Here is a 57,064-nt window from a genome sequence, read left to right on the forward strand (position 1 = left end):
CCGAACGTCGGCCTGATGGCCAAGAAAGCCGAAGAATACGGCTCTCACGACAAGACCTTCCAGATCAAGGCCAACGGCGTGGTCCGCGTTTCGGACAACACCGGTCGCACCCTACTGGAGCAGAACGTCGAGGCTGGCGACATCTTCCGCATGTGCCAGACCAAGGACGCGCCGATCCAGGATTGGGTCAAACTGGCCGTCAACCGTGCCCGCGCCAGCAGCACCCCGGCGATCTTCTGGCTGGACCCGATGCGCGCCCACGACGGCGTCGTCATCGAGAAGGTCCAGACCTACCTGAAGGACCACGACACCAGCGGCCTGGACATTCGCATCATGTCGCCTGTCGACGCGATGAAGTTCACCCTGGGCCGCACCCGCGAAGGCAAGGACACCATCTCGGTGACCGGCAACGTGCTGCGTGACTACCTGACCGACCTGTTCCCGATCATGGAACTGGGCACCAGCGCCAAGATGCTGTCGATCGTGCCGCTGATGAACGGCGGTGGCCTGTTCGAAACCGGCGCCGGCGGCTCGGCACCCAAGCACGTTCAGCAGTTGCTGGAAGAGAACTTCCTGCGCTGGGATTCCCTGGGCGAGTTCCTGGCCCTGGCTGCATCCCTCGAGCACCTGGGCGGGACCTACAACAACCCGAAAGCCCTGGTGCTGGCCAAGACCCTGGACCAGGCTACCGGTGAGTTCCTGGACCGCAACAAGTCGCCTTCGCGCAAGGTCGGCGGCATCGACAACCGCGGCAGCCACTTCTACCTGACCCTGTTCTGGGCCCAGGCACTGGCCGCCCAGGACGACGACGCAGCCCTCAAGGCCCAGTTCGCGTCCCTGGCCAAGACATTGACCGACAACGAAGAAAAGATCGTTGCCGAACTCAATGCCGTGCAAGGCAAGCCCGTGGACATCGGCGGTTACTACTTCGCCAACCCCGAGCTGACCAGCAAGGCCATGCGCCCGAGCGCCACCTTCAACGCGGCGATTGCTGCGCTGGTGTAAGGTTGTAAGGGAACATCACAAACCCCGGCCTAGTGCCGGGGTTTGTGTTTCCAGACATGCCAAGCCCTCCTGTGGGAGCACAGGCACTCTCCAACCTCTCTTGACCCACCCCCATCGGCTGCCCAGCCTGACCTTGACAGTACAATCAGACAGCCTAGCCTTAAAAACATCGTTCTAAGTACGCCCTCTTCACTGAAGGCGCATGAAGTTAAGCATGAGCGCCGAAAGCCCGGCTTGATCCAAGCACACCCTTTCAGCGTTTGTGGATGCGGGAAGTCTCGGCAAGAGAACGAGAGAGCGTCAGATCGGGCAGCACTCTGAACTGCCTACAGTTGTATCGACCTCAAGTGGAGCGAAACCGGGTTGCTCGAATCGCCTGTGTAGCGATGGCAATCCTTCTTGGTCTGAGTTTTTAACGAACGACACGCTAAAAACTCATTACCTGATTCGCATCCGTCGAGGAAGCACACCATGAAAAACAATGCGCAAATAACCCTACCCGCCCAAAGGCACTTCTCTATTGGTAACTGGAGCTTTCTGGAGCTGACAGTTTCCCCAACCCTCTATAAAAGAGACCATGACAATGAGCCCTTTGCCTATTATGAAGTGAGCAAGATCAGCTCTACGGGTGGAAGATACTCTACCGATGTTCGTACCAATGACTATGGCCAGCGATACAGCTACGCCACTGCCTCCCATGAATTGCTGTTTAAAAGCGCATCCGCCGACTACCGATTCAATGCGACCAAGTTTGGAAATCAGGTCACCTATTCCACCCACTCACCGGGCGCCTCGGTCGAAGCGTTCTATTTCATATTCGATGATTTTCTCCGCATGATCGAACTTACAATGCGCAAGCCGGGCGAACCCGCCGAGGGCAAGAGAGATGAGGCCAACAGGGAGTGCGAAGTTCAGATCAACGGCCAGATCATTCAATACTCTTCAGCAGAACCTGTGCATCCCGCCCCCCAAAAAAAGGTGTCGCAAATCGTTTTCGCAGACACCGATAAATTTTCTTTTTTATCCAACGTCAATCTCTATTTTTCGGGCTGCGATGTATACCTTGAAGAGTCCCCAGGAAAAGTAAAAAGAGTTGATCGACACGGCGAGGGCAATCCAAGTGCGGCCACCAACTACTACCTTACACCGGACAAGGGCTACCCCCCGGAATCACAAGCCTGACTATAAAAGACGGGTTTTCGGAAACAACGGCTATCGTTGAGTTCGATCACGACACGCACAATAAACAGGTCACCATGACAATTAAATCCTTTACCAGCAGACTGTGCGATATCCGAGCATTCACCTACAACGAACACCACTTTCCCAATGCGATATGCATTGCCCTTTAAGAACGTCCAAACCTTGCACGGGCCAGCATCGCTGACCAGGGAAACATGAGCATAGGCATGGACATTTGCTCGGGACGGCGATTGGTCATTCATTTAATATCGACTGACCCACCGCTATCGCGAGCAAGCTCGCTTCCACGGTGGCCCATCTTCCCTGCGAGAAATAAAGGAACCCCATGGACTGGCAACCCCACATCACCGTCGCCACCATCGTCGAGGACAACGGCCGCTTCCTGATGGTGGAAGAATCCAAGGGCGGACGCGCGGTGCTCAACCAGCCGGCCGGTCACCTGGACCCTAACGAAACGCTGATCGAAGCCGCCGTGCGCGAAACCCTGGAAGAAACCGGCTGGGACGTCGAGCCCACCGCCGTGGTAGGCATTTACCTGTACACCGCCCCCAGCAACGGCGTGACCTACCAGCGCGTCTGTTTCGCCGCCAAGGCCTTGCAACACCACCCCGAGTATCAATTGGACGATGGCATCCTTGGTGCGAAATGGCTGACCCGCGACGAATTGCTCGAGCGGCGCGAGCACTGGCGCAGCGAGCTGATCATCCGTTGCATCGACGATTATCTGGCCGGCCATTGCCACAGTCTGACGCTGATCCGTCCTTCTCTTTAGCCTTGCGCGCCCGGGCCTGATAGAATCGCGTCCTTTTTCAAGACACTCATTGAATTCCTATGCGTGATCCAGCCCCTTCTGACACACCCAAGAAGCGCGTCATTGTCGGCATGTCCGGCGGCGTGGACTCTTCCGTTTCCGCCCTTCTGCTGATCGAGCAGGGTTATGAGGTGGAAGGCCTGTTCATGAAGAACTGGGAAGAAGACGACGGAACCGAATACTGCACCGCCATGGATGACCTGGCGGACGCCCAGGCCGTGTGCGACAAGATCGGCATCAAGCTGCACACCGCCAACTTCGCCGCCGAGTACTGGGACAACGTGTTCGAGCACTTCCTGGCCGAATACAAGGCCGGTCGCACGCCGAACCCGGACATCCTGTGCAACCGCGAAATCAAGTTCAAGGCGTTCCTCGACTACGCCATGATGCTGGGCGCCGACCTGATCGCCACCGGCCACTACGTGCGCCGCCGCGACATCGATGGCCGCACCGAACTGCTCAAGGGCCTGGACCCGAACAAGGACCAGAGCTACTTCCTGCATGCCGTCGGCGGCGAGCAGATCGCCAAGACCCTGTTCCCGGTAGGCGAACTGGAAAAGCCCGAAGTGCGCGCGATTGCTGAAAAACACCAGCTCGCCACCGCCAAGAAGAAGGACTCCACCGGGATCTGCTTCATTGGCGAGCGCCGTTTCAGCGACTTCCTCAAGCAATACCTGCCAGCCCAGCCGGGCGAGATCAAGACGACCGAAGGCGAAGTCATCGGCCGCCACCATGGCCTGATGTACCACACCATCGGCCAGCGCCAGGGCCTGGGCATCGGCGGGCTGAAAGACGCCGGGGAAGAGCCGTGGTACGTGCTGGTCAAGGACCTGGAACACAACGAGTTGATCGTCGGCCAGGGCAACGACCATCCCTGGCTGTTTTCCCGCGCCCTGCTCGCCTCCGAGATCTATTGGGTCAACCCGATCGACCTCAGCGAACCACGCCGCCTGACGGCCAAGGTTCGCTACCGCCAGAGCGACCAACCCTGCACCCTGGAAAAAACCGCCACGGGCTACCGCGCCACCTTCGATGACCCGCAGCGGGCGGTCACACCCGGCCAATCCGTGGTGTTCTACGACGGCGACATCTGCCTGGGCGGCGGCGTGATCGAAGTCGCAGAGCCCTGGAGCAGCCAGGCATGAACCCAATCCAGGAACAACTGACGGCATTGGGCGGCGTGTTTCTCGCCGCCGTGCTGGTGGACAGGATCGCCAAGACCGGCCAGGCCACCGAAGCGGGCGTGGCCTGCATGCTCGGCAGCCTGCTGGTTCGCGACCCCAAGGACACCCTGGAAGTCTATGGCGGCGACGACCTGAACCTGCGCGAAGGCTATCGTGCGCTGATCGGCGCCCTGGAGCGCGATCCCAGCGCCTTGCAACGCGAACCGCTGCGCTATGCCCTGTCGATGCTGGGCCTTGAGCGCCAGTTGGCCAAGCGCGACGACCTGCTGGAGACCATCGGCAAACGCTTGCCGCAGATCCAGTCCCAGGTCGAACACTTCGGCCCGGCTCACGAAAACGTCGTCGCGGCCTGCGGTTCGCTGTACCAGGACACCCTGAGCACCTTGCGCCAGCGCATCCAGGTGCATGGCGACATGCGCAACCTGCAACAGCCAAGCAATGCCTCGAAAATCCGCGCCCTGCTGCTGGCCGGGATTCGCTCGGCACGACTTTGGCGGCAATTGGGTGGCCATCGCTGGCAACTGGTGATCAGCCGCCGCAAATTGCTGAAAGAGCTTTACCCGTTGATGCGCAACGAATAAGTCGCCTCGACCTGCTTTTTTGTGGCGAAGGCGCTTGCTCCCTCGCCACAGGTAATAAACAGTTTTAGCTTGTTACGCGTAGCACGCCGGTCAGTTGGCGACGGACCGGCACTTGTTTTCATGTATGATACGCGCCCCATTTCGTTGCCCGACTGTCCGAGAACACCCCATGCAGCTCTCTTCGCTCACTGCGGTTTCCCCTGTTGACGGCCGCTACGCCGGCAAAACCCAGGCCCTGCGCCCGATTTTCAGCGAGTACGGCCTGATCCGTGCCCGCGTCCTGGTTGAAGTGCGCTGGCTCCAGCGCCTGGCCGCCCACCCTGCCATCGGCGAAGTGCCGGCGTTTTCCGCCGAAGCCAACGCGGTGTTGAACGCGCTGGCAGAAAACTTCGTGCTGGAGCACGCCGAGCGCGTCAAAGAGATCGAGCGCACCACCAACCACGACGTCAAGGCCATCGAATACCTGCTCAAGGAGCAGGCGGCCAAGCTGCCGGAGCTGGCCAATGTCAGCGAGTTCATCCACTTTGCCTGCACCAGCGAGGACATCAACAACCTGTCCCACGCCCTGATGCTGCGCGAAGGCCGTGATGAGGTGATGCTGCCCCTGATGCGCCAGACCGCCCAGGCCATCCGCGAACTGGCGATCCGTTTCGCCGACGTGCCGATGCTGTCGCGTACCCACGGTCAACCGGCTTCGCCGACCACCCTGGGCAAGGAACTGGCAAACGTGGTCTACCGCCTGGAGCGCCAGATCGCCCAAGTGGCCGCCGTGCCGCTGCTGGGCAAGATCAACGGCGCCGTGGGCAACTACAACGCCCACCTGTCGGCCTACCCGGACATCGACTGGGAAGCCAATGCCCGCGCCTTCATCGAAGACGAGCTGGGCCTGAGCTTCAACCCGTACACCACCCAGATCGAACCGCACGACTACATCGCCGAGCTGTTCGATGCGATCGCGCGCTTCAACACCATCCTGATCGACTTCGACCGTGACATCTGGGGCTATATCTCCCTGGGCTACTTCAAGCAGCGCACCATCGCCGGAGAAATCGGTTCTTCGACCATGCCGCACAAGGTCAACCCGATCGATTTCGAAAACTCCGAAGGCAACCTGGGCATCGCCAACGCGCTGTTCCAGCACCTGGCGAGCAAACTGCCGATCTCCCGCTGGCAGCGCGACCTGACCGACTCCACCGTGCTGCGCAACCTGGGCGTGGGCTTTGCCCACAGCGTCATTGCCTACGAAGCCAGCCTCAAGGGCATCAGCAAGCTGGAACTGAACGAGCAGAAGATCGCCGCCGACCTCGACGCTTGCTGGGAAGTTCTCGCCGAGCCGATCCAGACCGTGATGCGCCGCTACAACATCGAAAACCCGTATGAAAAGCTGAAAGAGCTGACCCGTGGCAAGGGCATCAGCCCTGAAGCGCTGCAGACTTTCATCGATGGCCTGGACATGCCTGCCGCGGCCCGCGCGGAGCTGAAGAAGCTCACGCCGGCCAGCTACATCGGCAACGCGGCGGAACAAGCCAAGCGCATCTGATCCACGGCCTTACCTTTGAGACGCCCGGCCGCGCCGGGCGTTTTTATTCGCGTCTGAAAAGTATATTTTTTCAATAGGTTACACATGAATCCTGATATTCCTCTGCAACTCCTGGGCGGCATCACGGCACGGGAATTCCTGCGCGACTACTGGCAGAAAAAACCCCTGCTGATCCGTCAGGCGATTCCTGACTTCCAAAGCCCGATCGACGCCGATGAACTGGCCGGCCTGGCCCTGGAAGAAGAAGTCGAATCGCGCCTGGTGATCGAACACGGCGAGACCCCTTGGGAAATGCGTCGCGGCCCGTTCGCCGAAGACGAATTCAGCAAGTTGCCGGAGCGCGAGTGGACCCTGCTGGTGCAGGCGGTCGATCAGTTCGTACCGGAAGTCGGCGAACTGCTGGAGAACTTCCGCTTCCTGCCGAGCTGGCGCATCGACGATGTGATGATCAGCTTCGCCGCCCCCGGTGGCAGCGTGGGTCCGCATTTCGATAACTATGACGTGTTCCTGCTGCAAGGCCATGGCCAGCGCAACTGGAAAATCGGCCAGATGTGCGACTCCGAAAGCCCGCTGCTGCAGCACGCCGACCTGCGCATCCTCGCCGACTTCGAAGCCACCGACGAGTGGATCCTGGAGCCGGGCGACATGCTCTACCTGCCGCCGCGCCTGGCGCACTGCGGCGTGGCCGTGGACGACTGCATGACCTACTCCGTGGGTTTCCGTGCACCAAGCGCCGCTGAAGTGCTGACTCACTTCACCGACTTCCTGAGCCAGTTCCTGCCGGACGAAGAACGCTACACCGACGCCGACGCGCGCCCGGTGGCCGACCCGCACCAGATCCAGCAAGACGCCCTCGACCGCCTCAAGGGCCTGCTGGCCGAGCACATGAGCGACGAGCGCCTGCTGCTGACCTGGTTCGGCCAGTTCATGACCGAGCCGCGCTACCCGGAACTGGTGGTAGGCCCGGAAATGGAAGATGACGAGCTGTTGGCCGGCCTGGAGCAAGGCGCGGTGATCATCCGCAACCCAAGCGCGCGCCTGGCCTGGTCGGAAGTCGACGACGACCTGTTGCTGTTCGCCAGCGGCCAGAGCCGTTACCTGCCGGGCAAGCTGCGCGAACTGCTGAAAATGATCTGCGCCGCCGACGCCCTGCACAGCGAAAACCTCGGCCCGTGGTTGGCCGACGAAGACGGTCGCAGCCTGATCTGCGAGCTGGTCAAGCAAGGCAGCCTGGGGTTCGCCGATGAATAAAATCCACGTTCGTGTCGCAGACTGGCAAAAGGATAACGCCGAGATCCGGCGCATTCGTGAGACCGTGTTCATCGCCGAGCAGTCCGTCCCGCCCGAGCTGGAATGGGATGCCGACGACCAGGGCGCGGTGCATTTCCTGGCGTTTGAAGGCGATTTCCCCATCGGCACCGCGCGCCTGTTGACCGACGGCCACATCGGCCGTGTCTCGGTCCTCAAGGACTGGCGCGGCCTGAAGGTGGGCGATGCGTTGATGCACGCGGTGATCGCCGAAGCCGAGAAACGCGGGCTCAAGCAGCAGATGCTCAGCGCCCAGGTGCATGCCACGCCGTTCTACGAGCGGTTGGGGTTTGCAGTGGTCAGCGAGGAGTTCCTGGAAGCCGGGATTCCTCACGTGGACATGGTGCGGCGCTCGGCCTGAAACCGCAGTGCGGCCATCGCGAGCAAGCTCGCTCCCACAGGAGGCCGGCGGTGAACCCATGATTCATGTACACCTGCCCCCCATGTGGGAGCGAGCTTGCTCGCGATGAGGCCCTCAAGCCTTACCAAAAAACGCCCCGCCATCCCCCGATGCCGGGGCGTTTTGCCGTCTACCATTCAACTTGCCCCATCCGGGGCCGACAAACTGGCAATATCAAGCCTTTGTCTCGCGGAGAAATGGACATGCCTCTACGCACCCTCCTGGTCACCCTGCTGCTCGGTTGCAGCCTGTCGGTCATGGCCGATACGCAAATCGTGCCGCTGAACTACCGCACCAGCGCCGACCTGTTGCCGGTGGCGCAGAATTTCATTGGCAAGGACGGCCAGGTCAGCGCCTACGGCAACCAACTGATCGTCAACGCCGAGCCCGGCAAGATCGAAGAGCTGCGGCAATTCCTGGCCCAATTGGACACCGCGCCCAAGCGCCTGCTGATCACGGTCGACACCAACGAAAACAACCTCCAGGGCGACCAGGGTTACTCGATCAACGGCGCCGCTCCCAGCCAGACCCGCATCATCAACCGCAGCACCGCCAGCCGTGACGGCGGCGTACAGCAGGTGCAGGCCAGTGAAGGCCAGCCGGCGCTGATCCAGGTAGGCCAGAGCGTGCCATTCACTAGCAACCAGACCGACAACTACGGCCGCATGCAGAGCCAGACTGAATACCGCAACGTCACCCAGGGTTTTTATGTCACGGCCAGCGTCACCGGCGAGACCGTTCATCTGAGCATCAGCACCAATCGTGACCGCATGAGCCAGGAACGTCCCGATGTAGTGAACGTTCAGAGTACCGACACAACTGTCAGCGGACGCCTCGGCGAATGGATCACCCTGGCCGGCGTGAATCGCCAGACTCAGGCCGACAAACAAGGCCTGACCCGCAGCTACTCGACCCAGGGCCGCGACGACATGATTTTGCGGGTCAAGGTCGACACCCTGAACTGAAGCACCAAAAACTGACTGATGAGTCGTATTAGACCAAAGATGTAGTGCTATAAAAAAAGCACTACAAAACGTTTGACGAGCCAAAAAACCGAAGGCATGATGGCCTCGCTCCCGCTAATCAGGGGTCCTGGCAAGGGCCTTCGGGTCGACGCTTGCAACTATCCTGCGAGCCGATTCGTGTCTGTACCGCCCACAAGGTGTGTTTGACGAGGTTGCGACTGGAACGAAGTTGTCCCGAGGGACGGAAGCGTAACTAGGTAACCCGGCATCACTCTGAGTTCGTATTAAAGGCCCACGACGCCCGAATGCGCCCGCAGTTCGCCCCTACCTGCTCACTTTCCCCTCGAGCCCATCGTTCATCCCGTCGCCACCTCGCCTGAACCGACTTGTACGCCAACCCCTGGTCGGCAGGAGCAGGAATTTTCCACCAAGACCTATGCGACGAGGTTTATCTCCATGGCACTGACACGCGAACAGCAAATTGCAGCCCTTGAAAAAGACTGGGCTGAAAACCCGCGCTGGAAAGGCGTGAAGCGCAATTATTCCGCTGCTGACGTCGTCCGTCTGCGTGGCTCGGTTCAACCTGAGCACACCTTTGCGAAAATGGGCGCCGAGAAGCTGTGGAACCTGGTCACCCAGGGCGCCAAGCCAGCCTTCCGTCCCGAGAAAGATTTCGTCAACTGCATGGGCGCCCTGACCGGCGGCCAGGCTGTACAGCAAGTCAAGGCGGGCATCCAGGCGATCTACCTGTCGGGCTGGCAAGTGGCTGCGGACAACAACTCCGCCGAGTCGATGTACCCCGACCAGTCGCTGTACCCGGTGGATTCGGTTCCAACCGTGGTCAAGCGCATCAACAACTCGTTCCGTCGCGCCGACCAGATCCAGTGGAAAGCCGGCAAGAACCCGGGCGACGAAGGCTACATCGACTACTTCGCACCGATCGTGGCTGACGCCGAAGCCGGTTTCGGCGGCGTCCTGAACGCCTACGAGCTGATGAAGAGCATGATCGAAGCAGGCGCCGCCGGCGTTCACTTCGAAGACCAACTGGCCTCGGTGAAAAAATGCGGCCACATGGGCGGCAAGGTTCTGGTTCCAACCCAGGAAGCCGTGCAGAAGCTGACGGCTGCCCGCCTGGCCGCCGACGTTGCCGGTGTACCGACCATCATCCTGGCCCGTACCGACGCCAACGCCGCTGACCTGCTGACCTCCGACTGCGACCCGTACGACCAGCCGTTCGTGACCGGTACCCGCACCCAGGAAGGCTTCTACAAGGTGCGTGCCGGTCTCGACCAGGCCATCGCCCGTGGCCTGGCCTACGCGCCGTACGCCGACCTGATCTGGTGCGAAACCGCCAAGCCGGACCTGGACGAAGCCCGTCGCTTCGCCGAAGCGATCAAGAAGGAATACCCGGACCAACTGCTGTCGTACAACTGCTCGCCTTCCTTCAACTGGAAGAAAAACCTGGACGACGCGACCATCGCCAAGTTCCAGCGCGAACTGTCCGCCATGGGCTACAAGCACCAGTTCATCACCCTGGCCGGCATTCACAACATGTGGCACAGCATGTTCAACCTGGCGCACGACTACGCCCGCAACGACATGACCGCCTACGTGAAACTGCAAGAGCAGGAGTTCGCCGACGCCGCCAAGGGCTACACCTTCGTGGCTCACCAGCAGGAAGTGGGCACCGGTTACTTCGACGACATGACCACCGTGATCCAGGGCGGCACTTCGTCGGTGACCGCACTGACCGGCTCCACCGAAGAAGAACAGTTCCACTGATTCACACGCTTGCCTCGAGTAAGCGGCCCTTGCGGACCGGATAAAAACTAACCGCAAAGCCGACGATCTGAAGCCCCGACTGGTTCGGGGCTTTTTTTTCGCCGGTTTTTACACTTTGAAGTGACTGACCAGTTGCTGCAACTGGTTACCCAGGCGCGCCAGCTCGATGCTGGAAGCGGCGGTTTCTTCGCTGGCCGAGGCGGTCTGTTCGGATACATCGCGCACGCTCAGAATACTGCGGCTGATGTCCTCGGCCACCGAACTTTGTTGCACCGCAGCAGCGGCAATCTGCTGGTTCATGGCCTGGATGCCGGAAACCGCCTGGGTGATGTTGCCCAGGGAGATGCCGGCCTTGCCGGCCAATTCCACGCTGCTGTCGGTCAGCTCACGGCTGTTTCGCATGATGCTCGACACCTGGCGCGTGCCGTTCTGCAAGCCCGCCACCAGGCTTTCGATCTCTTCGGTGGAATGCTGGGTACGCTGGGCCAGGCCCCGCACTTCGTCGGCGACCACGGCAAAACCGCGCCCGGCGTCACCCGCGCGAGCGGCCTCGATGGCGGCGTTAAGGGCCAGCAAGTTGGTCTGCTCAGCCACCGCCTTGATCACGTCCATGATCTTGCCGATGCGCGCGCTTTCTTGTTCCAACTCACCCATGGCGTCGACGGAGCGCCCGACTTCGCCGGCCAAGCGCTCGATCTGAACGATGGCCTGGGCGACCACCTGGTCGCCGATACGGGCCTGCGCATCGGCCTCTGACGCGACTGCGCAAGCCTGTTCGGCATTACGCGCGACTTCATGCACGGTGGCCGACATTTCCTGCATGGCGGTGGCTACCTGGTCGGTCTCGGTCTTCTGGCTATTGACCCCGGCACTGGTCTGCTCGGTGACCGCCGATAACTCTTCGGCGGCGCTGGCGATTTGGGTGACGCCATCGCGGATGCCACCGATCAGCTCGCGCAACGTGGTGCCCATGCGCTGGATACCTTGCTGCAGGACACCCAGTTCATCACCACGGGTCACGACCATGTCTTGGGTGAGGTCGCCTGCTGCAATGCGATCGACCACAGCCAATGTGTCCTGCAATGGCCGCGTAATCTGGCGAGTGATGACCATGGCCGCAAGAATCCCCAACAACATCGCCAAAGCAGTGCAGCTCAACTGCAGGATGCGGGCCTGAGCGCTGTCTTCGTCACGGGAGGTCAGTTGGCTGGCATACATTTCCTCAGTCAGACGGGTGATGGTGTCACCCGAATCGATGGTGTCCTGCACAGCCTTGCCAATGGCCTGGTTACTGGCGGTGAAGTTCTGCACCGACTGGCGGTAAGCAATCAGTGCGGTTTCCAGCTGCTTGATGGTGTCGGCATAGCTCGGGCCGAAAGCACTATTAAGGGTTTCGATACCCTTGAGCGCATTTTCGAGCTGGCGGGTGGCGGCTTGTTCGGTGGCACTGTTGGGGTTGCCGGTGTAGCCCCGCACTTCATAACGCACCAGAGCCACGTCCTCCTTGGCCTTGAGGATGATCCTGTACAACTCGAAACGGCGCTCATCCGAGGCAGGCATTGCTTCTACGTCATTGATGACCTTGGCAATCAGCGCGGCGCCCTTGACCGCATTGACGCCCATCTCCTTGCGCATGGCCGCGTCATTGCGATAAGCCTCGCGCATCGTATTCAGTGCCACCTGATACTGCTTGCTGGCCTGCTCGATCAGCGCAAGCTTTTTCAGGTTGTCAGGCTTTCTCAACTCGTTCGCAAGGCTTTTCTGCTTGGCGACAAACTGCTCCAACGACGCCTGGATCAATGCCCCCTTTTGCTCATCGCCCTTGTCCAGCTGGTATTGCAAGCGAGCCCTGCGCAGGTGATCGAGGCGGTCGCCGAGTTCGGTAATGCTGGTCATTCGATCAGTACGCTCGACCATTTTTCCCAGGCTGAACCAGCCGCTCGCGGCCAGGATAGCGGTCAGCAGCAGCACAACGGCAAAGCCCAAAGCCAACTTGAGCATAACGCTCATATTCGCGAACCAAGAATTCATGACATTCCTTTGGTAATCAGCCGCGAGCGATGGGAACTGACGCAGCTATCTATGGAGGGGGAGCGATTTTCTAATCAATATTGATATAGATGATTAGATGAGCGAGCGGCAAAGATAGCTATTTGCCATCAATCCTTCAAGGCTCTAGGCCAGGCCTCTTGCCGATTTTTTGCTGGCACGGCGGTTTCGTTGGACGCTCCAATGCCCCGGGCGCAGTTTCTGGATGGGCTCGGCTGAGCGACCTCGATCTGATGGCCGAGGTTTTTTTACCCGTTTTCTTTGAAGCCACCTACGCTGTAAGAGCAAGCCTGCACCTGTGGAAGCCAGGCTTGGCTGCGATGAACGACAAGGCGGTCTGCCTCGGGACCGCATTGCCGACATCGCGAGCAAGCCTGGCTCCCACGGGAGCAGTCCCTCATGCAGATCCACCCCTCACCGAGCCCTTCCCTTCGATGCGCCGATAGAAAAATTGATCGAACGCAGTATTGGGCAGTCCGAAAAGGAGTAAAACGTCCGACGCTGACAATTGCAGTAGCGACGATTAAGACAGCTTCTCAGACACGACACTAAGTGCACTGTAGAAAAGGCCGGCACAGATAATAATAATTATCATTTGAAAGTCGTTATCATTGTTACATTCCGCACGAAATATTATTGATGAATAACCGGCCAACGCCCACGGGGCCGGGGCCGCAGGGTCCTGGAGGCGCGCTATGTCCTTATTCCAATAAATAATTTCGCTATAGGAATTTTACTTGCCCGGTGTTTAGCCATAAAATCACCGCGATTGATTGCTGCGACATATCGTCACTGCGTTATTTCATTCAAGCTCAGAGACCTTTGCTCTCTGTTAAGGATTTCCAGCATGTCCGAAGCGACAGGACTCATGGCCCACAACTGGGGCTTTGCCATTTTCCTTCTGGGCGTTGTTGGCCTGTGTGCTTTCATGCTCGGTGTGTCGAGCCTGCTTGGGTCAAAAGCCTGGGGCCGCAGCAAAAATGAACCGTTCGAGTCCGGCATGCTGCCTACCGGTGGCGCCCGCTTGCGGCTCTCAGCCAAATTCTATCTGGTCGCGATGCTGTTCGTGATCTTCGATATCGAAGCCCTCTTTCTCTTTGCATGGTCTGTGTCCGTCCGCGAAAGCGGCTGGACCGGATTCGTCGAAGCTCTCGTTTTCATAGCAATTCTGTTGGCAGGTCTTGTCTACCTTTACCGGGTGGGGGCACTTGATTGGGCTCCGGAAGCTCGGCGCAAGCGGCAAGCGAAGCTGAAACAATGAGGCTTTGGCAATGCAATACAATCTCACCAGGATCGACCCCGATGCTCCTAACGAGCAGTATCCGATTGGCAAGCGGGAAACCGTCGCCGATCCGTTAGAAGATCAAGTCCACAAAAACATCTTCATGGGCAAGCTCGAAGACGTGCTGAACAGCACGGTCAACTGGGGTCGCAAGAACTCCCTGTGGCCGTACAACTTCGGCCTTTCGTGCTGCTACGTGGAAATGACCACCGCCTTCACGGCGCCCCACGACATCGCGCGCTTTGGCGCCGAGGTGATCCGGGCATCGCCGCGCCAGGCGGATTTCATGGTTATCGCCGGTACCTGCTTCATCAAGATGGCGCCGATCATCCAGCGTCTCTACGAGCAAATGCTCGAGCCCAAGTGGGTCATCTCCATGGGTTCGTGCGCCAACTCCGGTGGCATGTACGACATCTACTCTGTCGTTCAAGGGGTGGACAAGTTCCTGCCCGTGGACGTCTACGTGCCCGGCTGCCCGCCTCGCCCTGAAGCTTTCCTGCAAGGCTTGATGCTGTTGCAGGAGTCGATTGGCCAGGAGCGTCGCCCACTGTCCTGGGTCGTTGGCGATCAAGGCGTCTATCGCGCCGAGATGCCGTCGCAAAAGGAACAGCGCCGCGAACAGCGTATCGCAGTCACCAACCTGCGCAGCCCCGACGAAGTCTGATCCAGCTCTGCTCTGTACAAGAAACGAGAACCTGGCTTCATTCTTTACGTTGACCGAAAGCGATAAATAACCATGACTACAGGCAGTGCTCTGTACATCCCGCCTTACAAGGCAGACGACCAGGATGTGGTCGTCGAACTGAACAACCGTTTTGGCCCCGAGGCGTTCACCGCCCAGCCGACCCGTACCGGCATGCCGGTGCTTTGGGTCGCCCGCGCCAAACTCGTCGAAGTCCTGACTTTCCTGCGCAACCTGCCCAAGCCGTACGTCATGCTCTATGACCTGCACGGCGTGGACGAGCGCCTGCGCACCAAGCGTCAAGGGCTGCCCGACGGCGTCGACTTCACCGTGTTCTATCACTTGATGTCGATCGAGCGTAATAGTGACGTCATGATCAAGGTCGCCTTGTCCGAGAGCGACCTCAGCGTGCCGACCGTGACCGGCATCTGGCCGAACGCCAACTGGTACGAGCGTGAAGTGTGGGACATGTACGGGATCGACTTCCCCGGCCACCCGCACCTGACCCGCATCATGATGCCGCCGACCTGGGAAGGTCACCCGCTGCGCAAGGACTTCCCGGCCCGTGCCACCGAGTTCGACCCGTTCAGCCTGTCCCTGGCCAAGCAACAGCTCGAGGAAGAAGCCGCGCGCTTCAAGCCTGAAGACTGGGGCATGAAGCGTTCGGGCGCCAACGAGGACTACATGTTCCTCAACCTGGGCCCGAACCACCCTTCGGCCCACGGTGCGTTCCGCATCATCCTGCAACTGGACGGCGAAGAGATCGTCGACTGCGTGCCGGACATTGGCTACCACCACCGTGGCGCCGAGAAAATGGCCGAGCGCCAGTCCTGGCACAGCTTCATCCCGTACACCGACCGTATCGACTACCTCGGCGGCGTGATGAACAACCTGCCGTACGTACTGTCGGTGGAGAAACTGGCCGGGATCAAGGTCCCGGAGAAGGTCGACGTCATCCGCATCATGATGGCCGAGTTCTTCCGCATCACCAGCCACCTGCTGTTCCTGGGTACCTATATCCAGGACGTGGGGGCGATGACGCCGGTGTTCTTCACCTTCACCGACCGCCAGAAGGCCTACACGGTGATCGAAGCCATCACCGGTTTCCGCCTGCACCCGGCCTGGTACCGCATCGGTGGCGTGGCCCACGACCTGCCGCGCGGCTGGGAAAAGCTGGTCAAGGACTTCGTCGAGTGGATGCCCAAGCGCCTGGACGAATACACCAAGGCCGCCCTGCAGAACAGCATCCTCAAGGGTCGTACCATCGGGGTCGCCGCCTACAACACCAAGGAGGCCCTGGAATGGGGCGTCACCGGTGCCGGCCTGCGTTCCACCGGTTGCGACTTCGACCTGCGCAAGGCGCGCCCCTACTCCGGCTACGAAAACTTCGAATTCGAAGTACCGCTGGCGGCCAACGGTGACGCCTATGACCGCTGCATGGTTCGTGTCGAGGAAATGCGCCAGAGCATCAAGATCATCGACCAATGCCTGCGCAACATGCCGGAAGGCCCGTACAAGGCGGATCACCCGCTGACCACGCCGCCGCCCAAAGAGCGCACGCTGCAGCACATCGAGACCCTGATCACGCACTTCCTGCAGGTTTCGTGGGGCCCGGTCATGCCGGCCAACGAGTCCTTCCAGATGATCGAAGCGACCAAGGGCATCAACAGTTATTACCTGACGAGCGACGGCGGCACCATGAGCTACCGCACCCGGATTCGCACCCCAAGCTACCCGCACCTGCAGCAGATCCCTTCGGTGATCAAAGGCAGCATGGTCGCGGACTTGATCGCGTACCTGGGTAGTATCGATTTCGTTATGGCCGACGTGGACCGCTAAGCATGAACAGCACGCTTATCCAGACTGACCGTTTCGCCCTGAGCGAAACCGAGCGCTCGGCCATCGAGCACGAGTTGCATCACTACGAAGACCCGCGCGCGGCGTCGATCGAAGCCCTGAAGATCGTCCAGAAGGAACGTGGCTGGGTGCCCGACGGCGCGCTCTACGCCATCGGCGAGATCCTCGGCATCCCGGCCAGCGACGTCGAAGGCGTCGCCACTTTCTACAGCCAGATTTTCCGCCAGCCAGTGGGCCGTCACATCATTCGCGTCTGCGACAGCATGGTCTGCTACATCGGCGGCCACGAATCGGTGGTCGGCGAGCTCCAGAGCAAGCTGGGCATCGGCCTGGGCCAGACCACCGCCGACGGCCGCTTCACCCTGCTGCCGGTGTGCTGCCTGGGCAACTGCGACAAGGCACCGGCGCTGATGATCGACGACGACACCTTCGGTGACGTCCAGCCTGATGGCGTCGCCAAACTGCTGGAGGGCTACGTATGACCCTGACTTCCTTCGGGCCCGCCAACCGCATCCAGCGTTCGGCCGAAACCCATCCCCTGACCTGGCGTCTGCGTGACGACGGCGAAGCGGTGTGGCTGGACGAGTACCAGGCCAAGAACGGCTACGCCGCCGCGCGCAAGGCGTTCACCGACATGGCCCAGGACGACATCGTCCAGACCGTGAAGGATTCCGGCCTTAAAGGTCGTGGCGGCGCGGGCTTCCCCACGGGCGTGAAGTGGGGCCTGATGCCCAAGGACGAATCCATCAACATCCGCTACCTGCTGTGCAACGCGGATGAAATGGAACCCAACACCTGGAAGGACCGCATGCTGATGGAGCAACTGCCCCATCTGCTGATCGAAGGCATGCTGATCAGCGCCCGTGCGCTGAAGACCTACCGTGGCTACATCTTCCTGCGCGGCGAATACACCACCGCCGCCAAGCACCTGAACCGTGCCGTGGAAGAAGCCAAGGCCGCGGGCCTGCTGGGCAAGAACATCCTGGGCAGCGGCTTCGATTTCGAGCTGTTCGTCCACACCGGCGCCGGGCGCTACATCTGCGGTGAAGAAACCGCGCTGATCAACTCCCTGGAAGGCCGCCGCGCCAACCCACGCTCCAAGCCGCCCTTCCCTGCCGCCGTGGGCGTGTGGGGCAAGCCGACCTGCGTGAACAACGTCGAGACCCTGTGCAACGTGCCGGCGATCATTGCCGACGGCGTGGACTGGTACAAATCCCTGGCCCGCGACGGCAGCGAAGACATGGGCACCAAGCTCATGGGCTTCTCCGGCAAGGTCAAGAACCCTGGCCTGTGGGAACTGCCGTTCGGCATCACCGGCCGCGAGCTGTTCGAAGACTACGCCGGCGGCATGCGCGACGGCTACACGCTCAAGTGCTGGCAGCCCGGCGGCGCCGGTACCGGTTTCCTGTTGCCGGAACACCTGGACGCACAAATGTACGCCGGCGGCATCGCCAAGGTGGGCACCCGCATGGGTACCGGCCTGGCCATGGCGGTGGACGACAGCGTCAACATGGTGTCGCTGCTGCGCAACATGGAAGAGTTCTTCTCCCGTGAGTCGTGCGGTTTCTGCACCCCTTGCCGCGATGGCCTGCCGTGGAGCGTCAAGCTGCTGCGGGCCATTGAAAACGGCGAAGGCCAGGCCGGCGACATCGAGACCCTGCTGGGTCTGGTGGGTTTCCTCGGCCCAGGCAAGACCTTCTGTGCTCACGCACCGGGTGCCGTGGAACCGTTGGGCAGCGCCATCAAATACTTCCGTCCAGAGTTCGAAGCCGGCATCGCGCCCACCAGCGCCGTCGTCCCGCCTCTGGCAAAGCCGATCGTAGTCGGCGCGTAAACGCTTAAAAAGGCGAAGGGTCCGTGCCCTTCGTCTTCTCGTGTGATGACGCCGTAAGCGGCTGTGTTGATTCACGCGAACAACAAGATTCCATTAGCCACGCCCGCTGACACCGGGCCAACGAAGAACTTTGAACCATGGCCACTATCCACGTAGACGGCAAAGAGCTCGAAGTCGATGGCGCAGACAACCTGTTACAGGCATGTCTGTCGCTGGGCCTCGACATTCCTTATTTCTGCTGGCACCCCGCCCTTGGCAGCGTTGGCGCTTGTCGCCAGTGCGCGGTCAAGCAGTACACCGACGAAAACGACAAGCGTGGTCGGATCGTCATGTCCTGCATGACCCCCGCCACCGACGGCAGCTGGATCTCCATCGACGACGAAGAAGCGAAAGTGTTTCGCGCCAGCGTCGTCGAATGGCTGATGACCAACCACCCTCACGACTGCCCGGTCTGTGAGGAAGGCGGCCACTGCCACCTGCAAGACATGACCGTGATGACCGGCCACAACGAGCGCCGTTATCGCTTCACCAAGCGCACCCACCAGAACCAGCAACTGGGCCCGTTCATCTCCCACGAGATGAACCGCTGCATCGCCTGCTACCGCTGTGTGCGTTTCTACAAGGACTACGCCGGCGGCACCGACCTGGGCGTGTTCGGTGCCCACGACAACGTGTACTTCGGTCGCGTCGAAGACGGCACCCTGGAAAGCGAGTTCTCCGGCAACCTCACCGAGGTCTGCCCGACCGGTGTGTTCACCGACAAGACTCACTCCGAACGCTACAACCGCAAGTGGGACATGCAGTTCTCGCCGAGCATCTGCCATGGCTGCTCCAGCGGCTGCAACATTTCCCCGGGCGAGCGCTACGGTGAACTGCGGCGCATCGAAAACCGCTTCAACGGTTCGGTCAACCAGTACTTCCTGTGTGACCGTGGCCGTTTCGGCTATGGCTACGTCAACCGCACGGATCGCCCACGCCAACCGCTGCTGGCGGGCGGCGCCAAGCTGAGCCTGGACGAAGCGCTGGACAAGGCCGCCGAGCTGCTGCGCGGGCGCAACATCGTCGGCATCGGTTCGCCACGGGCCAGCCTGGAAAGCAACTACGCCCTGCGTGAACTGGTCGGCGCCGAGCACTTCTACAGTGGCATCGAAGCCGGCGAGCTGGAACGCATCCGCCTGGTGCTGCAAGTGCTCAAGGACAGCCCGCTGCCGGTGCCGACGATGCGCGACATCGAAGACCACGACGCGGTGTTCGTCCTTGGCGAAGACCTGACCCAGACCGCCGCCCGCATGGCCCTGGCCCTGCGCCAATCGGTCAAGGGCAAGGCCGAGGACATGGCCGACGCCATGCGCGTGCAGCCATGGCTCGACGCCGCCGTGAAGAACATCGGCCAGCACGCGCTGAACCCGCTGTTCATCGCCAGCCTCGCTGAAACCAAGCTCGACGACGTCGCCGAAGAATGCGTCCACGCCGCGCCCGACGACCTGGCCCGCATCGGTTTCGCCGTGGCCCACGCCCTGGACGCCAGCGCCCCGGCCGTCGACGGCCTGGACAGCGAAGCGGCCGCCCTGGCCCAACGCATCGCCGACGCCCTGCTGGCGGCCAAGCGCCCATTGATCATCGCCGGCACCTCCCTGGGTTCCAAGGCCTTGATCGAAGCCGCCGCCAACATCGCCAAGGCCTTGAAGCTGCGCGAGAAGAACGGTTCCCTCAGCCTGATCGTGCCGGAAGCCAACAGCCTCGGCCTGGCCATGCTCGGTGGCGAATCGGTGGACGCGGCCCTGCAAGCGGTGATCGACGGCAGTGCCGACGCCATCGTCGTGCTGGAAAACGATCTCTACACTCGCACCGACAAAGCCCGGGTGGATGCTGCCCTGAACGCCGCGAAAGTGGTGATCGTCGCCGACCATCAGAAAACCGCCACCACCGACCGTGCCCACCTGGTGCTGCCGGCGGCGAGCTTCGCCGAAGGCGACGGTACGCTGGTCAGCCAGGAAGGCCGCGCCCAGCGCTTCTTCCAGGTGTTCGACCCGACTTACCTGGACGCCAGCATCCTGGTCCACGAAGGCTGGCGCTGGCTGCATGCCCTGCGCGCCACCCTGCTGGACCAGCCGATCGACTGGACGCAACTGGACCACGTCACCGCCGCCGTCGCTTCGAGCAGCCCGCAACTGGCTCGCATCGTCGATGCCGCGCCATCGGCCTCGTTCCGCATCAAGGGCCTGAAACTGGCGCGCGAACCGCTGCGCTACTCCGGTCGCACCGCCATGCGCGCCGACATCAGCGTCCACGAACCACGGACCTCCCAGGACAACGACACTGCGTTCTCGTTCTCCATGGAAGGCTACTCGGGCTCCACCGAACCGCGCTCGCAAGTGCCGTTCGCCTGGTCCCCGGGCTGGAACTCGCCGCAAGCCTGGAACAAGTTCCAGGACGAAGTCGGTGGTCACCTGCGTGCTGGCGACCCGGGCACTCGCCTGATCGAAAGCCAGGGCGATGGCCTGAGCTGGTTCGCCAGCGTGCCACGCGCCTTCAACCCGGCACCGGGCACCTGGCAGGTCGTGCCGTTCCATCACCTGTTCGGCAGCGAAGAGAACTCTTCCAAGGCCGCACCGGTGCAGGAACGCATCCCGGATGCCTACGTGGCGCTGGCCAAGTCCGAAGCCGACCGCCTGGGCGTCAACGATGGTGCCCTGCTGAGCCTGAACGTGGCCGGCCAGACCCTGCGTCTGCCGCTGCGCATCAATGAAGAACTGGGCGCCGGCCTGGTGGCCCTGCCGGCCGGTTTGGCGGGTATTCCACCGGCGATATTCGGCAAAACCGTCGACGGTCTGCAGGAGGCAGCGCAATGAGCTGGTTCACCCCTGAAGTGATCGATGTGATCCTGACGGTCCTCAAGGCCATCGTGATCCTGCTGGCCGTGGTGGTCTGCGGCGCGTTGCTGAGCTTCGTCGAACGTCGCCTGCTGGGCTGGTGGCAGGACCGCTACGGTCCGAACCGCGTCGGCCCGTTCGGCATGTTCCAGATCGCCGCCGACATGATCAAGATGTTCTTCAAGGAAGACTGGACACCGCCGTTTGCCGACAAGGTGATCTTCACCCTGGCACCGGTCGTGGCCATGAGCGCCTTGCTGATCGCCTTCGCGATCATCCCGATCACCCCGACCTGGGGCGTGGCGGACCTGAACATCGGCCTGTTGTTCTTCTTCGCCATGGCCGGCCTGTCGGTCTACGCGGTGCTGTTCGCCGGCTGGTCGAGCAACAACAAGTTCGCCCTGCTGGGCAGCCTGCGGGCCTCGGCCCAGACCGTGTCCTACGAAGTGTTCATGGGCCTGGCGCTCATGGGCATCGTGATCCAGGCCGGCTCGTTCAACATGCGCGACATCGTCGAGTACCAGGCCCAGAACCTGTGGTTCATCATTCCGCAGTTCTTCGGTTTCTGTACCTTCTTCATCGCTGGCGTGGCCGTGACTCACCGTCACCCCTTCGACCAGCCGGAAGCGGAACAGGAACTGGCCGACGGTTACCACATTGAATATGCCGGCATGAAATGGGGCATGTTCTTCGTCGGTGAATACATCGGCATCATCCTGATCTCGGCGCTGCTGGTGACGCTGTTCTTCGGTGGCTGGCACGGTCCGTTCGGCATCCTGCCGCAACTGTCCTTCGTCTGGTTCGCCCTGAAGACCGCGTTCTTCATCATGCTGTTCGTCCTGCTGCGCGCCTCGATCCCGCGCCCACGCTACGACCAGGTGATGGACTTCAGCTGGAAATTCTGCCTGCCGCTGACCCTGATCAACATGCTGGTGACCGCTGCGATCGTTTTGATGAACGCGCCTGCGGCCGCGGTTCAGTGAGGATTTGACCCATGTTCAAATATATTGGCGACATCGTTAAGGGTACCGGTACCCAACTGCGAAGCCTGGTCATGATCTTCGGCCATGGCTTTCGCAAGCGCGACACCCTGCAATACCCGGAAGAGCCGGTCTACCTGGCCCCCCGTTACCGTGGCCGCATCGTCCTGACCCGCGACCCCGACGGCGAGGAACGCTGCGTGGCCTGCAACCTGTGCGCCGTGGCGTGCCCGGTGGGTTGCATCTCGTTGCAGAAAGCTGAAACCGAAGACGGTCGCTGGTACCCGGACTTCTTCCGCATCAACTTCTCGCGCTGCATTTTCTGCGGCCTCTGCGAGGAAGCCTGCCCGACCACCGCGATCCAGCTCACGCCGGATTTCGAAATGGCCGAGTTCAAACGTCAGGACCTGGTGTACGAGAAAGAAGATCTGCTGATTTCCGGTCCCGGTAAAAACCCTGATTACAACTTCTATCGTGTTGCAGGCATGGCCATTGCCGGTAAGCCAAAAGGCGCCGCGCAGAATGAAGCCGAACCGATCAACGTGAAGAGCTTGCTGCCTTAAGGAAGAAAGATGGAATTCGCTTTCTATTTCGCATCGGGTATCGCGGTGGTGTCCACGCTTCGTGTGGTCACCAACACCAATCCCATACATGCCCTGCTCTACCTGATCATTTCGCTGATCGCCGTGGCCATGACCTTCTTCGCCCTCGGCGCGCCGTTCGCCGGTGCCCTGGAAGTGATCGCCTACGCCGGCGCCATCATGGTGCTGTTCGTGTTCGTGGTGATGATGCTCAACCTCGGCCCGGCCGCGGTCCAGCAGGAACGCTCCTGGCTCAAGCCGGGCATCTGGGCGGGGCCGGTGATTCTCGCCGCCCTGCTGCTGGGTGAACTGCTGTATGTGCTGTTCGCTCACCAGAGCGGCCAGGCCATCGGCCACACCACCGTAGGCGCCAAGGCCGTGGGCATCAGCCTGTTCGGTCCGTACCTGCTGGTGGTCGAACTCGCCTCGATGCTGCTGCTTGCCGCAGCCGTCACGGCGTTCCATTTGGGCCGTAACGAGGCGAAGGAGTAATCACATGCCTGCTATCCCTCTCGAACATGGCCTGGCGGTTGCCGGCATCCTGTTCTGTCTCGGTCTGGTCGGCCTGATGGTCCGCCGCAACATTCTGTTCGTGTTGATGAGCCTGGAGGTCATGATGAATGCCTCCGCCCTGGCTTTCATCGTCGCGGGCGCTCGCTGGGCGCAGCCGGATGGACAGATCATGTTCATCCTGGTGATCAGCCTGGCAGCCGCCGAGGCCAGTATCGGCCTGGCGATCCTGTTGCAGCTGTATCGCCGCTTCCACACTCTCGATATTGACGCTGCCAGCGAGATGCGCGGATGAACCTTCTCTTCCTGACTTTCATATTTCCTCTTGTCGGTTTCCTGCTGCTGTCGTTCTCCCGTGGACGCTGGTCGGAAAACCTGTCTGCGCTGGTTGGCGTGGGCTCCATCGGCCTGTCTGCCATCGTCACGGCCTACGTGATCTGGCAATTCAACGTCGCCCCGCCGGAAGGTGGCCGGTACGTGCAAGTGCTGTGGCAGTGGATGGCGGTGGAAGGCTTCACGCCGAACTTCGCCCTGTACCTGGACGGCCTCTCGGTGACCATGCTCGGCGTGGTGGTCGGCGTGGGTTTCCTGATCCACCTGTTCGCGTCCTGGTACATGCGCGGTGAAGCCGGTTATTCGCGCTTCTTCGCCTACACCAACCTGTTCATCGCCAGCATGCTGTTCCTGGTGCTCGGCGATAACCTGTTGTTCCTGTACTTCGGCTGGGAAGGCGTGGGCCTGTGCTCGTACCTGTTGATCGGTTTCTACTACAGCAACCGCAACAACGGCAACGCCGCACTCAAGGCGTTCATCGTGACCCGAATCGGCGACGTGTTCATGGCCATCGGCCTGTTCATCCTGTTCCAGCAACTGGGCACGCTGAATATCCAGGAACTGCTGGTCAAGGCACCCGAGCACTTCAAGGTCGGTGACTTCTGGATCGTCCTGGCGACCCTGATGCTGCTGGGCGGTGCCGTCGGTAAATCCGCGCAACTGCCGCTGCAGACCTGGTTGGCGGACGCGATGGCCGGTCCTACCCCGGTCTCGGCACTGATCCACGCCGCGACCATGGTGACCGCCGGTGTCTACCTGATCGCCCGTACCCACGGCCTGTTCGCCCTGGCGCCGGACATCCTGCACCTGGTCGGCATTGTTGGCGGCGTGACCCTGGTGCTGGCCGGTTTTGCCGCCCTGGTGCAGACCGACATCAAGCGCATCCTCGCCTACTCGACCATGAGCCAGATCGGCTACATGTTCCTGGCCCTGGGCGTTGGTGCCTGGGAAGGCGCGATCTTCCACCTGATGACCCACGCCTTCTTCAAGGCCCTGCTGTTCCTGGCGTCCGGTGCGGTGATCGTGGCCTGCCACCACGAGCAGAACATCTTCAAGATGGGCGGCCTGTGGAAAAAACTGCCGCTGGCCTACGCCAGCTTCATCGTCGGCGGCGCGGCCCTGGCGGCCCTGCCACTGGTCACCGCCGGTTTCTACTCCAAGGACGAGATCCTCTGGGAAGCGTTCGCCAGCGGTAACCAGGGCCTGCTCTATGCCGGCCTGGTGGGTGCGTTCATGACCTCGCTGTACACCTTCCGCCTGATCTTCATCGCGTTCCACGGTGAAGCCAAGACCGAAGCCCACGCCGGCCACGGCATTGCCCACTGGCTGCCACTGTCGGTGCTGATCGTGCTGTCGACCTTCGTCGGCGCCCTGATCACCCCACCGCTGGCCGATGTGCTGCCGCAAAGCGTCGGCCATGCCGGCGGCGAAGCCAAGCACAGCCTGGAAATTGCCTCCGGCGCCATCGCCCTGGCGGGTATCCTGCTGGCCGCCCTGCTGTTCCTGGGCAAGCGTCGTTTCGTCACGGCGGTCGCCAACAGCGGCATCGGGCGGTTCCTTTCGGCCTGGTGGTTCGCCGCCTGGGGCTTCGACTGGATCTACGACAAACTGTTCGTCAAGCCATACCTTGCGATCAGCCACATTCTGCGCAAAGACCCGCTCGACCAGACCATTGGCCTGATCCCGCGCATGGCCAAGGGCGGTCACACCGCCTTGAGCCGTACCGAGACCGGTCAACTGCGTTGGTATGCGGCTTCCATGGCGGCTGGCGCCGTGCTGGTTATCGGCGCCATCGTGCTGGTAGCGGTCTGATATGAACCTTGCGAACTTGCGAAAGGAAACGAGCCCGTCATGATTCTGCCCTGGCTAATCCTGATCCCCTTCATCGGCGGCCTGCTGTGCTGGATCGCGGAGCGCTCCAGCTCCACGCTCCCGCGCTGGATTGCGCTGCTGACCATGTCCCTGGAACTCGCGCTCGGCCTCTGGCTGTGGGCGACCGGCGACTATTCATTCGCTCCGGCCCCTGGCGCCGATCCGACCTGGGCACTTGAGTTCAAGCACGCCTGGATCGCGCGCTTCGGCATCAGCGTGCACCTGGCCCTCGACGGCCTGTCGTTGCTGATGATCCTGCTGACCGGCCTGCTGGGTATTCTCTCGGTCCTCTGCTCCTGGAAAGAGATCCAGCGTCACGTCGGTTTCTTCCACCTGAACCTGATGTGGATCCTGGGCGGTGTCGTCGGCGTGTTCCTGGCGCTGGACCTGTTCATGTTCTTCTTCTTCTGGGAAATGATGCTGGTGCCGATGTACTTCCTCATCGCGCTCTGGGGTCACAGTTCTTCGGACGGCAAGAAAACCCGGATCTACGCGGCGACCAAGTTCTTCATCTTCACCCAGGCTTCCGGCCTGATCATGTTGGTGGCGATCCTTGGCCTGGTGCTGGTCAACTTCAACAACACCGGCGTGATTACCTTCAACTACGCCGACCTGTTGAAAGTGCAGATGTCGCGCACCACCGAGTACGTGCTGATGCTGGGCTTCTTCATCGCGTTCGCGGTGAAGCTGCCGGTGGTGCCGTTCCACTCCTGGCTGCCGGACGCCCACGCCCAGGCGCCGACCGCCGGTTCCGTGGACCTGGCGGGTATCTTGCTGAAGACCGCGGCCTACGGCCTGCTGCGCTTTGCCTTGCCGCTGTTCCCCAATGCCTCGGCGGAGTTCGCGCCGATTGCCATGACCCTGGGCCTGATCGGGATTTTCTACGGTGCGTTCCTGGCGTTCGCCCAGACCGATATCAAGCGCCTGATCGCGTTCTCCAGCGTCTCGCACATGGGCTTCGTGCTGATCGGGATCTACTCCGGCAGCCAGCTGGCCCTGCAAGGCGCGGTGATCCAGATGCTCGCCCACGGCCTGTCGGCGGCGGCGCTGTTTATCCTCAGCGGTCAGCTGTACGAACGCCTGCACACCCGGGACATGCGTGAAATGGGCGGCATCTGGTCGCGCATCGCCTACCTGCCGGCCATCAGCCTGTTCTTCGCGGCCGCGTCCCTGGGCCTGCCGGGCACGGGCAACTTCGTCGGCGAGTTCCTGATCCTGATCGGCTCGTTCGTCAGTGCGCCTTGGATCACGGCGATTGCCACCTCCGGCCTGGTGTTCGGTTCGGTCTACTCGCTGATCATGATCCACCGCGCCTACTTCGGTCCGGCCAAGTCGGATGAAGTATTGCGTGGCATGGACGGTCGCGAACTGATCATGGTGCTCGGCCTTGCGGTGCTGCTGGTTTACCTCGGCGTGTACCCGCAACCGTTCCTCGACACCTCTGCCGCCACGATGCATGGCGTGCAGCAGTGGCTCGGCACCGCCTTCTCTCAACTCGCTTCGGCCCGGTAAGAGCGCTATGGAATTCACGATTCAACACTTTATCGCGCTTGCGCCGCTGTTGATCACCAGCGCCACGATCATCGTGGTGATGCTGGCGATCGCCTGGCGGCGCAATCACTCGCAGACCTTCCTGCTGTCGGTGGCGGGGCTGAACCTGGCCCTGCTGTCGATTTTGCCGGCCCTGAAAGTCGCACCACTGGCGGTCACGCCACTGATGCAGATCGACAGCTTCGCCTGCCTCTACATGGCGTTGATCCTGGTCGCCACCCTGGCCTGCGTCACCCTCGCCCACGCCTACCTCGGCGATGGCGGTTCGGGTTACCCGGGCAACCGCGAAGAACTGTACCTGCTGATCCTGATGGCCGCCGCCGGTGGCCTGGTGCTGGTCAGCTCGCAGCACCTGGCCAGCCTGTTCATCGGCCTGGAACTGCTGTCGGTACCGGTCTACGGCCTGGTGGCCTACGCCTTCTTCAACAAGCGCTCCCTGGAAGCCGGCATCAAGTACATGGTGCTGTCGGCGGCCGGTTCCGCGTTCCTGTTGTTCGGCATGGCCCTGCTCTACGCCGAAGCCGGCACCCTGAGCTTCGTCGGCATCGGCCAGGCCCTGGCGGCCACCGGCCTGCCTAGCCCGATCGCGCAACTGGGCCTGGGCATGATGCTGATCGGCCTGGCGTTCAAGCTGTCGCTGGTGCCGTTCCACCTCTGGACCCCGGACGTCTACGAAGGCGCCCCGGCGCCGGTGGCGGCGTTCCTGGCCACCGCGTCGAAAGTGGCGGTGTTCGCGGTCATGGTGCGGCTGTTCCAGATCTCGCCCGTAGCCAGCAGCGGTGTACTGAGCAACGTGCTGACCATCATCGCCATCGCGTCGATCCTGTTCGGTAACCTGCTGGCACTGACCCAGAGCAACCTCAAGCGTCTGCTGGGTTACTCGTCCATCGCCCACTTCGGCTACCTGCTGATCGCCCTGATCGCCAGCAAGGGCCTGGCCGTGGAAGCCATCGGCGTGTACCTGGTCACCTACGTCATTACCAGCCTCGGCGCCTTCGGCGTGATCACCCTGATGTCCTCGCCGTACAACGGCCGCGACGCCGACGCCCTGTACGAATACCGCGGCCTGTTCTGGCGCCGTCCGTACCTGACCGCCGTGCTGACCGTGATGATGCTGTCCCTGGCCGGCATCCCGCTGACCGCCGGCTTCATCGGCAAGTTCTACATCATCGCCACCGGCGTCGAGGCTCACCAATGGTGGCTGGTCGGCTCCCTGGTGTTGGGCAGTGCCATCGGCGTGTTCTACTACCTGCGCGTGATGGTCACCCTGTACCTGATGGAACCGAACCTGCGTCGTCACGATGCCGAGCTGCACTGGGAACAGAAGGCAGGCGGCGTGATGCTGCTGGCCATCGCCGTGTTGGCGTTCTTCCTGGGCGTGTACCCGCAGCCGTTGCTGACTTTGGTTCAGCAGGCGGGCTTGGTGGGCTGATCGCCCAAGCGTTGTAGCCATCGAAAGTGCCCGTATCGCAAGATACGGGCATTTTTTTTGGCTCTCGTTCGCGAAGAGTGATACGAGATAAGACAAGAAGCGCGGACTGATTCAGGTCCTTGACGCTGCCACCTTATTCAATATGATTAACCTTGAATCAGATTGCTGTACAACGATACAAAATAAATCGCTAATCATCGGCCTGGAAGCGGTTGTTTGAGAAGGCTGGCTATTCCCGCCAATTGAAAGGGGTCATCCATCATGGCAACCACCACGAAAACTCGCTCTGTCACCGCCCACGTCCCAGTGCAACTGGCCGAAAAAGTCGACCTGATGGCTGAACGCCTTGAGCGCTCCAGGAACTGGATCGTCAAACAGGCTCTATCTGCTTGGATAGATCAGGAAGAGGAGCGCAGTCGTCTGACCCTCGAGGCCCTGGCCGATGTTGACACTGGCCGTGTGATTGATCACCAGGCGGTCCAGGCTTGGGCCGATAGTCTCAATACCGACACTCCGTTACCGGTCCCGCGCTGATGGAGTTGAAGTGGACCAGCAAGGCACTGTCCGACATAGCCCGACTCTATGAGTTTCTGGCATCGGCGAACCAACCCGCTGCCGCACGAACAGTACAACAGCTCACGACTGCACCGACCTCATTGCTGGTCAACCCGCGCATGGGTGAACGCCTGGAAGAGTTCGAACCTCGGGATGTGCGCAGAATTCAGGTCGGCCACTACGAGATGCGCTACGAAATAGTAGGTTCCACCCTGTACCTGCTGCGCCTGTGGCACACACGTGAGGATCGATAACGCCGACTCGGCCAGCTTGGTCGCGATGACAGCGGCACCTTCAACATCGATGCAAGCTGACCCACCGCTTTCGCGAGCAAGCCCGCTCCCACAGAAACTCAACGCGCCTGCCAGTCAAAGTGCAAGACCATTTCTCCCGCCCTCTTGCAGCTTGCACGAACATAGAAAGCCACCTTAATACAACTAATTGTTTTTAAAGGCTTTTTTAAGATGCTTCGGCTGGCACGGCTGATGCAATTCATCTCATACGCGGCGTCGGCGCTTGAAGCCTGCCCGCATCCGTGAATTGCCGAGGAGCTACCCATGAATGCCATCGATCTGTTGAAAGCCGACCATGAGCGCGTCAAAGCCATCCTGACTCAACTGAGCGAGTCGACCGAACGCGCCGTGAAAAAACGTACCGACCTGTTGGCGAAACTGGAAATGGAAATTTCCATCCATACCCGCCTGGAAGAAGAAATCCTTTATCCGGCTTTCAAGCAGGCAGGTGGCAAGGAGGAGGCACAGATGTACTACGAAGCCAAGGAAGAGCACCGCACCGTCGACTCGCTGGTGCTGCCTGACCTGAAGGCGACCGACCCGTCCACAGCGGAATTTTCCGGCCGGGCAAAAGTGGTCAAGGAGCTGCTTGAGCACCACATCGAGGAGGAAGAAAAAGAAATGTTCCCCACGCGAAAAAACTGCTGGGCAAGGCAAAACTGGACGCCTTGGGTGCGGAAATGGAGACCATGAAAGCGCAGTACAAAAAAGAACTGAGCAGCGCCAGCCTCGCCGCCTGATCGTACGCCGCGGATGCGTCAGCCGTCGCCCGACGGCTGCACGCCCTAGGCGTTATTGCATGTGTTCACGCAAGAACTCCACCAACGCCTGTACCGGGCGTGAGCCTTGGCGATGTTGCGGGTAGACCGCTGACAGCGCCAGGGGCTCGGTTTCGAACCCCTCCAACACCTTGATCAACCGACCATCCTTCAAGGCATCGCCGAGGATGAAGGTAGGCAAGTAGGTGACCCCCATGGCGGCGATGGCCGCGTCCCTGAGCACATCGCCGTTGTTGGCGCGCATGCGCCCCGTGACCTCCAGGGTCAACGGTTTGCCGGCCCCCGCGAAACGCCACTGCACCTGGCGGCTGTGCCCATAGGGCAGGCAGTCATGATGGCGCAGGTCTTCCGGTCGCATGGGTGTGCCTTTTTGCGCCAGGTAAGCCGGACTGGCGCAGTACACCCGCTCGATGGTCGCGATGCGCCGGGCAATCAGCGTCGAGTCCTCCAGCACGCCGATGCGCAGCGCCAGGTCATAGCCCTCCCCCAGCAGGTCCACCGAACGGTCGCTCAGGTCCACTTCGACGCTGACGCCCGGATAACGCTGCAGGAACTGCGGCAACAGGCTGCCCAGATGCGCCATGGCGAAGGACAGCGGTGCGCTGAGCCGAATCGTGCCACGGGGCTCACTGGTCTGGCCGCTGATCCCCTGCTCCACCTGTTCCACGTCATTGAGCAGACGCAGCGACGCTTCGTAATAGCGCTGGCCCAACGGGGTGACGTCCAGCCGGCGGGTCGAACGATTGAGCAAACGTACGCCCAGGCGCTGTTCCAATGCCATGAGCTTGCGGCTGACGAACTGCTTGGACAGCCCCAGCTTGTCCGCCGCGGCGGTGAAACTGCCTGACTCCATGACCTGGGCAAAGATGCGCATTTCTTCGAAGGGGTTCATTGTCATTCCTGGGGTGGACAGTCAGGGGGATGAGTTGGGCATTGTGGGTGGAGCAAGGCAGGTTGGAAAGGTGTTGAGTGGGCTGACGCTATCGCGAGCTTGCTCGCGATAGCGGCGGATCAGCTTGCAAGAACCTGATGCCGGGCACAAAAACGCCCGCACAAGGCGGGCGTCATTGAGCATGAATTGCTTACTTGGCCGTCAGCGCCGAGTAGCTGTTCATCAGGTTGCGGTAGTTCGGAATCCGCTGGGACAGCAGGTTGCCCAGGCCTTCGATGTCGTTGCGCCAGTCGCGGTGCAGCTCACAGGCCACCGAGAACCAGTTCATCATCTGCGCGCCGGCGGCGGTCATGCGGACCCAGGCGGCCTGCTGCACGGTTTCGTTGAAGGTGCCCGAGGCATCGGTCACGACGAACACGTCGAAACCTTCGGCCAGCGCCGACAGGGTCGGGAACGCTACGCAGACATCGGTGACCACGCCCGCGATGATCAATTGCTTGCGGCCGGTGGCCTTGATCGCCTTGACGAAATCTTCGTTGTCCCAGGCATTGATCTGGCCTGGACGCGGGATGTATGGCGCGTCCGGGAACATTTCCTTGAGCTCCGGCACGATCGGGCCGTTGGGGCCTTGTTCGAAGCTGGTGGTCAGGATGGTTGGCAGTTCGAAGAACTTCGCCAGGTCGGCCAAGGCCAGCACGTTGTTCTTGAACTCGTTGGGCGAGAAGTCCTGGACCAGGGAAATCAGGCCGGTCTGGTGATCGACCAGCAGGACGACCGCGTCGTCTTTGTTCAGACGGTTGTAGGCGGGAACGTTGCTCATGGGATGACTCCTTTGGGATGGATAGTAAAACCTGTGGGAGCGAGCTTGCTCCGGGCGGCGTTCCGACGATGGCGGAGTGTCAGGCGACGGCAGTGCTGAATGTTCAACCGCTATCGCGAGCAAGCTCGCTCCCACAGAGGGGGTTGTGTGTTAGTTAAAAGGCAAAGCAGGAACAGCCAAACGCGCCCCAGAAACCTTGGAAATCACTGACCGGAACGTTCGACAGTCGTGCCCGTTCATGGCTGTGGGCATGCACCGTGCACGGGCCGCTGCACTGGTGGACCTGGGCCTGCAACGGTGAAGTCGGGCGCCAGTGGCCCGGGACCTTGACCACCGGCGACCAGTCGGGCAAAACCGGGACACTGGCCGGGCCGAGTTTTTCGAAATCACCAGCGGCGTACACCACCTTGCCGTCCACAACGGTCAGTACCGACTCGATCCACTTGATGGCTTCTTCCTCGACGCTGAAGAAGTCCGCGCTGAGGGCCGCCAGGTCCGCCAGTTGGCCGACCTTGATCTGGCCCTTCTTGCCCTGCTCCGACGAGAACCAGGCGCTGCCATGGGTAAACAGTTCCAACGCGGTCAGGCGCGGCAGGCCTTCTTCGTGCAACGAAAGACCACCGACCGTGCGGCCGCTGACCATCCAGTACAACGAGGTCCAGGGGTTGTAGCTGGAGACGCGGGTGGCATCGGTGCCGGCGCCCACCGGTACGCCTTCGGCCAACATGCGCTTGATCGGCGGCGTGGCTTCGGCGGCCTTGGCACCGTAGCGGTCGACGAAGTATTCGCCCTGGAAGGCCATGCGGTCCTGGATCGCAATGCCGCCACCCAGCGCCCGTACACGTTCGATGTTCTTCGGCGTGATGGTCTCGGCGTGGTCGAAGAACCACGGCAGGCCGTTGAACGGAATATCGCGGTTGACCTTCTCGAACACGTCGAGCATGCGGCTGATGGATTCGTCATAAGTGGCATGCAGGCGGAATGGCCAGCGTTGCTCCACCAGGTGCCGAACCACCGGTTCCAGGTCCTGCTCCATGCCGGGCGGCAGGTCTGGACGCGGCTCCAGGAAGTCCTCGAAATCCGCCGCCGAGAACACCAGCATTTCCCCGGCGCCGTTGTGCCGCAGGAAATCGTCGCCCTGGTGCAGCTTGACGCTGCCGGTCCAGTTCTTGAAGTCGCTGAGTTCTTCCTTGGGCTTCTGGGTGAACAGGTTGTAGGCGATGCGCACCGTCAACTGCTGCTCGCGGGCCAACTGCTCGATCACCGCGTAGTCGTCCGGGTAGTTCTGGAAACCGCCGCCGGCATCGATGGCGCTGGTCAGGCCCAGGCGATTGAGTTCCCGCATGAACTGGCGAGTGGAGTTGACCTGGTATTCCAGCGGCAGCTTCGGCCCTTTCGCCAGCGTCGAGTAAAGGATCATCGCGTTGGGCCGCGCCACCAGCATGCCAGTGGGCTCGCCCTTGCTGTCACGCACGATCTCGCCACCCGGCGGGTTCGGCGTGTCACGGGTGTAACCGGCGACCCGCAGTGCGGCGCGGTTGAGCAAGGCGCGGTCATACAGGTGCAACACGAATACCGGCGTATCGGGGGCCGCCTGGTTGAGTTCTTCCAGGGTCGGCATGCGCTTTTCGGCGAACTGGAATTCGTTCCAGCCGCCGACCACGCGCACCCACTGCGGCGTCGGCGTGCGGTCGGCCTGGTCCTTGAGCATGCGCAAGGCATCGGCCAGGGACGGCACGCCTTCCCAGCGCAGTTCCAGGTTGTAGTTCAGACCGCCACGGATCAGGTGCAGGTGCGAGTCGTTGAGGCCGGGGATAACGGTACGACCCTTGAGGTCGATGACCTGGGTGCCGCTACCCCGCAGGGCCATGGCCTCGGCATCGGTGCCTACCGCGACGAAGCGGCCCTGGCTGATGGCGACTGCGCTGGCCCGAGGCTTCTCGCGGTCGACGGTATGGAATTGACCGTTGAATAGAATCAGATCGGCGTTCATCGGATTTCCTTCTGGATGAGTAGAGGCAAGGGACAGACGAGGCCAAAAAGCCGCCGCCGCGCTGAGCAGGGACCCGGCGGCCAGCAGTTGGCGGCGCAGCGGGTCGGTCGGATCGTCCTTATTGGCCATGGCCGGGCTCCAGATGCTCATGGGTCTTGGGTTCCAGCCAAGGCGCGAACAGGCGTGTCGCCAAAGGCATGCACACGTAGACCACCGAGAGCACGATGGTCAGGGTGATCAGGAACGTGGCGACCACGTAGTTGGACAGAAACGCGTTGAGCTGCAACAGCGGGCCCCAGAGCAACGGCACCAGCAAGGTGTGCGGCAGGATGACCAACAGCGTCACCACCGATTGCTTCCAGCGCGGCGGCGGTGTGGCGGCATCGGCCAGCGGGGCGAACCAGAATTCCTTGTGGGAGGCGACCTCGGTCTGGTCGCCATCGGCCAGCAGCGGCGCGGCCTCTTCCACCAGTTCGCGGCGCTCGGGCGAATCCAGCCAGCGTTGCATGGCCTCGGTGGAGCAGAACCGCAGCACACAGGTGAACAGCGACAAACCGCCCTGCTTGCCCCGCACCACATCCACCCCCAGATGCCCCGGCCACTGGCCAGCCACGCTGACGATGCGCCGCAACCAGGCTTCATAGGCATCATCCTGGCCGGCCTTGATCCGGTGCTTGACCACCAGGGTCACGATTTCATCGAGGCCGGGTTTGGCCGGGCTCCCAGGAGAGTCGATGGTTTGAGATTCAGACATGGCGAAGCACTCCAACAAAACGCGTGTTCATCGCCAGGCGCCCGGGCCCGGCGATCAATACGCTGGTAAATATGATCAACAGCAACCAACCGAACTGCCCTTCTTCCAGGCTCCATTGCGGATGCACCACCAGCAGCGCCACCGCCAGCAGAAACAAGATCGGCAGGCACGCCAGGCGTACCAGCACACCGGCCATGATCAGCAGCGGACACAGCACCTCGGCGAAAATCGCCAGGATCAGGGTTGGCGCCGCCCCCAGGTGAAAGGGGTCTTCGATGCGGGTCAGCTCGACGCTGTAGTGCAACAGCTTCGGCAGCCCATGGACCCACAGCAGGAACAACCCGCCGCTCAGGCGCAGGAACAGCAAACCCAGGTCCTGCCACGGGCGTTCATCGGTCATGCTCATCGGTGGGCTCCGTCCGGGGCGGCCGAGGCCGCGGCCGAGGCCGCGGCCGGCAAGGGTTGGGACATGTGGCTGGCAATGCGCGAGCGCAGCCAGCGCTCGGCCGGGTCGTTGTCATGCACGCCGCTCCAGACCATCGACAGTTCGGCCGCATTGATCTCGAACGGCGGGTCCTCGGCACGCAGCGCGCAGCCTTCCACCAGCGCGCAGGCGGCATAGTCGGGCACGGTGGCGATCAGCTCGGTACCGGCCAGCAAGGCCCGCAGCCCGCTGAATTGCGGCACCGCCAGCACCACTTTGCGGGTCCGGCCAATGCGGGCCAGGTCCAGGTCGATATTGCCGCTCAAGTCGCCCGAGAACGAAACCATGGCGTGGGGCCGCGAGCAGTACTCGTCCAGGGTCAGCGGCCCCGGGCGCTTGTCGCCACGCAAGACCTTGCAAGGAATGTCCCGCAGTTTCTTGCGTTTGGCATTGGCCGGCAGATCGGTGGTGTAGCTCACGCCGACGCTGATTTCACCGCTGGCCAGCAGCGACGACATCAGCAGGAAATTGGCCCGGCGCACCACCACGATGATCCCCGGCGCCTCTTCGCGCAGTTGGCTCAGCAATGGCGGAAACAGGCCGAATTCGGCATCGTCGGACAGCCCGATGCGAAACACATCGCAACTGGTGGATGGGTCGAACGCCTTGGCCCGGCTGACCGCGCCGGAGATGGTGTCCATGGCCGGTTGCAACTCTCGCAGGATCGCCAAGGCTCGTGGGGTCGGTTCCATGCCACGACCGTGACGGATCAGCAACGGGTCGTCGAACAGATCCCGCAGCCGCCCCAGCGCCGCGCTCACCGCCGGCTGGCCCATGAACAGCTTTTCGGCGACGCGGGTCAGGTTTTTCTCGAACATCAGCGCCTCGAAGATCACCAGCAGGTTCATGTCGAGACGGCGTAAATCGTTGCGGTTCATCGGTTTGGGCCCTGTTGGATGCCGATCCTGTGGGAGCGAGCTTGCTCGCGATAGCGGGGTGTCAGTCGGCGGCGATGTTGACTGTTGCGCCGCCATCGTCGGAACGCCGCCCGGAGCAAGCTCGCGCCTACAGGTTTGTGGCTTGATCAGCCCCGGATGAACGCCAGCAGGTCCGCGTTCAGCCGGTCCTTGTGGGTATCGGTCAGGCCATGGGGCGCGCCCGGGTACACCAGCAACTGCGAGTTCTTCAGCAATTTGGCGGCGGCGATGCCGGCGGTTTCGATGGGGACCACCTGGTCGTCATCGCCATGGACCACCAGGGTCGGCACGTCGATGTTGCGCAGGTCTTCGGAAAGATCGGTCTCCGAGAACGCCTTGATGCAGTCGTAGGCGTTCTTGTGGCCGGCGAGCATGCCCTGCATCCAGAACCAGTCGATCATGCCTTGGGAGACTTTGGCGCCCGGACGGTTGGCACCGAAAAACGCGCTGGCCACATCTTTGTATAGCTGAGAACGGTCGGCCAGGGAGGCCTGGCGGAAACCGTCGAAGACTTCGATGGGCAAGCCGCCAGGATTGGCCGTGGTCCTGAGCATAAGCGGCGTCACCGCCGAGATCAGGCCGAGCTTGGCGACCCGGGCGGCGCCATGGCGACCGATGTAGCGCGCCACTTCGCCACCGCCGGTGGAGAAGCCGAGCAGCACCGCATCCTTCAAGTCCAAGCGTTCGATCAGCTCGGCCAGGTCATCGGCGTAGGTGTCCATGTCGTTGCCGTCCCAGGGCTGGCTGGAACGCCCGTGTCCACGGCGGTCATGGGCGATCACCCGATAGCCGTTGGACGCCAGGAACATCATCTGCGCCTCCCAACTGTCCGAGTTCAACGGCCAGCCGTGGCTGAAGACCACCGGTTGACCACTGCCCCAATCCTTGTAGTAGATCTCGGTGCCGTCGCGGGTGATGAAGGTGCTCATGACATGACTCCTTGAGGTGGGTGGATCGCTTTATGGTCTGGTCAGAGGGGGCATGGGCGTGAGTTAAACGTTGTTAATTTTTTCGGGACTGAAGTGTTAAAAACCCGGATTAAGACTGCTTTTGTGGCGAGGGGATTTATCCCCGCTGGGCTGCGCAGCAGCCCCAAAAGCGACATATCGGTGTGTCAGGCTGACTGGAGTTTGGGTTGTGGGGGCCGCTTCGCAGCCCAACGGGGATAAATCCCCTCGCCACAGGGATCTGTGCCTGGCAGGGAAGCCCGCGCCGTTGCGCTTGAAGCCAAACCTGAGGAATATGCTCGGGTAAAGCCCAGGCATCGGGCCCAGGACATCGAGAGCACCATGAGCCATTACCTCAGCCTGCCCGTCGAACAGACGGTGCATTTCGGCCCTTACCGGGTCCATCCGCGCCAGCGCCTGGTGCTGGAAGGCGAGCAACCGTTGCGCCTGGGACGGCGGGCCGTGGAGATTCTGCTGGTATTGCTCGAACACGCAGGCGAAGTGGTGAGCAAGCAGCAACTGATCGCCCGGGTCTGGCCCAGGAGCGTGGTGGAAGACACCAACCTGCGCGTACACGTCGCGGCACTGCGCAAGGCCCTCGGGGACGGCCAGGCCGGGCAGCGCTACATCGTCACCGTGGCGCAGCGCGGCTACAGCTTTGTCGCGCCGGTGTCATTCGGATCCCTCGACCCATTGGCGCGCATTCCTCATCCGTCCCTGGCGCGCAATCTGCCGCTACAGCGCACACGCCTGATCGGACGCCAGGCCCTGGTGGAGAACCTGGTGACCCAGTTGCCCCGAAAGCGTTTCATTACCCTGGTCGGCACCGGCGGCATCGGCAAGACCACCGTCGCCCTGCGGGTCGCTGAACGGCTGATCGGCCACTACCGTGACGGCACCCATCTGCTGGACCTGGCATCGCTCAACGATGCGGCCATGATCGTCCCCAACCTGTGCGCATTGCTCGACCTGCCGCTGCAGGACGGTGATCCGCTGGACACCGTCGCCCGACCGCTCAAGGAGCGGCATCTGCTGCTGGTGATCGACAACTGCGAGCACCTGATCGACGCCATCGCCCAGCTCAGCGAAACCTTGCTGCGCGGCGCCCCTCACCTGCACATCCTGGCCACCAGCCGCGAAGGCCTGCGCGCCGAAGGCGAATACGTGCAGCGCCTGGATGCCCTGGCATGCCCGCCCCGGGAAATGCCCATCGAGGGTTATCCCGCCCTGGAATACCCGGCGCTGCAACTGTTTGCCGAGCGTGCGATGGCCAGCCGTGACGACTTCGAACTGACCGACCGCGAGGTGCCGTTGGTGGTCGACATCTGCCAGCGGCTGGACGGGATTCCCCTGGCCATCGAGCTGGCCGCCGGACAGATCGGCCGCTTCAGCCTCGAAGCGCTGCACCGGCAACTGCAAGACAATGTCGCCCTGCTCCACAACGACACCGACGCCGCCCCGCGCCAGCAGACCCTGCGCGCCACGCTGGACTGGAGCTTCGCGCTGCTCACGACCTGCGAGCAGACCTGCCTGCGGCGACTGGCGGTGTTCATGGGCAGTTTCAACCTGGCCTCGGCCGCGGCGGTGATCGTCGGCCAACATGTCGCACCCGACCAGGTGCTGGTGTCGGTCAGCCAGTTGGTCGCCAAATCGTTGCTCAACGTCGAGATCGGCGATGAAGAGGTGCGTTATCGCCTGCTGGACACCACCCGCCGTTATGCCTTGGAAAAACTGACCGAAGCCGGGGAACTGGCGGCCAGCCAGGAACGCCACGCCGAACGCTGCCTGGCGCTCATGGGGCAAGCGGAAAACGATTGGGAGAACACCCCCACCCGACTGTGGATCGCCCGTTACGCCGACTATCGCGACGACATCCGCGCGGCGCTCGACCGCGGCTTGGGCCCGCAGGGTTCACATGCCGTGGCGATCCGCCTGACCGCCCGCACCCTGCCCCTCTGGCAGGAGCTGTCGCTGCTCAAGGAGCACGGCCTCTACGTCAACAAGGCGCTGCAATTGTTGCGGGCCAGCCCCACGCCATGCCCACGCTTGACCCTGGCCCTGGAGCTGGCCCACGCCAGTTTCAACTACCACACCGAGGGCGGCACGCCAGCCACGGTCCGAGCCTTCGCCACCGCCCGGCAACTGGCCCGGCAATGCCAGGACCTGGCCAGCGAGCTGCGGGCCGTGTCCGGGCAAATGACCGTGGACCTCAGCTGCGGCAACTACCAACAGGCCCTGGCCCACAGCCTGGATTTCGACCGGCTCGGTTTGCAGGGCGACCCGATTCTGTCCTTGAGCACCCAACGCCTGCGGGTGCTGGCGCTGCATTTCACCGGCGACCAGGGCGCGGCGCGACGTGAAGCCGAACAGGTGATCCAGCGCCTGGCCCAGAGCGGCCACCTCAGCCGCTTCAGCCACGGCTTCGGCGTGCAATACGACCAGAGCGTGGCCGCGCTGACGATTCTGGCGCGCATCCTCTGGCTGCAAGGTTTTGCCGAGAAAGCCCGGCGTACCGCCAACCTGGCGCTGCAGATCGCCTTGCAGATCAACCACGGCATTTCGATCTGCTACACCTTGGCGCTGAGCGGTTGCGTGATCGCCCACTACACCGGCGATCATCAAACTGCCCGGGAAAGGCTCGAGCTGTTGAAACAGCAGGCCAAGAAGCATTCGGTGATGCTGTTCCATGACTGGGCCTGTCATTACGACAGCGTATTCAATGACCAGCCCCTGGAGACGAGCCCGACAAACGGGCTGATTCAGGACATCGCCGTCACCCTGCGCCCTGGCGTTGTCAGCCCGGCGCAACTGGAACGGGCCCGCAGCGGCGCCGCGGGCTGGTGTTCGGCGGAGCTCCTGCGAGCCGGCGCCGAAACCTGGCTGGCTCGGAACGAGCCCTCCTTGGAAGGCCCCGCCGAAACGCAACTGCTGGCCGCCCTGGCCGTCGCCCGTCAGCATCATGCCCTGGCCTGGGAACTGCGCAGCGCCACGTCCCTGGCCCGCTTGTGGCAGCGCCGCGGGCAAGTCCAAGCCGCGCAGGAACTGCTCGAGCCGGTTTACCGACGCTTCAGCGAGGGGTTCAACACCCCCGACCTATTGGAAGCCGGCGCGCTGCTCCAGGGATTGACTCGCCGGTTGGGGCCTTGAATGGCCCGCGCCCCAAGCGCCTTGCAGCACATAACGCCGATGAAACACGGGCCACTGACCACTGCGCCGCAATTTGTCCAGGGCGTAGGCGCGAGTGGTGTGCAGCAGTCGAAAACGTACTCCGTCGGCCAGCGGCTCGACCATCAGCAATGACACGCTCGCCAGCCGCAATAGCAACGAGGGCAATTGCCCGACACTCAGTTCAGCGCAACTGATCACTGCCAGCGCCGCCCTGAGCGTAAACGGCCCCTCGAACACCGCCAGGCGCTGGAACACGGTTTGTTCGTCAGCACTCAAACGCTCGACACTCGAATCCAGCACGGCCTCCAGGCTTCGATGCCGGGCCACCGCCGTACGTCGCCCGTGGCTCAAGACTGACAAGCCGTAATCCAATTGTTCGAGGACCCCCGCCAGCCCCAAGGCATCGACCTGGGCCGCCGCCAGTTCCAGCGCCAGCGGCAAGCCGTCCAGGCGCTGGCAGATCTGGGCCAGGATCACCCCGTCGCGGCCAACGGGCTGGAAACCCTGTTGCCGGGCGCCCACTCGCTCGATCAGCAACTGCACCGCCGGGCACGCCACGATCTGGTGCTCGGGTTCCAGGGGCGATGCCACAGCCAGGCCCGGCAGCGGCACGATTTTTTCGCCCGGCAGGGCCAGGGGCTCGCGACTGCTGCACAACAGCGACACCCCGGGCGCTGCCGTAGCCAATGCCTGGGCCAATTCCCGACAGGCATCGAGCACGTGCTCGCAACCGTCGAGCACCAGCAACATGCGACAGGACTCAAGGCCCCTGCCCAAAGAACCGGGCGCCAGGCCCAGCGTGCCGGCCACCCGCGCCATCACCTGTGAAGAGTCACTGACCTCCGCCAGGTCAACGAACCAGGCCCCGTCGTCAAAGTGCTCAAGCAGCAGCTCCGCCACCCGCAACACCACGGTGGTCTTGCCGCCCCCACCCGGGCCGCTCACGGTGGTCAGGGTTTGACGGGGCACCTGCGCCAGCAGCCGTCCCAGGACTCTGTCGCGACCGATTACCGGGCTCAAGCGCGTGGGCAGGTTGTGTCGCTCGGTCCTGGGACTCAAAGGCGACTCAACGCCTTCTTGCACCACCAGGGGCATCGCCAGGCAATAGCCTTGTCGCGGATGGTTGAGGATATAGCGAGCGCCATCCCGCCCATCGCCGAAGGCTCGCCGCAGCGCCGCGATGTGCACCCGCAGGTTGATGGCTTCCACGACGCTGTCAGGCCAGACGTGGGCGATGAGGGTTTGCTTGCTGACGTAGTGGCCGGCGTGCTCCACCAGTACCTGCAGAACATCCAGGGCCCGGCCACCCAGCGCGAGGGGCTGGCCGTCACGGGTGACCAGCCGTTGCTGCCGGTAGAAGGCGAACGGACCGAAGCCCACCGCCGGCTCGCTATCGGGTTTGACGAAACTGTTCATGGGCGATCCAGCGCCGGATAACCGGGGCGGGCGTCAGCGTGCGGATGACCGAACACGTCTGCCCCGGGCTCCTGCGCATCCTTTCCAAAGGGTTCGCCGTTATCTTGGCAGGCGCAGGCCTCAGGACAATGCTGGCACTGGGAGCGTCACGGACATCACGGTGCCCTGGACGGACACCGACGCCTCAACTGAACTGCTGACGATATTGCACCGGGGTCAGGCCGAGCTTTTCACCGAACAAAAAGCGCATGTGCCGCACACTGCCGAAGCCGCTGCGAAACGCCACGGTCTTGAGCGGCAGGTCAGTGGTTTCCAGCAGCTGACGCGCCCGGTCGATGCGCGCACCCTGCAGGAACTCCATGGGCGTCATCTTCACTTCACGGGCAAAGACCCGGGCGAAATGCCGCGCGCTCATGGAAGCCAAGGCGGCCATGCGCTCAATGGTGAAGGGTTCTTCCAGATGCTCCATCACATGATTCTGCACCCGGGTAATGGCCGACTCCTGCGTCGACACCGCCGCCACCGAGGGGCTGAACTGTGCCTGGCCGCCCTGGCGCTTCATCACCACCAGCAACACCTTGGCCACGTCCAACGCGACTTTGCGGCCGTGGTCCTGGGCCACGATGGACAGGGCCAGGTCGATCCCGGCGGTGACACCGCCCGAGGTGATCAGGCGGCGGTCCTGCAGGAAGATCTTGTCGGTCTCCACCAGGGCCTTGGGGAAACGTTGTACCAGGCGTTCGGTGTAATGCCAGTGGGTCGTGACGCGATAACCGTCGAGCAAGCCCGCCTCACCGAGCACGAAGGCACCGGTGCAGATGGAGCCGTAGCGCGTAGCCCGTTGCGCCGCGGCCCGCAGCCAGGTGTGCAGCCCCGGATGCCGGTCGTTATAGGCCCCCGGCCCACCCGGCACCAGCAACACGTCATAGGCTGCCCATGCCTGGTCGATATGGATATCGGCCTGCACCGCCACGCCGTTGGACGCTCGCAACGGCCCGCGCTCGGTACCCAGGGTCAGCAGTTGATAACGCAGGTCCCCTTCGAGGTAACGATTGGCGATGGAAAACACTTCCAGAGGCCCGGCCATGTCGAGCAGCAAAAAATCCGGGAACAGCACCATTGCAACGGTTTTCATTAAAAAGACGCCAAAAAAATCCAGAAACCATAAATGCCCCCCGGTGGGAGCGAGCTTGCTCGCGATAGCGTCAGATCAGTTGGAGTCGATGTCACTGACACACCGCTATCGCGAGCAAGCTCGCTCCCACAGGGTTTATCGTCAGCATTATGGCGAAGCCAGGCATCCGCCGGTAGGCATTCTCGATTGTCCACTCCAAGTAGACAGTCTTTCGTTTTCCACCTGCTTATTGAACTTCAGGATAACCATTAACCTTCTTCTGAACCCGGCGAACGGCCCCAGCCGCCGCCCATAGACATCAGGAGAATCATCATGCTGACCCTTCGCAAAGCTTCGGACCGCGGCATTGCCCGCCACGGCTGGCTGACCTCGTTCCACACCTTCTCGTTCGCCAGCTACCGCAACCTCAACGAACAGGGCTTCTCCGATCTGCTGGTCATCAACGACGACCGGGTCGCCGCGGCCAAGGGTTTCGGCCAGCATCCCCACCGGGACATGGAGATCTTTTCCTACGTGCTTGAAGGGGCACTGGAACACAAGGACACCCTGGGCACGGGCTCGGTCATTCGCCCCGGTGACGTGCAGTTGATGAGCGCCGGCAGCGGCGTGGCCCACAGCGAGTTCAACCACAGTGCGGACGAGCCGGTGCACTTCCTGCAGATCTGGATCGTGCCCAACGTCAGTGGCGCGACGCCACGCTATCAACAGGAGCATTTCAGCAGCGAGCAGAAACGCGGTCGCCTGCAATTGATCATCTCCCCGGACGGCACCGACGGCTCGCTCCAGGTGCGCCAGGATGCACGGGTCTACGCCGGGCTGTTCGATGGTGAGCAAAGCGCTACCTTGACCCTGGCCGCGGATCGCTATGCCTACGTGCACGTGGCCCGAGGCGCTGTCGAGCTCAACGGCGTGCAGTTACAGGAAGGTGATGGTGTGCGGGTGCGCGAGGAGCAGGTCCTGACCTTGAGTCACGGCCAGGATGCCGAGGTGCTCGTGTTCGATCTGCGGGCGCAGGAACTGCCACAGATGCCATGAAACACCCTTTAGGCCCTGTGGGAGAAATTGTCACAGAGGCTATGAAGCATCCATTGTGGGAGCGAGCTTGCTCGCGATGACGGAGTGTCAGCTACATGAGTATCGGCTGACCTGGCGCCATCGCGAGCAAGCTCGCTCCCACAGGGTCTACAGGGTGTTTCGCAATGGAGCCTCCACATCCCCCGACGCCTCACTCATTCTGCAGCGCAAACACCTCGACAATCTCATCGATCACCGCCCGCACCCGTGCCGTATGGCGCAGGTCCGCGTGGGTGACCAACCAGACCTCGTAAGGCAGTGCACGCGTGCGCTCCGGCCAGATCCTCAGCAACCCGTCACGCGCCCCCATGTACAGCGGAATCTCCCCGACACCGATGCCCGCGGCAATCGACCGACGCACCAACAGGCTCGAACTCAGACTGGCCACGATCCGTCCGCGATTGATCGGCTCCGAGACCAGGGTGAAATCCTTGCTGCCCTGCCAGTACGGCTGATAAACCACCAAGTCATGTCCCTCGAACTCGCTGCCGGGCAACGGTACGCCACGGGCATCGACATAGGCTTGGGCCGCAAACAATCCTACCGGCCAACGGGCGATTCGCCGAGCGATCAGGTCAGGGTTGTCGGGCCGGGTGTTGCGCACGGCGATGTCCGCTTCGCGCTTGACCAGGCTGAGGATCTGCGTGGACGCATCCAGTTGCACGCGCACATCGGGATGGCGCCCATGCAGGCTGGCAATGGCCGGAATCAAGAAGTCGATGGCCAATGAGTCGGTGGTGGCGACCCGGACATTGCCGATCAGGCGATCATCCAGGCCCTGTATCCGGCGCTCCAGCTCCAGCGCCGAATGCTCCATCTTCTCCACCGCCTTGAGCGCCGCCTCGCCGACGGCCGTCAGTGCGTAACCGTCTGAGGTACGCAGGAACAACGCGGCATCCAAGGACTTCTCCAACGCCGTAACGCGCCGCCCCACAGTCGCCTGATCCACCCCCAACACCCGCGCGGCACCGCGCAAGGTCGACGCTCGGCAGACGGCCAGAAACACCCGTGCATCATCCCAATTCATTCGCCCTCCTACGATGCATATATGCATCACTCTGACGCTAAATCGCTGCACAAACGCAGCGAAGATAGCCGATATGCTGGACGCTATAAACCTTTCACAGGATCGCTGTCATGCCCTCCTCATCCGCTGCGCTCGAATCACCTCCTACAAACATCTGGCTGCCCATTTTCGCCGGCCTCTGTGCCAGCCTCGTCAGCATCGGCCTGGCGCGTTTCGCCTATACGCCACTGATCCCGGCATTGATCGAGGCCCATTGGTTTTCTGCCAACGACGTGGTCTACCTGGGGGCGGCGAACCTGGTCGGTTACCTGATCGGCGCTCTGCTCGGCCGTCCCATGGCCCACCGACTGACCAACCGGAACGCGTTGCGGCTGATGATGCTCGTCGTGACCGGCGCATTTTTCGCCTGTGCCTTCCCGGTGTCGGTGATCTGGTATTTCGCCTGGCGGCTACTGTCGGGGATCGCCGGCGGCGCGATCATGGTGCTGGTGGCGGCGACTGTATTGCCCCATGTACCGGCGGCACGCAAAGGCTTGGCCAGTGGCGCGATTTTCCTTGGCATCGGCCTTGGCATCGCCGGCTCAGGCACGATTGTGCCGCCGCTGTTGAGCCTGGGCTTGCCGGCCACCTGGCTGGGGCTTGGCGCCCTGTCGCTGGCATTGACCGGGTTGAGCTGGTTTGGCTGGCCCCGGGACACGGTGCAGATAACAGCCAGCGCTGCGCCCGACGAGCCCATGCCTCCTGCGGTTTTCCAATTGTTCGCCCAGTATGCGTTCATGGCCGCGGGGCTCGTGCCTGCGATGGTCTTTTTGGTCGACTACGTGGCGCGCGGCCTCGGGGCCGGGGCACATGTCGGGGCAATGGTCTGGGTAATGTATGGCCTCGGGGCGATTATCGGACCGGTGAGCTATGGTTTTCTCGCCGATCACCTTGGCGCGCGCAAGAGCATTCGACTGGTCCTGGCCGTGCAAGCGATTGCTCTCGGCTTGCTGGCGGTTTCACACACCTTCATGGCACTGGCGTTGCTCGCCGTGATCATCGGTTCGTTTCCGCCGGGCATCGTGCCCTTGGCCCTGGCCCGAGTGCACGAACTGGTCCCTGACCCTCATCGCCAACAACTGGCCTGGAGCCGGGCCACTGTTTCGTTCGCCACCTTCCAGGCGCTGGCCGGATTTGCCTACTCGGCCCTGTTCAATGCCAGTGGCGGACACCACGGATTGCTTTTCCTGATCTCCGCCGGGGCGATTCTTTTTGCGTTGATGCTCGATTTCCCTTTCGGGACAGAAAAAAGCTCGAAAGTTCTGAAACCGTGATTACCGACGCAGCTCAGACGAAAAACTTCTAAAAAAAGTCAGGCGATTGGACGAATTCAGGCTTTGATCTAATGGAGCTGCGGTGCGTCTCGGACAAGTCCCAATGCCCAGCTGAAATGCGCTTTGTCTGTTGCCACGAGCCTGAGGGATCTATAAAGTTCCCGAAAGGTTTTCGTTTCTGACCGGCGGTCATCGCGACTGCCCGAAGTCAATTGACCCAATGCATGAGTCTCGGCAAAATGATTTCACTTTGCCATTGTTATTCCTGACTTGCTTATTCACGGAAGAAAGCATGAAAACCGTCATATCCCTCGCTTTAATCTCGATTGCGTGCAGTGCGGTCGCGGAAGTTCAGAACATCAAATACCTTTACGATGATTCGGATGCCGTGTACTCCATCGTGTCGTTTATCGACAGCGGCTCAGCCATCCAGGCCACCGTACAGAGATCGGGGGCTTACTTCACCAACTACACAAAACTCGAACTCGACTGCGCCAGCCGCAATGTACGGCACATGGGGATGTACAACAGCCTCGCAGTGCTGGAAAAAGCCCAGTTCGACCAGATGCAAGGGCGAATCATCGACGGCTCGATAGCCGACGAAGTAGGCAAGGTGCTGTGCAAGGAGACGACTTTGACCGCATCACAAGCCGCTCCGCAAACCGAAGACCTGCCCACCGAAACACAAACCGACGATAACAGCTGATTTGTGTCCGTGATGCGGGAGCTTGCTCCCGCTGAGCAGCGTAGCCCTCCCGCCCCAAAAACTCACTTTCCGCTCCGGCAGCGTCTTCAGCGCAAGGCTTGCTTGCGCTCCGATTTCGAACGGTAACTGCCAGGCGGCACACCAAAGAAATCCCGGAAACGACGCTGGAAGTGCGGGGAACTGACAAAGCCTGTCGCCACGGCGATTTCGGTCACGGACCGATTGGTTTGCTGGATGAGTTGGCGCGCACGCGTCAGGCGCAGCTCCAGGTAATAGCGCGTTGGGGTCGCGCCGAGAAAACTGCAGAACCGTCGCTCCAACTGGCGCTTGGAAATCTTCACGCACGCCGCCAGCTCATCGATGGTCAAGGGCTCCTCTACGTTCTGCCACATCAGTTCCAACGCCAACTTGAGGCTTTCCGGCAGCGTCGGGTCGGTCTCGACGAAAACCGGTGGCAAGTCCGTCGCATCGTCGCCCGACTCATCACAACGCAGAATTTCCTCGATGGCCCCCACCAGCGCCGCTCCGCCCGTCTGGCGAATCAATTGGAGCATCATGCGCAGCGAACTGTTGGCGCCCGCGCAACTGACCCGCTCCCGATCCACTACATAGGCCCGGCTGGACACCTTCACATGGGGGAACACCTCCACCATCATGGCGCGACTTTCCGGGTGGACAGCGCATTCGAAACCATCCAACAGATTGGCATCGGCAACGAAGAAGACACCGTTCCACAACCCGCCCAGGATCGCCCCGGACGCCGCATTGGCGCGCAGCTTGCGGCGCAGCAAGGGATGACCTTGCAACTTCACGCGAAAGCCCCCGGCGACAATCAGCACGTCCTGGTTTTCCGGCATCTGCGCCAGTTCGACGTCCGTCGAGATGACAATGCCCAGGTCGCTCGTCACCTGCCCACCTGAAACCCCCACCGTCAGCACCTCGTAGAGGGGCATGTCGCTCATCAGGTTGGCGGTCACCAGCGCGTCCACCGCACCGGTGAAGGACATCATCGAGAAGTTGTCCATCAATACAAACGCGACGCGGATCGGCGCCTCGCTGGCGGACGCCGCTCCGAGCGGTCGATAAGCCATGTTCTTGTTTTTGAGTACGCTCTCGAATGCGCTTGGCATAGGGCCTCGTTAATACATTAAAGACAATGAGGATTGGCTGCACGTGGGTGCCCGAGCCGCAGAGCGAAGGCGCGGGGCAAACCACGCTATCTTCCAGACTAGTCAAGCCGCCTGCAATCGCGCCTACGCCCTCTACTGATCGTCCCGCGCCAAAATGGCAAGCCTCAAGTGCCTACGACTTTGGTCGATACAGTGGCAGTAGGCATAGGCGCTTTTCCCTTCCAGAGACTCGCAAGGCCAAACACTGCTGTTTCCGCCGTTCCAACACTTAAAATATTCCGCGGGAGAAGTCATGAATATCAAACAGAAGCTGACATGGGCGTTCGCGGCCATCGCCTGCCTCCCGGTTATCCTGGTAGCGGTGCTTGTCGTAATGAACCTGCGCGACGCCGCAAAGGCCAACTTCCTGGACAGCAGCGGCCGTGAAATCCGCCAGATCGACAACGGCATGAAGCAGTTCTTCGATGGCATCAGCCAGAACGTCGAATACATCGCCAAGGATCCACGGATCATCGCTGCCAAGGGGTTGAAAAACTACTCCCTGGCCGATGCCGCACAAACACCGCTCCCCGAGATCAACCAACAGCTCCTGGAAATATTCGACCGATTCGCCAAGAGCCATCCGACCACCGCCTATCTGTCCGTGGGCCTGAGCGACGGTGGCTACGCCAGCTGGCCTGACGATCCGAAGATGACCAACTATGACCCGCGCGTGCGCCCCTGGTACAAGGCTGCCATCGCCGCACCGGGTACGACCGTGCGCACGGACGCCTATTACTGGGCGCCGGACGATGTGTCGCTGATCGGCACCGTACACACGGTCGCCGACGCCAGCGGCAACGTCGTGGGCGTGGTCGGCCTGGACGTGTCGCTCAAGCAGCTCACCGAACTGGTCAAGAACATCAAGCTGGGCGACAGCGGCTACCTGATGCTGGTGGAAGCCAACGGCAACGTCCTGGTGGACGCCGCCGATGCCAAGCACAACTTCAAGCCGCTGGCCGACCTTGGCCCCAACTATGCCGAGCTGGCCAAAAGCAGCGATGGCGTGACCCAGATCGAGATCGACGGCGTGCCCTACATGGCCAACGTGGTCAGTTCCAAAGGGCTGGGCTGGCGCTTCATCGGCCTGATCAAACGCGATGAAGTGATGGCCGAGGCTTCGAGCCTGACTTGGCTGATCGCCGCCATTGCTGCCGCGCTGGCCGTGGTCTTCGCCGTGGTGGGCGCCAGTTTCGCCAGCGTCATCGTGCGGCCGATTCGCGGCGTTGCCAATGGCCTGCAGGAAATCGCCGAAGGTGAAGGTGACCTCACCCGCAAACTCTCGGTGCAAGGCAAGGACGAAACGGCCACCCTGGCGGGCTGGTTCAACCAGTTCCTGGGCATGATCGCGCAACTGATGCAACGCATCGGCAGCGCCTCTTCCGACCTGCAAACCGCCGCGGCCGATACCAGCCACGTGGCCCAGAACATGAACGATGCCGCCGGGCGCCAGCGCCAGGCCGTGGAATTGGTGAGCACCGCGTTCAACGAAATGGTTGCCACCGCCAACGAAGTGGCCCGTTCTTGCAGCCAGGCCGCCTCCAGTGCGGACGAAGGCTACCGCGATGTGCACGACGGCCAGCATCACATCGGCGAAGCCACCGGCAGCGTGTTGAAACTGAGCGAAGACCTGCAACAATCGACCCAGACCATGCAGGCGTTGGAGCAAGACAGCAAGAACATCAACACCATCCTCGACACCATTCGCTCGATTGCCGAACAGACCAACCTGTTGGCCCTCAACGCCGCGATCGAAGCCGCACGGGCCGGCGATCAAGGTCGTGGGTTCGCCGTGGTGGCCGACGAAGTGCGGGCCCTGGCACGCCGCACCGCCGACTCCACCGGCGAGATCGACAGCCTGCTGGGCAACCTCGCACGGCGCACCCAGGAAGTCACCCAGCAGATGCAAAGCAGCCTGCAGGTGTCCCACACCAGCGTCGAGCGCATTCAGCAGGCCCGTGACAGCTTCGACAAGATCCGCAATTCGGTGGACTCGATTCGCGACCAGAACACCCAGATCGCCACGGCGGCAGAGGAACAGCACCAGGTGGCCGAAGACATCAACCGGCACATCGCGCAGATTCATGCCGATGCCCAGTTGGTCGAGGAATTCGCTCACTCGGCACAGACCGGCTCGGGGCGTTTGACGGATATTTCCGGGCAGCTCAAGGGCTTGGTTGGGCGCTTCAAGTTCTAGCGTGTTCGAGGTGGCGAGCCAGGGACGGCTCGCCGCTCAGGGTGATACAAACGAAAAGCCGCGATTGGCCGCACTGCGCTCATACTCCAGAAGACACGCATAGTCAGCCTCACTGGCCGGCAGCACTTCCCTGATCGCCAGGTCACGGGAAATCTCGGGAAGCTGGCTCAAGGCTTCGTTCATTGCGCGCCTGATAGCGTCTGCTTGCGTCGCCGTTCGACGAATCGACGTGATGTAAGGCAGGCAGGGACTGCGCACACTTCGCACCAGGATCCTGAGGCCTTCGATCTCGTCACTGTTATCTCTCGCCAGATAGTCGTAGGTGACGCTGTCGATAGAAGCCAAATCACCGTCGTGTTTTTTCAACCTTCGAATGCTCTCCCTGTGGGATCCGGTGAAGGTCAGTTTCGAGAAAAAACCACGGTCGCTGATCCCAGCCAACGTGTGGCGCAATAAATTCATTCCCGAGTTGGAATCCCGGGCGTTGATCAGACCATGGCTGCCCTGCAAACCCGCCAGATCGGTGACGGCCGAATCAGCTCTACACAGCAGCAAACTGCAATGGTCACCCCCCGAGCTATGAGCAAGCTCATAGCTCGGACGCCCTATCAGCCTCACCTTTCCCCGCAGTGACGTGACGAATGGATAGCCGCAGGTCTGGGCCAACAACAGATCAGGGGAAAGCCAATGGGACACGGGATCGACGACCTGCTTTTGCTCACGGCGCTCACCCAGAATCTCCAGGATGCGCTGGAGCCAGGCGTCCTGGGCCTGTAAAACCCTGGCGGGAGCGAGGTACATGGATAGATCGCTGGTCATATGAAAGCCATTCAGAGGATTGTGATTGACGCTGATCACAGCAGGAAGCGGTTGGCAGGCGTCTTCAAACCCAAGCGATCCCTCAGGGTCCCGGGTTCATATTCCTTGCGGAAAACCCCTCTGGCTTGCAGCAAAGGCACCACGCCACGGGTGAATGTGTCGAAGTCCGTCGGCAAAAACGGAAACATGAGGTTGTAGCCATCGACGGCATTCGACTCGTATAACGCTGAAAGCTTATCGGCAATATGCTCCGCCGTTCCGATCAGCAGCCAGGTACTGGAACTCTTGACCAACCGGCGCCCTATTTCACGGATGGACAAGGTCGTGTCGTACTTCTTGAGCAGGGCCAGTTCGGTTCGAATGCCATCGAACTCAGACTCATCCGGCAACGCGGGTAGCGGGCTGTCCGGCGACAGGCCTGTCAGATCAAGACGGGTGTAGCTGGAGACCAGATCAATCGCCACGGCATCGATAATGAGGCTGTCCTCCAGTTGCCGACGGCGCTCCTCCTCAGTCTCATCCTCCAGAACCACCGGAAGCACACCGGTAATGATTTTCAGATCACTGGAATGCCGGCCCTTCAACTCGAGTCGGCGATTCAAATCGGCCCTGTACGCCAGTCCCTCTTCGACCGTATTGATGAAACAGAAATGCACGTCCCCATGGGCGGCGGCCAGATCCTTGCCCGCTTCAGAAGACCCCGCCTGGGCAAGGACTGGATGTCCTTGCGGGGGACGCGGCACGTTAAGCGGCCCACGCACGTTGAAATGCGCTCCTTTGTGATGGATCGGGTGAATCTTGGACGGGTCGGCAAAATCGCCGCTGTCCTTGTCAAACTCAAGAGCCCCCTCCTCCCAGGAATCCCAAAGCTGCTTGACGACATGAATGAACTCCTCGGCCCGCCGATAACGATCGCCGTGTTTCGTCACGCCTGACAATCCGAAATTCGAAGCCTCCTCTTCCAACCAGGAGGTCACGATATTCCAGCTGGCTCGCCCTGTGCTGAGGTAGTCCAGCGAAGCAAAATATCGCGCGATGTTGAAGGGCTCGTTATAGGACGTTGAAGCGGTGCCCATCAGCCCGATGTGTTCGGTGACAGCCGCCAATGCGGACAAGAGCGTAATCGGTTCAAGGCGGGCGTTGGCATAGTGCCTCAACCCACTGGCGACGGAGTCCCAGACCGCGACGTGATCCGCGACAAAAACCGCATCGAACTTCGCCGCTTCGGCTGCCTGCACCAGTTTCACGTAGTAGCCCAGCGTCAATATTTCCTTGGTCGGCGACAGCGGGTGGCGCCAGGAAAAACGGTGATCCCCTTGGGGATTAAAAAAGAACAGATTCAAAATCATGCTTTTATTGGACATAACGCCTCCGCGACCTTACCCACATCGCATTCATGTTCAGTTGGTCGCCTTGACGGTATTTTCAGCGACCCACTGCGCCGCGACTTTTGCGGGATCCTTGTGATCGATATCCACCAGGCGATTGAGTTGCTTGAGGTCGTCATCGGTCAGTTTTGCGGAGACCTCGTTGAGCACTTTGGTGACTTCTGGGGTTAGCAACGCCTTGCGCCCCAGTGGCGTAATGTTTTGCAGGGGCTGTTGGTGCTTGTCGTCCTCGAGCACCACCCAAGGTTCTTTTGCCAGGATGCCTTGCGTGGAGACCACCGTGGCGACGTCGATAGCGCCTGAGTTCAGCGCCAGCCGCGACAAGGGCCCGCCCATGTCCAGCGATTTGACGCTCTTGAAGTTGATACCGTAGACCGCCTTCAACCCGGGCAGGCCCAAGGCGGCAGTGGTGACTTCGGGAGGCCCACCCAGCGTGAGTTCACCGGAGACGGGTGCCAGGTCGGACAAGGTCTGCAGGTTGTACTTTTCTGCGGTTTTCTGGGTGACGGCCCAAGCGGTAATAGAACCCGCGGCCGAAGGTTCAAGCAACTGGAGGCCCGCCGGCAACTTCTGTTGCAAGGCGCTGACGATCTCCTTTTGGCTGGTCAGGGCGCTCTTGTCGTCATAGAAACTCAACAGTGATCCTATGTACTCGGGTACAACGTCGATATCCCCGTTTTCCAGCGCCTTGGCGATGATCTGGCGGTTCCCCAGATTGAGCCGGGTCTTGACCTCAATCCCTTCCTTTTTCAAAGCTGACGCATAGATGTTCGCGAGAATCGTCTGCTCGGAAAAATTGGCCCCGCCTATGGTGATGGACTGGGCACTGGCAAATGCGCTGCCCACCAGCAAGCCTAACCCCAGCAACAATGAAACCGAGTGCGCTGAACGAACCTTCGAACGTTGTTTGTTTTTCATTTGGATTTGCACCTCTGCAGAATTAATACGCACTTTCAAATGCCCTGATCATGTAGCGCTCAGTTCAACATTCCCCGCTCGCCATTTTCGAACCATGAGTGTTTCGATCATTGAACAAACCCACTCGCTGACAATCGCAAGTGCCGACACCACCAGTGCGCCGCCAATGATTTGAGGGATGTCATTTCGACCCAGCCCGTCAATGAGAAACCTGCCCAGCCCGCCGAACCCTGCATAGGCGGCAATGGTGGCCGTGGCAATAAGTTGCACCAGGGCTGAGCGGAATCCAGAAAAGATCAGCGGAAAAGCCAACGGTAATTCCAGCTGGATAAACATCTGCCATCTGCGCATCCCCATCGATTTGGCAGCATGCTTCAGAGACGAATCCACCTGATCGATGCCAACATAGGTATTGGTCAATATCGGCGGGATGCTCAGGGTGACCAAGGCGATAATCACCGTACTGGTTTCATAGCCAATGACCATGATTGCAAGTATCACAATACCCAGGGAAGGCAATGCTCGCCCAATATTGAACAGCCCGATCGCCACCTGCGCGCCTTTGCGGTAGTTAGCCATGAGTACGCCGAGCGGCAATGCTATTGCACAAGCAATCGCCAGGCTCAAAGACACATAATAAATATGCTCTGCCAGCCGAGTCAGTATTCCGTCTTCGCCCAACCAGTGTTCAGGAAGAGAAAACCAGAGGTAGACATCTGCGATCCAATTCATTAGCGCACCCAAGGGACCAGCCATTTATTGATTGAATAAAACAGAAAATCAAAACATAACGCCAACATCACCGTAAGAACCAAACTGACCGCCACAGGCGTAGTGAAACTTTGAGCCAACCCGGTAATGAACAGCTGCCCCAATCCGCCTTGACCAATTAACGCAGTCACCGTCACCAGCCCTACCAATGTCACCGCGGTCGTTCGCAGCCCTGCCAATAACGAAGGCAACGCCAGGGGAAGTTCAACTCCCAGGAATCTCTGCATGCGCGTGTACCCTAGCGCACGGGCTTCTTCCAGCACGTCCGGAGGGTTGCTCGCAAGGCCCGCCAAAGTGTTCTGTAACACAATCAGCAAGGCATACAGGCTCAAACCAATCACCGCCGTCGTCTTGGACAAACCGGTAAAGGGCATTATCAAAATGAACAGTGCCAGGGACGGAATAGTAAAAAGTATTCCGCTGATATAAATCATGGGCTGCGCCAACCCTGGCTTCCATAACGTCAAGAGCACCATTGCGCCCGCTAACAGCATTCCTATAAACAGACCCAAGGTCACCAGCTGAATATGATCAAATAACAGCTGGCCGATCTGCTGCCAGTTTTCAACGATCCAGGACCAGTCAATCATTGCGCACTTCCAAAGCGGCGCTCATTGAGTGCGCTGTGAAAGCTGGCAATCGACAGGCAACCTTCGTAACCACCCGCCTCGTCCACTCGAACAACCACACCGAGCGGAGCCGTTAGAATTTTAACCAGCGCGTGATGCAACGAATCATTATTCGACACCGTGGTAAGTTCAGGGACAGGCAAGTCCGATTCACTGACCCACTTCAGCGGATTGGACTTATCGTCCAGCAGAAGTTTGAATTCGCAATTGACTTCATCCACAGGAAGATCAGAAACCTTCATCAGCGACAGTCTTTTCAACAGCGGATCCTTGCCGATGAAGTTCTTCACAAACTCGCTGGCAGGATGGGCAAGGATATTGTGAGGTGTATCGAACTGAGCAAGCTTTCCTTCGCCCTCGAAGATGGCGATCCGGTCACCAATCTTGATGGCCTCTTCCATGTCATGGGTCACCAGGATGATGGTTTTATGCAAACGCCTCTGCAGCGCAACCAGTTCGTCCTGCAGTCGCTCGCGGATCACCGGATCAAGCGCGGCAAAGGGTTCGTCCATCAATACAACCGGTGGGTCCGAGGCCAATGCCCTCGCCAAGGCAACACGACTTTGCTGCCCGCCCGACAGTTGATTAGGGTACCTGTCCAGAAATTCCGGCTGAAGCCCGACCAGGGAAATGAGCTCGCTCACGCGCTGGCGGATCTTATGCTTGCTCCAACCCAAGAGCCGCGGAACCGCGCCAATATTTTCTGCAACGGTTTGATGAGGAAACAAGGCTGAGCTTTGCATCATGAAACCGATGCCACGGCGAAGCGTCACGACGTCAAGCTCGTCGGTCGCCACCCCATTGACACAGATACGGCCACTGTCCTGGGTGTCCAGTCTATTGATCATTCGCAAAATGGTCGTTTTGCCACACCCACTTGGCCCGACAAATACGCAGATCTCCCCCTCCCGGACATGAAGCGTTAAATCGCTCACGGCCATTCGCGGGCTGCCTTTATGAGTTTTCTTGATGGCTTCAAAACGTATCATTTTCCGACGCCCAGATTAGCTTGAGTATTTTTAGTGCCTGGCAGGATGGCGAGGACAATCCACGGGATTGATCAGATGCCTCTGCAATAACTGGAAGTAGCCATGAATGACATAGCCATTATTTCGCGCGATCCATTGTTCACGCCTGGCTCTATACACCCGGGGCAAATAAAACCAGGGCAAACCGGGAAGATCGTGATGAACCAAGTGAAGATTGAGGTTAAGAAAGAGCCAACTCAAAAGCCCTGAGGACTCATTGATCACCGTACGGTGCTCTGGCAGCGTTGACGGCCGATGCTCGTAAAACGACCTGATCATTGCAATGGACAAGGCCGGCAGCGAAACTAAAAATACGTACTGCACAGCACTGATGGCGCTGTATTGCTCAACCAAGGTCAGCACCACGACGACACTTAGCACGTGAGCTATCCACACTCGTCCAGTACTTCGTCCCGCGAGAAACAAGCCTCTGATCTCGCTACCCAGCAGGGATATCACTGCCAATGGTGCTCCCATGAGCAAGCGACCACCCAAGGTCTTGTTTACCCAAAGCAACGCTTTCACATAACGCGGTGACTGCAACCAGTAGGCACTGGTGACATAGCGACTTTCTGGATCTTGACCAGGCACCGTCAGCACCTCGTCGTTGTGATGCGCCAGATGCGTGTCCCTATAAATGTCGTAGGGATACCAAACGGCAAACGGCAGAAACCCCAGGGCTTTATTTATGGCAGGCCAACGCGTTGGGTGACCGTGAATAAGCTCATGCTGGATCGACATCCAGAGCACGACCAGTGGAACCAACAGGACAATGCTGATGAGTTGGCCAAGTGCCTGCCCATGAAAAACAATAAGAGCCCAAGCCAGGTAAAAGCCGACCAGTAAAAGCCAGGTGGGCCATTCAGTCTGGCTGGTCAAGGTCCTGCTGAGCTTGACGATTTCAACTCGATGAGTTTCATCCAAATAATTTGGCATGGTGGTAAGTCGCGATAGGCTGCGCTGAACAGACGCCCACTCACTCACACTTCAAGCGACCACCCGGGACCGGGTATTACCTGGAGATGATTGACTGACGTTACGGTATGGAAGTGCCGACAGCGGTGCGTCACATGGCGTAGAGCAGAAACGCCAAGCCTTCGCTGATTGCACTGCAGGCCTCACTGTTGGCCTGGCAAGGGAGAGGTTTGCCGGTCACGAATGGAGCGGCAATGGCGGCACAAGAACTGATGCGCAGAGTGCCGGACTGAGAAATCACTGCATGGGCCCCATCATGCGACAGAGCCTCAAGGCTGATTT

General features: G+C 61.0%; 50 protein-coding genes and 3 pseudogenes (2 of these 53 only partly in view). 32 read left to right on the forward strand and 21 right to left on the reverse strand.

All coding sequences use genetic code 11. The features are described from left to right. The 10 genes from ACZ5M5_RS20090 to aceA all read left to right on the forward strand — a co-directional run. Positions 1-1,005, forward strand: the final stretch of a protein-coding gene (locus ACZ5M5_RS20090) for an NADP-dependent isocitrate dehydrogenase (protein ID WP_103308484.1). It extends 1,221 nt beyond the left edge of the window; 1,005 of the gene's 2,226 nt are visible here — the last part of the coding sequence; its start codon lies beyond the left edge, outside the window; it ends in the stop codon at positions 1,003-1,005. Positions 1,006-1,476: 471 nt separating this feature from the next. Beyond that, positions 1,477-2,187, forward strand: a complete 711-nt coding sequence (locus ACZ5M5_RS20095; protein WP_464737882.1) for a hypothetical protein — start codon at positions 1,477-1,479, stop codon at positions 2,185-2,187. A 346-nt stretch (positions 2,188-2,533) separates the two neighbouring features. Next, a complete protein-coding gene (locus ACZ5M5_RS20100) occupies positions 2,534-2,980 on the forward strand; it encodes an NUDIX hydrolase (protein ID WP_060741556.1) in 447 nt (148 codons plus the stop codon). 59 nt (positions 2,981-3,039) lie between these two features. Continuing rightward, complete coding sequence (gene mnmA / locus ACZ5M5_RS20105) at positions 3,040-4,164, forward strand: tRNA 2-thiouridine(34) synthase MnmA (RefSeq protein ID WP_060741555.1); 1,125 nt, start codon at positions 3,040-3,042, stop codon at positions 4,162-4,164. Further along, positions 4,161-4,784: a high frequency lysogenization protein HflD gene (gene hflD, locus ACZ5M5_RS20110; protein ID WP_060741554.1), complete on the forward strand. Its 624-nt coding sequence runs from the start codon at positions 4,161-4,163 to the stop codon at positions 4,782-4,784. Before mnmA ends, hflD begins: the two co-directional genes overlap by 4 nt. Positions 4,785-4,953: 169 nt before the next feature. Continuing rightward, positions 4,954-6,324 carry an adenylosuccinate lyase gene (gene purB, locus ACZ5M5_RS20115; protein ID WP_060741553.1) on the forward strand — a complete coding sequence of 457 codons (1,371 nt, stop codon included), beginning with the start codon at positions 4,954-4,956 and terminating at the stop codon, positions 6,322-6,324. Between the two features lie 84 nt (positions 6,325-6,408). Beyond that, the gene (locus ACZ5M5_RS20120) at positions 6,409-7,575 is read left to right on the forward strand and encodes a ribosomal protein uL16 3-hydroxylase (RefSeq protein WP_060741552.1); all 1,167 of its coding nucleotides are present in this window, start codon (positions 6,409-6,411) and stop codon (positions 7,573-7,575) included. After that, positions 7,568-7,993 carry a GNAT family N-acetyltransferase gene (locus ACZ5M5_RS20125; RefSeq protein ID WP_060741551.1) on the forward strand — a complete coding sequence of 142 codons (426 nt, stop codon included), beginning with the start codon at positions 7,568-7,570 and terminating at the stop codon, positions 7,991-7,993. The genes ACZ5M5_RS20120 and ACZ5M5_RS20125 overlap by 8 nt, the downstream gene beginning before the upstream one ends. A gap of 242 nt (positions 7,994-8,235) precedes the next feature. Beyond that, the gene (locus ACZ5M5_RS20130) at positions 8,236-8,997 is read left to right on the forward strand and encodes a secretin N-terminal domain-containing protein (RefSeq protein ID WP_060741550.1); all 762 of its coding nucleotides are present in this window, start codon (positions 8,236-8,238) and stop codon (positions 8,995-8,997) included. 456 nt (positions 8,998-9,453) lie between these two features. Further along, positions 9,454-10,779, forward strand: a complete 1,326-nt coding sequence (aceA, locus tag ACZ5M5_RS20135) for an isocitrate lyase (RefSeq protein WP_014337679.1) — start codon at positions 9,454-9,456, stop codon at positions 10,777-10,779. Positions 10,780-10,887: 108 nt separating this feature from the next. Here the strand turns inward: aceA and ACZ5M5_RS20140 are convergent, their stop codons facing one another. Continuing rightward, entirely contained in the window at positions 10,888-11,805 is a 918-nt protein-coding gene (locus ACZ5M5_RS20140; protein ID WP_464739428.1) for a methyl-accepting chemotaxis protein, read from the reverse strand. Next, positions 11,791-12,810: pseudogene (locus ACZ5M5_RS20145) on the reverse strand (methyl-accepting chemotaxis protein); the annotation flags it as partial. The gene ACZ5M5_RS20140 and the pseudogene ACZ5M5_RS20145, both read right to left, overlap by 15 nt. A gap of 865 nt (positions 12,811-13,675) precedes the next feature. Here ACZ5M5_RS20145 and ACZ5M5_RS20150 point away from each other — a divergent pair. The 16 genes and pseudogenes from ACZ5M5_RS20150 (at position 13,676) to ACZ5M5_RS20225 (ending at position 30,203) form a co-directional block, all read left to right on the forward strand. Then, positions 13,676-14,089 carry an NADH-quinone oxidoreductase subunit A gene (locus ACZ5M5_RS20150; protein ID WP_003203367.1) on the forward strand — a complete coding sequence of 138 codons (414 nt, stop codon included), beginning with the start codon at positions 13,676-13,678 and terminating at the stop codon, positions 14,087-14,089. A gap of 10 nt (positions 14,090-14,099) precedes the next feature. Then, positions 14,100-14,774 (forward strand): NuoB/complex I 20 kDa subunit family protein, encoded by a 675-nt coding sequence (locus ACZ5M5_RS20155; RefSeq protein ID WP_030141322.1) that lies wholly within the window; start codon positions 14,100-14,102, stop codon positions 14,772-14,774. A gap of 72 nt (positions 14,775-14,846) precedes the next feature. Then, entirely contained in the window at positions 14,847-16,631 is a 1,785-nt protein-coding gene (gene nuoC / locus ACZ5M5_RS20160) for an NADH-quinone oxidoreductase subunit C/D (protein ID WP_060741548.1), read from the forward strand. Positions 16,632-16,633: 2 nt separating this feature from the next. Further along, positions 16,634-17,131 carry an NADH-quinone oxidoreductase subunit NuoE gene (nuoE, locus tag ACZ5M5_RS20165; RefSeq protein ID WP_053123206.1) on the forward strand — a complete coding sequence of 166 codons (498 nt, stop codon included), beginning with the start codon at positions 16,634-16,636 and terminating at the stop codon, positions 17,129-17,131. Next, on the forward strand, positions 17,128-18,483 hold the full coding sequence (nuoF, locus tag ACZ5M5_RS20170; RefSeq protein WP_060741547.1) for an NADH-quinone oxidoreductase subunit NuoF: 1,356 nt from the start codon (positions 17,128-17,130) through the stop codon (positions 18,481-18,483). Before nuoE ends, nuoF begins: the two co-directional genes overlap by 4 nt. A 137-nt stretch (positions 18,484-18,620) precedes the next feature. After that, on the forward strand, positions 18,621-21,335 hold the full coding sequence (gene nuoG, locus ACZ5M5_RS20175) for an NADH-quinone oxidoreductase subunit NuoG (protein ID WP_464737883.1): 2,715 nt from the start codon (positions 18,621-18,623) through the stop codon (positions 21,333-21,335). Next, the gene (gene nuoH / locus ACZ5M5_RS20180) at positions 21,332-22,339 is read left to right on the forward strand and encodes an NADH-quinone oxidoreductase subunit NuoH (RefSeq protein WP_092196998.1); all 1,008 of its coding nucleotides are present in this window, start codon (positions 21,332-21,334) and stop codon (positions 22,337-22,339) included. Before nuoG ends, nuoH begins: the two co-directional genes overlap by 4 nt. Positions 22,340-22,350: 11 nt before the next feature. Beyond that, positions 22,351-22,899 carry an NADH-quinone oxidoreductase subunit NuoI gene (gene nuoI, locus ACZ5M5_RS20185; RefSeq protein WP_003180051.1) on the forward strand — a complete coding sequence of 183 codons (549 nt, stop codon included), beginning with the start codon at positions 22,351-22,353 and terminating at the stop codon, positions 22,897-22,899. A gap of 9 nt (positions 22,900-22,908) precedes the next feature. After that, on the forward strand, positions 22,909-23,409 hold the full coding sequence (gene nuoJ / locus ACZ5M5_RS20190; protein WP_060741545.1) for an NADH-quinone oxidoreductase subunit J: 501 nt from the start codon (positions 22,909-22,911) through the stop codon (positions 23,407-23,409). A 4-nt stretch (positions 23,410-23,413) separates the two neighbouring features. Continuing rightward, positions 23,414-23,722, forward strand: coding sequence for an NADH-quinone oxidoreductase subunit NuoK (nuoK, locus tag ACZ5M5_RS20195; protein ID WP_003180046.1), 309 nt, complete (start codon positions 23,414-23,416; stop codon positions 23,720-23,722). Continuing rightward, positions 23,719-25,572: an NADH-quinone oxidoreductase subunit L gene (gene nuoL, locus ACZ5M5_RS20200; protein WP_060741544.1), complete on the forward strand. Its 1,854-nt coding sequence runs from the start codon at positions 23,719-23,721 to the stop codon at positions 25,570-25,572. Before nuoK ends, nuoL begins: the two co-directional genes overlap by 4 nt. 39 nt (positions 25,573-25,611) lie before the next feature. Next, positions 25,612-27,144, forward strand: a complete 1,533-nt coding sequence (nuoM, locus tag ACZ5M5_RS20205) for an NADH-quinone oxidoreductase subunit M (protein ID WP_060741543.1) — start codon at positions 25,612-25,614, stop codon at positions 27,142-27,144. Between the two features lie 7 nt (positions 27,145-27,151). Beyond that, positions 27,152-28,615 carry an NADH-quinone oxidoreductase subunit NuoN gene (gene nuoN, locus ACZ5M5_RS20210; protein ID WP_060741542.1) on the forward strand — a complete coding sequence of 488 codons (1,464 nt, stop codon included), beginning with the start codon at positions 27,152-27,154 and terminating at the stop codon, positions 28,613-28,615. Positions 28,616-28,876: 261 nt separating this feature from the next. Next, a complete protein-coding gene (locus tag ACZ5M5_RS20215) occupies positions 28,877-29,149 on the forward strand; it encodes a CopG family ribbon-helix-helix protein (protein ID WP_464737884.1) in 273 nt (90 codons plus the stop codon). Continuing rightward, complete coding sequence (locus tag ACZ5M5_RS20220) at positions 29,149-29,424, forward strand: type II toxin-antitoxin system RelE/ParE family toxin (RefSeq protein WP_060741540.1); 276 nt, start codon at positions 29,149-29,151, stop codon at positions 29,422-29,424. The genes ACZ5M5_RS20215 and ACZ5M5_RS20220 overlap by 1 nt, the downstream gene beginning before the upstream one ends. Positions 29,425-29,727: 303 nt before the next feature. After that, a pseudogene (locus tag ACZ5M5_RS20225) lies at positions 29,728-30,203 on the forward strand (hemerythrin domain-containing protein). A 52-nt stretch (positions 30,204-30,255) separates the two neighbouring features. Here ACZ5M5_RS20225 and ACZ5M5_RS20230 read toward each other — a convergent pair. The 7 genes from ACZ5M5_RS20230 to ACZ5M5_RS20260 all read right to left on the reverse strand — a co-directional run bounded on the left by ACZ5M5_RS20230 (position 30,256) and on the right by ACZ5M5_RS20260 (position 37,031). Then, on the reverse strand, positions 30,256-31,134 hold the full coding sequence (locus tag ACZ5M5_RS20230; protein ID WP_060741538.1) for a LysR family transcriptional regulator: 879 nt from the start codon (positions 31,132-31,134) through the stop codon (positions 30,256-30,258). 190 nt (positions 31,135-31,324) lie between these two features. Then, positions 31,325-31,954 (reverse strand): isochorismate family cysteine hydrolase YcaC, encoded by a 630-nt coding sequence (ycaC, locus tag ACZ5M5_RS20235; protein WP_014337664.1) that lies wholly within the window; start codon positions 31,952-31,954, stop codon positions 31,325-31,327. A 154-nt stretch (positions 31,955-32,108) separates the two neighbouring features. After that, positions 32,109-33,947, reverse strand: coding sequence for an amidohydrolase (locus ACZ5M5_RS20240; protein WP_024617381.1), 1,839 nt, complete (start codon positions 33,945-33,947; stop codon positions 32,109-32,111). Positions 33,948-34,065: 118 nt separating this feature from the next. Then, positions 34,066-34,701: an antibiotic biosynthesis monooxygenase gene (locus ACZ5M5_RS20245; RefSeq protein ID WP_060741537.1), complete on the reverse strand. Its 636-nt coding sequence runs from the start codon at positions 34,699-34,701 to the stop codon at positions 34,066-34,068. Further along, positions 34,694-35,107 (reverse strand): DoxX family protein, encoded by a 414-nt coding sequence (locus tag ACZ5M5_RS20250; protein ID WP_060741536.1) that lies wholly within the window; start codon positions 35,105-35,107, stop codon positions 34,694-34,696. The genes ACZ5M5_RS20245 and ACZ5M5_RS20250 overlap by 8 nt, the downstream gene beginning before the upstream one ends. Beyond that, positions 35,104-36,063: a LysR family transcriptional regulator gene (locus tag ACZ5M5_RS20255; protein WP_464737885.1), complete on the reverse strand. Its 960-nt coding sequence runs from the start codon at positions 36,061-36,063 to the stop codon at positions 35,104-35,106. The genes ACZ5M5_RS20250 and ACZ5M5_RS20255 overlap by 4 nt, the downstream gene beginning before the upstream one ends. A 146-nt stretch (positions 36,064-36,209) precedes the next feature. Beyond that, a complete protein-coding gene (locus ACZ5M5_RS20260; RefSeq protein ID WP_060741534.1) occupies positions 36,210-37,031 on the reverse strand; it encodes an alpha/beta fold hydrolase in 822 nt (273 codons plus the stop codon). 360 nt (positions 37,032-37,391) lie between these two features. Here ACZ5M5_RS20260 and ACZ5M5_RS20265 point away from each other — a divergent pair, with 360 nt between their 5' ends. Beyond that, positions 37,392-40,196: an ATP-binding protein gene (locus ACZ5M5_RS20265; RefSeq protein WP_464737886.1), complete on the forward strand. Its 2,805-nt coding sequence runs from the start codon at positions 37,392-37,394 to the stop codon at positions 40,194-40,196. Here ACZ5M5_RS20265 and ACZ5M5_RS20270 read toward each other — a convergent pair. Both ACZ5M5_RS20270 and ACZ5M5_RS20275 read right to left on the reverse strand, forming a co-directional pair. Continuing rightward, positions 40,143-41,633, reverse strand: coding sequence for an ATP-binding protein (locus tag ACZ5M5_RS20270; RefSeq protein WP_464737887.1), 1,491 nt, complete (start codon positions 41,631-41,633; stop codon positions 40,143-40,145). The two genes, ACZ5M5_RS20265 and ACZ5M5_RS20270, sit on opposite strands and share 54 nt — an antisense overlap. Before the next feature lie 184 nt (positions 41,634-41,817). Further along, on the reverse strand, positions 41,818-42,768 hold the full coding sequence (locus ACZ5M5_RS20275) for a GlxA family transcriptional regulator (RefSeq protein ID WP_060741531.1): 951 nt from the start codon (positions 42,766-42,768) through the stop codon (positions 41,818-41,820). A gap of 312 nt (positions 42,769-43,080) precedes the next feature. On the opposite strand from ACZ5M5_RS20275, the gene ACZ5M5_RS20280 reads away from it, so the two are divergent. Beyond that, positions 43,081-43,803, forward strand: coding sequence for a pirin family protein (locus tag ACZ5M5_RS20280; protein ID WP_060741530.1), 723 nt, complete (start codon positions 43,081-43,083; stop codon positions 43,801-43,803). 190 nt (positions 43,804-43,993) lie between these two features. On the opposite strand, the gene ACZ5M5_RS20285 is transcribed toward ACZ5M5_RS20280, so the two are convergent. After that, positions 43,994-44,869 carry a LysR family transcriptional regulator gene (locus ACZ5M5_RS20285; RefSeq protein ID WP_060741529.1) on the reverse strand — a complete coding sequence of 292 codons (876 nt, stop codon included), beginning with the start codon at positions 44,867-44,869 and terminating at the stop codon, positions 43,994-43,996. A 110-nt stretch (positions 44,870-44,979) separates the two neighbouring features. Here ACZ5M5_RS20285 and ACZ5M5_RS20290 point away from each other — a divergent pair, with 110 nt between their 5' ends. Both ACZ5M5_RS20290 and ACZ5M5_RS20295 read left to right on the forward strand, forming a co-directional pair. Continuing rightward, positions 44,980-46,182: a YbfB/YjiJ family MFS transporter gene (locus ACZ5M5_RS20290; RefSeq protein ID WP_060741528.1), complete on the forward strand. Its 1,203-nt coding sequence runs from the start codon at positions 44,980-44,982 to the stop codon at positions 46,180-46,182. A 292-nt stretch (positions 46,183-46,474) separates the two neighbouring features. Continuing rightward, positions 46,475-46,888: a hypothetical protein gene (locus tag ACZ5M5_RS20295; protein ID WP_060741527.1), complete on the forward strand. Its 414-nt coding sequence runs from the start codon at positions 46,475-46,477 to the stop codon at positions 46,886-46,888. A gap of 86 nt (positions 46,889-46,974) precedes the next feature. On the opposite strand, the gene ACZ5M5_RS20300 is transcribed toward ACZ5M5_RS20295, so the two are convergent. Beyond that, complete coding sequence (locus ACZ5M5_RS20300; RefSeq protein WP_060741526.1) at positions 46,975-48,018, reverse strand: GlxA family transcriptional regulator; 1,044 nt, start codon at positions 48,016-48,018, stop codon at positions 46,975-46,977. 373 nt (positions 48,019-48,391) lie between these two features. On the opposite strand from ACZ5M5_RS20300, the pseudogene ACZ5M5_RS20305 reads away from it, so the two are divergent. Together ACZ5M5_RS20305 and ACZ5M5_RS20310 are read left to right on the forward strand one after the other, a co-directional pair. Continuing rightward, positions 48,392-49,393 (forward strand): annotated as a pseudogene (locus tag ACZ5M5_RS20305) (HAMP domain-containing protein); the annotation flags it as partial. A gap of 93 nt (positions 49,394-49,486) precedes the next feature. Further along, entirely contained in the window at positions 49,487-50,254 is a 768-nt protein-coding gene (locus ACZ5M5_RS20310) for a methyl-accepting chemotaxis protein (RefSeq protein WP_371914226.1), read from the forward strand. 36 nt (positions 50,255-50,290) lie between these two features. Here ACZ5M5_RS20310 and ACZ5M5_RS20315 read toward each other — a convergent pair whose 3' ends face one another. From ACZ5M5_RS20315 to ACZ5M5_RS20350, 8 genes are all read right to left on the reverse strand, one after another. Continuing rightward, positions 50,291-51,073 (reverse strand): phosphate/phosphite/phosphonate ABC transporter substrate-binding protein, encoded by a 783-nt coding sequence (locus tag ACZ5M5_RS20315; protein WP_464737888.1) that lies wholly within the window; start codon positions 51,071-51,073, stop codon positions 50,291-50,293. A gap of 35 nt (positions 51,074-51,108) precedes the next feature. Next, positions 51,109-52,437 (reverse strand): LLM class flavin-dependent oxidoreductase, encoded by a 1,329-nt coding sequence (locus ACZ5M5_RS20320; RefSeq protein ID WP_103309119.1) that lies wholly within the window; start codon positions 52,435-52,437, stop codon positions 51,109-51,111. Positions 52,438-52,473: 36 nt separating this feature from the next. Beyond that, the gene (locus ACZ5M5_RS20325; protein WP_310650543.1) at positions 52,474-53,412 is read right to left on the reverse strand and encodes an ABC transporter substrate-binding protein; all 939 of its coding nucleotides are present in this window, start codon (positions 53,410-53,412) and stop codon (positions 52,474-52,476) included. Between the two features lie 15 nt (positions 53,413-53,427). Beyond that, positions 53,428-54,111, reverse strand: a complete 684-nt coding sequence (locus tag ACZ5M5_RS20330) for an ABC transporter permease (protein WP_060741521.1) — start codon at positions 54,109-54,111, stop codon at positions 53,428-53,430. Next, positions 54,111-54,740 (reverse strand): ABC transporter permease, encoded by a 630-nt coding sequence (locus ACZ5M5_RS20335; RefSeq protein ID WP_103309123.1) that lies wholly within the window; start codon positions 54,738-54,740, stop codon positions 54,111-54,113. Before ACZ5M5_RS20335 ends, ACZ5M5_RS20330 begins: the two co-directional genes overlap by 1 nt. Further along, positions 54,737-55,768 (reverse strand): ABC transporter ATP-binding protein, encoded by a 1,032-nt coding sequence (locus tag ACZ5M5_RS20340; protein ID WP_092253892.1) that lies wholly within the window; start codon positions 55,766-55,768, stop codon positions 54,737-54,739. The genes ACZ5M5_RS20335 and ACZ5M5_RS20340 overlap by 4 nt, the downstream gene beginning before the upstream one ends. A 30-nt stretch (positions 55,769-55,798) precedes the next feature. Continuing rightward, complete coding sequence (locus ACZ5M5_RS20345) at positions 55,799-56,743, reverse strand: fatty acid desaturase (protein ID WP_464737889.1); 945 nt, start codon at positions 56,741-56,743, stop codon at positions 55,799-55,801. A gap of 130 nt (positions 56,744-56,873) precedes the next feature. Next, positions 56,874-57,064, reverse strand: partial view of a hypothetical protein gene (locus ACZ5M5_RS20350; protein WP_464737890.1) — the 3' portion only. Its footprint extends 49 nt past the window's final position; only the last 191 of its 240 coding nucleotides appear in the window; its start codon lies off the right edge, out of view; it ends in the stop codon at positions 56,874-56,876.

This window comes from Pseudomonas sp. Van50, assembly GCF_055390755.1.

Coding starts and splice junctions, on each gene's coding strand:
- mnmA (WP_060741555.1), top strand. CDS start 3,040: ATGCGTGATCCAGCCCCTTCTGACACACCCAAGAAGCGCGTCATTGTC.
- ACZ5M5_RS20095 (WP_464737882.1), top strand. CDS start 1,477: ATGAAAAACAATGCGCAAATAACCCTACCCGCCCAAAGGCACTTCTCT.
- nuoG (WP_464737883.1), top strand. CDS start 18,621: ATGGCCACTATCCACGTAGACGGCAAAGAGCTCGAAGTCGATGGCGCA.
- ACZ5M5_RS20220 (WP_060741540.1), top strand. CDS start 29,149: ATGGAGTTGAAGTGGACCAGCAAGGCACTGTCCGACATAGCCCGACTC.
- nuoC (WP_060741548.1), top strand. CDS start 14,847: ATGACTACAGGCAGTGCTCTGTACATCCCGCCTTACAAGGCAGACGAC.
- ACZ5M5_RS20335 (WP_103309123.1), bottom strand. CDS start 54,740: ATGATTGACTGGTCCTGGATCGTTGAAAACTGGCAGCAGATCGGCCAG.
- nuoJ (WP_060741545.1), top strand. CDS start 22,909: ATGGAATTCGCTTTCTATTTCGCATCGGGTATCGCGGTGGTGTCCACG.
- ACZ5M5_RS20330 (WP_060741521.1), bottom strand. CDS start 54,111: ATGAATTGGATCGCAGATGTCTACCTCTGGTTTTCTCTTCCTGAACAC.
- ACZ5M5_RS20345 (WP_464737889.1), bottom strand. CDS start 56,743: ATGCCAAATTATTTGGATGAAACTCATCGAGTTGAAATCGTCAAGCTC.
- ACZ5M5_RS20260 (WP_060741534.1), bottom strand. CDS start 37,031: ATGAGCACCTTCATCACCCGCGACGGCACCGAGATCTACTACAAGGAT.
- ACZ5M5_RS20245 (WP_060741537.1), bottom strand. CDS start 34,701: ATGTCTGAATCTCAAACCATCGACTCTCCTGGGAGCCCGGCCAAACCC.
- purB (WP_060741553.1), top strand. CDS start 4,954: ATGCAGCTCTCTTCGCTCACTGCGGTTTCCCCTGTTGACGGCCGCTAC.
- ACZ5M5_RS20215 (WP_464737884.1), top strand. CDS start 28,877: ATGGCAACCACCACGAAAACTCGCTCTGTCACCGCCCACGTCCCAGTG.
- ACZ5M5_RS20290 (WP_060741528.1), top strand. CDS start 44,980: ATGCCCTCCTCATCCGCTGCGCTCGAATCACCTCCTACAAACATCTGG.
- ACZ5M5_RS20285 (WP_060741529.1), bottom strand. CDS start 44,869: ATGAATTGGGATGATGCACGGGTGTTTCTGGCCGTCTGCCGAGCGTCG.
- ACZ5M5_RS20130 (WP_060741550.1), top strand. CDS start 8,236: ATGCCTCTACGCACCCTCCTGGTCACCCTGCTGCTCGGTTGCAGCCTG.
- aceA (WP_014337679.1), top strand. CDS start 9,454: ATGGCACTGACACGCGAACAGCAAATTGCAGCCCTTGAAAAAGACTGG.
- ACZ5M5_RS20100 (WP_060741556.1), top strand. CDS start 2,534: ATGGACTGGCAACCCCACATCACCGTCGCCACCATCGTCGAGGACAAC.
- ACZ5M5_RS20270 (WP_464737887.1), bottom strand. CDS start 41,633: ATGAACAGTTTCGTCAAACCCGATAGCGAGCCGGCGGTGGGCTTCGGT.
- nuoN (WP_060741542.1), top strand. CDS start 27,152: ATGGAATTCACGATTCAACACTTTATCGCGCTTGCGCCGCTGTTGATC.
- ACZ5M5_RS20125 (WP_060741551.1), top strand. CDS start 7,568: ATGAATAAAATCCACGTTCGTGTCGCAGACTGGCAAAAGGATAACGCC.
- ACZ5M5_RS20295 (WP_060741527.1), top strand. CDS start 46,475: ATGAAAACCGTCATATCCCTCGCTTTAATCTCGATTGCGTGCAGTGCG.
- ACZ5M5_RS20275 (WP_060741531.1), bottom strand. CDS start 42,768: ATGAAAACCGTTGCAATGGTGCTGTTCCCGGATTTTTTGCTGCTCGAC.
- ACZ5M5_RS20155 (WP_030141322.1), top strand. CDS start 14,100: ATGCAATACAATCTCACCAGGATCGACCCCGATGCTCCTAACGAGCAG.
- ACZ5M5_RS20240 (WP_024617381.1), bottom strand. CDS start 33,947: ATGAACGCCGATCTGATTCTATTCAACGGTCAATTCCATACCGTCGAC.
- nuoH (WP_092196998.1), top strand. CDS start 21,332: ATGAGCTGGTTCACCCCTGAAGTGATCGATGTGATCCTGACGGTCCTC.
- nuoF (WP_060741547.1), top strand. CDS start 17,128: ATGACCCTGACTTCCTTCGGGCCCGCCAACCGCATCCAGCGTTCGGCC.
- ACZ5M5_RS20310 (WP_371914226.1), top strand. CDS start 49,487: ATGAACGATGCCGCCGGGCGCCAGCGCCAGGCCGTGGAATTGGTGAGC.
- ACZ5M5_RS20230 (WP_060741538.1), bottom strand. CDS start 31,134: ATGAACCCCTTCGAAGAAATGCGCATCTTTGCCCAGGTCATGGAGTCA.
- ACZ5M5_RS20150 (WP_003203367.1), top strand. CDS start 13,676: ATGTCCGAAGCGACAGGACTCATGGCCCACAACTGGGGCTTTGCCATT.
- ycaC (WP_014337664.1), bottom strand. CDS start 31,954: ATGAGCAACGTTCCCGCCTACAACCGTCTGAACAAAGACGACGCGGTC.
- ACZ5M5_RS20280 (WP_060741530.1), top strand. CDS start 43,081: ATGCTGACCCTTCGCAAAGCTTCGGACCGCGGCATTGCCCGCCACGGC.
- ACZ5M5_RS20120 (WP_060741552.1), top strand. CDS start 6,409: ATGAATCCTGATATTCCTCTGCAACTCCTGGGCGGCATCACGGCACGG.
- nuoM (WP_060741543.1), top strand. CDS start 25,612: ATGATTCTGCCCTGGCTAATCCTGATCCCCTTCATCGGCGGCCTGCTG.
- nuoI (WP_003180051.1), top strand. CDS start 22,351: ATGTTCAAATATATTGGCGACATCGTTAAGGGTACCGGTACCCAACTG.
- ACZ5M5_RS20315 (WP_464737888.1), bottom strand. CDS start 51,073: ATGACCAGCGATCTATCCATGTACCTCGCTCCCGCCAGGGTTTTACAG.
- hflD (WP_060741554.1), top strand. CDS start 4,161: ATGAACCCAATCCAGGAACAACTGACGGCATTGGGCGGCGTGTTTCTC.
- nuoK (WP_003180046.1), top strand. CDS start 23,414: ATGCCTGCTATCCCTCTCGAACATGGCCTGGCGGTTGCCGGCATCCTG.
- ACZ5M5_RS20340 (WP_092253892.1), bottom strand. CDS start 55,768: ATGATACGTTTTGAAGCCATCAAGAAAACTCATAAAGGCAGCCCGCGA.
- ACZ5M5_RS20255 (WP_464737885.1), bottom strand. CDS start 36,063: ATGAACCGCAACGATTTACGCCGTCTCGACATGAACCTGCTGGTGATC.
- ACZ5M5_RS20300 (WP_060741526.1), bottom strand. CDS start 48,018: ATGCCAAGCGCATTCGAGAGCGTACTCAAAAACAAGAACATGGCTTAT.
- nuoL (WP_060741544.1), top strand. CDS start 23,719: ATGAACCTTCTCTTCCTGACTTTCATATTTCCTCTTGTCGGTTTCCTG.
- nuoE (WP_053123206.1), top strand. CDS start 16,634: ATGAACAGCACGCTTATCCAGACTGACCGTTTCGCCCTGAGCGAAACC.
- ACZ5M5_RS20265 (WP_464737886.1), top strand. CDS start 37,392: ATGAGCCATTACCTCAGCCTGCCCGTCGAACAGACGGTGCATTTCGGC.
- ACZ5M5_RS20320 (WP_103309119.1), bottom strand. CDS start 52,437: ATGTCCAATAAAAGCATGATTTTGAATCTGTTCTTTTTTAATCCCCAA.
- ACZ5M5_RS20250 (WP_060741536.1), bottom strand. CDS start 35,107: ATGAGCATGACCGATGAACGCCCGTGGCAGGACCTGGGTTTGCTGTTC.
- ACZ5M5_RS20140 (WP_464739428.1), bottom strand. CDS start 11,805: ATGGTCGTGACCCGTGGTGATGAACTGGGTGTCCTGCAGCAAGGTATC.